General features: G+C 60.3%; 46 protein-coding genes, 4 tRNA genes and 3 pseudogenes (1 of these 53 only partly in view). 26 read left to right on the forward strand and 27 right to left on the reverse strand.

The genetic code is table 11. The features are described from left to right. From D3M70_RS33325 to D3M70_RS17630, 5 genes are all read left to right on the forward strand, one after another. Positions 1–724: aspartate kinase (locus tag D3M70_RS33325; protein WP_256659899.1), on the forward strand; the 724-nt coding region annotated here is incomplete at its 5' end. A 182-nt stretch (positions 725–906) separates the two neighbouring features. Then, positions 907–1,095 (forward strand): carbon storage regulator CsrA, encoded by a 189-nt coding sequence (csrA, locus tag D3M70_RS17615; RefSeq protein ID WP_020290522.1) that lies wholly within the window; start codon positions 907–909, stop codon positions 1,093–1,095. Positions 1,096–1,157: 62 nt separating this feature from the next. Further along, a tRNA-Ser gene (locus D3M70_RS17620) sits at positions 1,158–1,248 on the forward strand. A 107-nt stretch (positions 1,249–1,355) separates the two neighbouring features. Next, a tRNA-Arg gene (locus tag D3M70_RS17625) sits at positions 1,356–1,432 on the forward strand. A gap of 135 nt (positions 1,433–1,567) precedes the next feature. Then, positions 1,568–1,644 (forward strand) — tRNA-Arg (locus tag D3M70_RS17630). 42 nt (positions 1,645–1,686) lie between these two features. Here D3M70_RS17630 and D3M70_RS17635 read toward each other — a convergent pair. After that, a complete protein-coding gene (locus D3M70_RS17635; protein ID WP_120126999.1) occupies positions 1,687–2,184 on the reverse strand; it encodes a cell envelope protein SmpA in 498 nt (165 codons plus the stop codon). Between the two features lie 321 nt (positions 2,185–2,505). On the opposite strand from D3M70_RS17635, the gene mgtE reads away from it, so the two are divergent. Further along, positions 2,506–3,948, forward strand: a complete 1,443-nt coding sequence (mgtE, locus tag D3M70_RS17640; RefSeq protein ID WP_120127000.1) for a magnesium transporter — start codon at positions 2,506–2,508, stop codon at positions 3,946–3,948. A gap of 133 nt (positions 3,949–4,081) precedes the next feature. Here mgtE and D3M70_RS17645 read toward each other — a convergent pair whose 3' ends face one another. The 3 genes from D3M70_RS17645 to D3M70_RS17655 all read right to left on the reverse strand — a co-directional run bounded on the left by D3M70_RS17645 (position 4,082) and on the right by D3M70_RS17655 (position 5,342). Continuing rightward, entirely contained in the window at positions 4,082–4,408 is a 327-nt protein-coding gene (locus D3M70_RS17645) for an Arc family DNA-binding protein (protein WP_081569154.1), read from the reverse strand. A gap of 443 nt (positions 4,409–4,851) precedes the next feature. Continuing rightward, a complete protein-coding gene (locus tag D3M70_RS17650; RefSeq protein ID WP_120127001.1) occupies positions 4,852–5,049 on the reverse strand; it encodes a PA3371 family protein in 198 nt (65 codons plus the stop codon). Positions 5,050–5,108: 59 nt separating this feature from the next. Continuing rightward, positions 5,109–5,342 carry a hypothetical protein gene (locus D3M70_RS17655; protein WP_120127002.1) on the reverse strand — a complete coding sequence of 78 codons (234 nt, stop codon included), beginning with the start codon at positions 5,340–5,342 and terminating at the stop codon, positions 5,109–5,111. 304 nt (positions 5,343–5,646) lie between these two features. On the opposite strand from D3M70_RS17655, the gene D3M70_RS17665 reads away from it, so the two are divergent. Next, positions 5,647–5,723 (forward strand) — tRNA-Arg (locus D3M70_RS17665). A 40-nt stretch (positions 5,724–5,763) separates the two neighbouring features. On the opposite strand, the gene D3M70_RS17670 is transcribed toward D3M70_RS17665, so the two are convergent. From D3M70_RS17670 to D3M70_RS17680, 3 genes are all read right to left on the reverse strand, one after another. Continuing rightward, entirely contained in the window at positions 5,764–6,519 is a 756-nt protein-coding gene (locus D3M70_RS17670) for a phytanoyl-CoA dioxygenase family protein (protein ID WP_375232992.1), read from the reverse strand. A 91-nt stretch (positions 6,520–6,610) separates the two neighbouring features. Continuing rightward, on the reverse strand, positions 6,611–7,387 hold the full coding sequence (locus tag D3M70_RS17675) for an ABC transporter substrate-binding protein (RefSeq protein WP_120127005.1): 777 nt from the start codon (positions 7,385–7,387) through the stop codon (positions 6,611–6,613). A 39-nt stretch (positions 7,388–7,426) separates the two neighbouring features. Further along, on the reverse strand, positions 7,427–8,602 hold the full coding sequence (locus D3M70_RS17680; RefSeq protein WP_120127006.1) for a M20 aminoacylase family protein: 1,176 nt from the start codon (positions 8,600–8,602) through the stop codon (positions 7,427–7,429). A 221-nt stretch (positions 8,603–8,823) separates the two neighbouring features. On the opposite strand from D3M70_RS17680, the gene D3M70_RS17685 reads away from it, so the two are divergent. Beyond that, entirely contained in the window at positions 8,824–9,738 is a 915-nt protein-coding gene (locus tag D3M70_RS17685; RefSeq protein ID WP_120127007.1) for a LysR family transcriptional regulator, read from the forward strand. Between the two features lie 192 nt (positions 9,739–9,930). On the opposite strand, the gene D3M70_RS17690 is transcribed toward D3M70_RS17685, so the two are convergent. The 4 genes and pseudogenes from D3M70_RS17690 to D3M70_RS33335 all read right to left on the reverse strand — a co-directional run. After that, positions 9,931–10,990: malate:quinone oxidoreductase (locus tag D3M70_RS17690; RefSeq protein WP_256659900.1), on the reverse strand; the 1,060-nt coding region annotated here is incomplete at its 5' end. A gap of 1 nt (position 10,991) precedes the next feature. After that, positions 10,992–11,521 (reverse strand): annotated as a pseudogene (locus D3M70_RS33330) (malate:quinone oxidoreductase); the annotation flags it as partial. A 350-nt stretch (positions 11,522–11,871) separates the two neighbouring features. Beyond that, a partial coding sequence (locus D3M70_RS17695; RefSeq protein WP_256659901.1) for a methyl-accepting chemotaxis protein occupies positions 11,872–12,907 on the reverse strand: 1,036 nt, incomplete at its 5' end. 1 nt (position 12,908) lies between these two features. Next, positions 12,909–13,457: pseudogene (locus D3M70_RS33335) on the reverse strand (MCP four helix bundle domain-containing protein); the annotation flags it as partial. A 466-nt stretch (positions 13,458–13,923) separates the two neighbouring features. Here D3M70_RS33335 and D3M70_RS17705 point away from each other — a divergent pair. Together D3M70_RS17705 and D3M70_RS17710 are read left to right on the forward strand one after the other, a co-directional pair. Next, entirely contained in the window at positions 13,924–15,528 is a 1,605-nt protein-coding gene (locus tag D3M70_RS17705; RefSeq protein ID WP_120127009.1) for a response regulator, read from the forward strand. Further along, on the forward strand, positions 15,525–16,217 hold the full coding sequence (locus tag D3M70_RS17710; RefSeq protein ID WP_120127010.1) for a sensor histidine kinase KdpD: 693 nt from the start codon (positions 15,525–15,527) through the stop codon (positions 16,215–16,217). The genes D3M70_RS17705 and D3M70_RS17710 overlap by 4 nt, the downstream gene beginning before the upstream one ends. Before the next feature lie 53 nt (positions 16,218–16,270). Here the strand turns inward: D3M70_RS17710 and D3M70_RS17715 are convergent, their stop codons facing one another. From D3M70_RS17715 to D3M70_RS17725, 3 genes are all read right to left on the reverse strand, one after another. Next, a complete protein-coding gene (locus tag D3M70_RS17715; RefSeq protein WP_165869834.1) occupies positions 16,271–17,497 on the reverse strand; it encodes an alkaline phosphatase family protein in 1,227 nt (408 codons plus the stop codon). 202 nt (positions 17,498–17,699) lie between these two features. Continuing rightward, on the reverse strand, positions 17,700–18,422 hold the full coding sequence (locus tag D3M70_RS17720; protein ID WP_120127012.1) for a FadR/GntR family transcriptional regulator: 723 nt from the start codon (positions 18,420–18,422) through the stop codon (positions 17,700–17,702). A gap of 218 nt (positions 18,423–18,640) precedes the next feature. Beyond that, positions 18,641–20,383, reverse strand: coding sequence for an IlvD/Edd family dehydratase (locus tag D3M70_RS17725; RefSeq protein WP_120127013.1), 1,743 nt, complete (start codon positions 20,381–20,383; stop codon positions 18,641–18,643). A gap of 221 nt (positions 20,384–20,604) precedes the next feature. On the opposite strand from D3M70_RS17725, the gene D3M70_RS17730 reads away from it, so the two are divergent. The 9 genes from D3M70_RS17730 to D3M70_RS17770 all read left to right on the forward strand — a co-directional run bounded on the left by D3M70_RS17730 (position 20,605) and on the right by D3M70_RS17770 (position 29,332). Next, positions 20,605–21,921, forward strand: a complete 1,317-nt coding sequence (locus D3M70_RS17730) for an MFS transporter (RefSeq protein ID WP_120127014.1) — start codon at positions 20,605–20,607, stop codon at positions 21,919–21,921. A 136-nt stretch (positions 21,922–22,057) separates the two neighbouring features. Next, a complete protein-coding gene (gene araD1 / locus D3M70_RS17735; protein WP_120127015.1) occupies positions 22,058–23,050 on the forward strand; it encodes an AraD1 family protein in 993 nt (330 codons plus the stop codon). Positions 23,051–23,248: 198 nt separating this feature from the next. Continuing rightward, positions 23,249–24,835 (forward strand): aldehyde dehydrogenase (NADP(+)), encoded by a 1,587-nt coding sequence (locus tag D3M70_RS17740; protein ID WP_120127016.1) that lies wholly within the window; start codon positions 23,249–23,251, stop codon positions 24,833–24,835. A gap of 191 nt (positions 24,836–25,026) precedes the next feature. Further along, a complete protein-coding gene (locus D3M70_RS17745) occupies positions 25,027–26,352 on the forward strand; it encodes an MFS transporter (protein ID WP_120127017.1) in 1,326 nt (441 codons plus the stop codon). Between the two features lie 89 nt (positions 26,353–26,441). Then, on the forward strand, positions 26,442–26,747 hold the full coding sequence (locus D3M70_RS17750; RefSeq protein WP_120127018.1) for a DUF5629 family protein: 306 nt from the start codon (positions 26,442–26,444) through the stop codon (positions 26,745–26,747). Between the two features lie 133 nt (positions 26,748–26,880). After that, complete coding sequence (locus tag D3M70_RS17755) at positions 26,881–28,050, forward strand: lactonase family protein (RefSeq protein WP_120127019.1); 1,170 nt, start codon at positions 26,881–26,883, stop codon at positions 28,048–28,050. A gap of 172 nt (positions 28,051–28,222) precedes the next feature. Beyond that, complete coding sequence (locus D3M70_RS17760; protein ID WP_120127095.1) at positions 28,223–28,405, forward strand: hypothetical protein; 183 nt, start codon at positions 28,223–28,225, stop codon at positions 28,403–28,405. Between the two features lie 508 nt (positions 28,406–28,913). Then, positions 28,914–29,105: a hypothetical protein gene (locus tag D3M70_RS17765; RefSeq protein ID WP_120127020.1), complete on the forward strand. Its 192-nt coding sequence runs from the start codon at positions 28,914–28,916 to the stop codon at positions 29,103–29,105. Further along, positions 29,102–29,332: a hypothetical protein gene (locus tag D3M70_RS17770; RefSeq protein ID WP_120127021.1), complete on the forward strand. Its 231-nt coding sequence runs from the start codon at positions 29,102–29,104 to the stop codon at positions 29,330–29,332. The genes D3M70_RS17765 and D3M70_RS17770 overlap by 4 nt, the downstream gene beginning before the upstream one ends. Positions 29,333–29,457: 125 nt before the next feature. Here D3M70_RS17770 and D3M70_RS17775 read toward each other — a convergent pair whose 3' ends face one another. The 10 genes from D3M70_RS17775 to D3M70_RS17820 form a co-directional block, all read right to left on the reverse strand. Beyond that, positions 29,458–30,060 carry a glutathione S-transferase gene (locus D3M70_RS17775; protein ID WP_120127022.1) on the reverse strand — a complete coding sequence of 201 codons (603 nt, stop codon included), beginning with the start codon at positions 30,058–30,060 and terminating at the stop codon, positions 29,458–29,460. After that, positions 30,060–33,701 carry an AAA family ATPase gene (locus D3M70_RS17780; protein ID WP_120127023.1) on the reverse strand — a complete coding sequence of 1,214 codons (3,642 nt, stop codon included), beginning with the start codon at positions 33,699–33,701 and terminating at the stop codon, positions 30,060–30,062. The genes D3M70_RS17775 and D3M70_RS17780 overlap by 1 nt, the downstream gene beginning before the upstream one ends. Continuing rightward, on the reverse strand, positions 33,698–34,939 hold the full coding sequence (locus tag D3M70_RS17785; protein WP_120127024.1) for an exonuclease SbcCD subunit D C-terminal domain-containing protein: 1,242 nt from the start codon (positions 34,937–34,939) through the stop codon (positions 33,698–33,700). The genes D3M70_RS17780 and D3M70_RS17785 overlap by 4 nt, the downstream gene beginning before the upstream one ends. Before the next feature lie 186 nt (positions 34,940–35,125). Then, positions 35,126–36,808 carry a BatD family protein gene (locus D3M70_RS17790; protein WP_120127025.1) on the reverse strand — a complete coding sequence of 561 codons (1,683 nt, stop codon included), beginning with the start codon at positions 36,806–36,808 and terminating at the stop codon, positions 35,126–35,128. Further along, on the reverse strand, positions 36,805–38,526 hold the full coding sequence (locus D3M70_RS17795) for a VWA domain-containing protein (RefSeq protein WP_120127096.1): 1,722 nt from the start codon (positions 38,524–38,526) through the stop codon (positions 36,805–36,807). The genes D3M70_RS17790 and D3M70_RS17795 overlap by 4 nt, the downstream gene beginning before the upstream one ends. A gap of 8 nt (positions 38,527–38,534) precedes the next feature. Beyond that, on the reverse strand, positions 38,535–39,602 hold the full coding sequence (locus D3M70_RS17800; RefSeq protein ID WP_120127026.1) for a VWA domain-containing protein: 1,068 nt from the start codon (positions 39,600–39,602) through the stop codon (positions 38,535–38,537). Continuing rightward, positions 39,595–40,089 (reverse strand): DUF4381 domain-containing protein, encoded by a 495-nt coding sequence (locus D3M70_RS17805; RefSeq protein ID WP_120127027.1) that lies wholly within the window; start codon positions 40,087–40,089, stop codon positions 39,595–39,597. Before D3M70_RS17805 ends, D3M70_RS17800 begins: the two co-directional genes overlap by 8 nt. Continuing rightward, positions 40,086–41,030, reverse strand: coding sequence for a DUF58 domain-containing protein (locus D3M70_RS17810; protein WP_120127028.1), 945 nt, complete (start codon positions 41,028–41,030; stop codon positions 40,086–40,088). The genes D3M70_RS17805 and D3M70_RS17810 overlap by 4 nt, the downstream gene beginning before the upstream one ends. A gap of 4 nt (positions 41,031–41,034) precedes the next feature. Further along, complete coding sequence (locus tag D3M70_RS17815) at positions 41,035–41,994, reverse strand: MoxR family ATPase (RefSeq protein WP_120127029.1); 960 nt, start codon at positions 41,992–41,994, stop codon at positions 41,035–41,037. A 456-nt stretch (positions 41,995–42,450) separates the two neighbouring features. Next, on the reverse strand, positions 42,451–42,810 hold the full coding sequence (locus tag D3M70_RS17820; protein WP_120127030.1) for a hypothetical protein: 360 nt from the start codon (positions 42,808–42,810) through the stop codon (positions 42,451–42,453). 541 nt (positions 42,811–43,351) lie between these two features. Here D3M70_RS17820 and D3M70_RS17825 point away from each other — a divergent pair. Then, complete coding sequence (locus D3M70_RS17825) at positions 43,352–48,208, forward strand: NAD-glutamate dehydrogenase (RefSeq protein WP_120127031.1); 4,857 nt, start codon at positions 43,352–43,354, stop codon at positions 48,206–48,208. 155 nt (positions 48,209–48,363) lie between these two features. Here D3M70_RS17825 and D3M70_RS33340 read toward each other — a convergent pair. Continuing rightward, positions 48,364–49,039 (reverse strand): aconitase family protein (locus D3M70_RS33340; RefSeq protein ID WP_256659902.1); only part of this gene is annotated, 676 nt, incomplete at its 5' end. 1 nt (position 49,040) lies between these two features. Then, positions 49,041–50,926: pseudogene (locus tag D3M70_RS17830) on the reverse strand (bifunctional aconitate hydratase 2/2-methylisocitrate dehydratase); the annotation flags it as partial. A gap of 402 nt (positions 50,927–51,328) precedes the next feature. On the opposite strand from D3M70_RS17830, the gene D3M70_RS17835 reads away from it, so the two are divergent. Then, positions 51,329–51,802: a DUF1289 domain-containing protein gene (locus D3M70_RS17835; RefSeq protein ID WP_120127032.1), complete on the forward strand. Its 474-nt coding sequence runs from the start codon at positions 51,329–51,331 to the stop codon at positions 51,800–51,802. A gap of 140 nt (positions 51,803–51,942) precedes the next feature. On the opposite strand, the gene D3M70_RS17840 is transcribed toward D3M70_RS17835, so the two are convergent. Then, on the reverse strand, positions 51,943–52,818 hold the full coding sequence (locus D3M70_RS17840) for a universal stress protein (RefSeq protein WP_120127033.1): 876 nt from the start codon (positions 52,816–52,818) through the stop codon (positions 51,943–51,945). A 194-nt stretch (positions 52,819–53,012) separates the two neighbouring features. Between D3M70_RS17840 and D3M70_RS17845 the strand changes: the two genes are divergently transcribed. The 5 genes from D3M70_RS17845 to D3M70_RS17865 all read left to right on the forward strand — a co-directional run. Beyond that, positions 53,013–53,618: a tRNA-(ms[2]io[6]A)-hydroxylase gene (locus D3M70_RS17845; protein ID WP_120127097.1), complete on the forward strand. Its 606-nt coding sequence runs from the start codon at positions 53,013–53,015 to the stop codon at positions 53,616–53,618. 324 nt (positions 53,619–53,942) lie between these two features. Continuing rightward, complete coding sequence (locus D3M70_RS17850; protein WP_120127034.1) at positions 53,943–54,416, forward strand: MarR family winged helix-turn-helix transcriptional regulator; 474 nt, start codon at positions 53,943–53,945, stop codon at positions 54,414–54,416. Further along, positions 54,413–55,909: an efflux transporter outer membrane subunit gene (locus tag D3M70_RS17855; protein ID WP_120127035.1), complete on the forward strand. Its 1,497-nt coding sequence runs from the start codon at positions 54,413–54,415 to the stop codon at positions 55,907–55,909. The genes D3M70_RS17850 and D3M70_RS17855 overlap by 4 nt, the downstream gene beginning before the upstream one ends. Before the next feature lie 10 nt (positions 55,910–55,919). Continuing rightward, complete coding sequence (locus tag D3M70_RS17860; RefSeq protein ID WP_120127036.1) at positions 55,920–57,179, forward strand: HlyD family efflux transporter periplasmic adaptor subunit; 1,260 nt, start codon at positions 55,920–55,922, stop codon at positions 57,177–57,179. Positions 57,180–57,242: 63 nt separating this feature from the next. Then, positions 57,243–57,671, forward strand: the 5' end (the start) of a protein-coding gene (locus tag D3M70_RS17865; RefSeq protein WP_120127037.1) for a DHA2 family efflux MFS transporter permease subunit. It continues 1,104 nt past the right edge of the window; only the first 429 of its 1,533 coding nucleotides appear in the window; it begins with the start codon at positions 57,243–57,245; its stop codon lies off the right edge, out of view.

Raw genomic sequence — 57,671 nt, forward strand, 5'->3', positions numbered from 1 at the left:
GATCTACACCGACGTCGACGGCGTTTACACCACTGACCCGCGCGTGGTGCCTCAGGCCCGGCGTCTGGAGAAAATCACCTTCGAAGAGATGCTGGAAATGGCCAGCCTCGGCTCCAAGGTGCTGCAGATCCGCTCGGTGGAGTTCGCCGGCAAGTACAACGTCCCGCTGCGCGTACTGCACAGCTTCAAGGAGGGTCCAGGCACCCTCATTACCATTGATGAAGAGGAATCCATGGAACAGCCGATCATTTCTGGCATCGCCTTCAACCGCGACGAAGCCAAGCTGACGATCCGTGGCGTGCCAGACACCCCGGGCGTTGCGTTCAAGATTCTAGGGCCGATCAGCGGTGCGAACATTGAAGTCGACATGATCGTGCAGAATGTTGCGCACGATAACACCACCGACTTCACCTTCACCGTACACCGCAACGAGTACGAGCAGGCGCTGAGCGTGCTGCAGAATACCGCCAAGGAAATCGGTGCCCGTGAAGTGATCGGCGACACCAAGATCGCCAAGGTTTCCATCGTCGGCGTCGGCATGCGTTCTCACGCAGGCGTTGCCAGCCGCATGTTCGAAGCGCTGGCCAAGGAAACCATCAATATCCAGATGATCTCCACGTCCGAAATCAAGGTTTCGGTCGTGATCGAAGAGAAATACCTGGAACTGGCCGTGCGCGCCCTGCATACGGCTTTCGAACTCGACGCTCCCCGCCAGGGCGAGTAAGAGGTTGAGCAAGGGGCGCGGTGAATACCGCGCCCTTTGTGTTTCTGATGTGCGCGAGAAAACTGTTTTTTTTCCGGCGCTAGGCAATACTCAGGCGTAGACCTGGTACCGATGCTGGGATCGGGCCGATGCCTTTTGGTTGTGCAGACTGTTGTCCCTGAATGCAGGTTGAGGAGATAGGTATGCTGATTTTGACCCGTCGGTGCGCGGAGAGTCTGATTATTGGTGACGGTGAAATCACCGTGACCGTGCTCGGCGTCAAAGGTAATCAAGTACGAATCGGGGTCAACGCGCCCAAGGAAGTCGCTGTTCACCGTGAAGAGATTTACCTGCGCATCAAGAAAGAGAAGGACCAGGAACCAAGCCATTAATTTTTATTGAATTTTTGGTTTGCAAACGGGGAAAAGGGTGGTTATTATACGCCCCGTGTTGCGGAGAGCTGGCCGAGTGGCCGAAGGCGCTCCCCTGCTAAGGGAGTACACCTCAAAAGGGTGTCGGGGGTTCGAATCCCCCGTTCTCCGCCATTATTTGCGTAGTACGTTGTAATCTGGCTTTATCGGTAAGTTGTTGAATTTACTAGAAAAAGTTCTTGACCAAAAGATTTAACGGCCTATAATGCGCGGCAACAAATGCACTCGTAGCTCAGCTGGATAGAGTACTCGGCTACGAACCGAGCGGTCACAGGTTCGAATCCTGTCGAGTGCACCATTTAAGCGTTGTTGGTAGTAATACGGACAACTGCTTTAAGAAAGAGCCTGGCTTTAACAGGTCTTTGGAAGCACCACTCACTTCCAGAAGTAAAATGCAGTGACCAGAGGTGATCTGGTTTATCAAGCGCCACATGCACTCGTAGCTCAGCTGGATAGAGTACTCGGCTACGAACCGAGCGGTCACAGGTTCGAATCCTGTCGAGTGCACCATAAAACGAAAAGCCCACATGAAAATGTGGGCTTTTTGCTTTTCTACGGTTTACGTTTCTCGCGCTTGCCTTTTACGCAGCCATGCTCATCGAAACTGACCTGCCGGCTTTTCCCTTTCTTCTCCGCGTACACGTACCGCACCTCGCCGTTGCGTCCGATGATTCTGTCGGGTTTGCCAAGCAGGCTTTCCACGTCTCGTTTGGTCATCCCTGTCGGTGTTTGTTCGTTGATGATCGCTCGGCGACGCTGTTCCGCACTCAGAACATTGGCACAACCATCGTCGCGTTGGCCGACCACCACCAATTCGTTGTTTTTTGTGACGCTGGCGGGTTTGTTTACTAAGGTGTCGCTCGGCGCAAGCATGCCAGGGGCGGGGTTGTGAGCATCCTGTAACCTCAGATCGTGCCCTGGTGGGCAGCTCAACGTGGTGAAGGTGATTTTCCCTTCAGGGCCTTCGCAGCGGTGCACTGTGGTTGCCCCGACAGAGAGGGGCAGGAAGAGCAGGGCAGCAATAACGCATTTGCAGGTGTCCAACCGCATGACGATGTCCTCCTTGACTGACGTCAGGGCAGACTATCCACCTGATTTTTTGCTGGCGAGCGTGTTTTCTTCTCTGGATATGACGTCGTAGCCATAACGACTCGGGCGATCATTAACATTGTGTTGCAAGCGATTGTTCCGCGTTGAATTTTTAACATGAAGCCTCGGCAAGCGGTGTATGATTGCGCCCGTCAGCCCCGCCGGGGCTTGTGGAATACCTCCATGGACTTACCCAGTAGCAACTCAGAATTAAGCTTTACCAATCAAGAATCGACTGATTGATCTTCCGGCGCGGTCCACTGCTGGGAGTGGAGTTCGCCTATGACCGAAATCGAAGTAAAAAAAACGCAGGAAAGCCTTCAGGATCGTCTTGCCCAAGTCGTTGATCTGCTGCAGCGTCAGCGTGTCGTCGAAGATCTGACTCACCGTCAGGAAGGCCAGCACCAGGATCGTGTCGAAAACCTCGTACACCGGCAGAACCTCGTCGAGTTGCAGCGCAAGCTCGATGATCTGCACTCCGCCGACGTCGCCTACATTCTCGAAGCCCTCCCTGTTGAGGACCGCCTGACGGTCTGGCAACTGGTGAAGGCCGAGCGCGACGGCGACATCCTCCTCGAAGTATCCGATTCCGTTCGTGAAACCCTGATCGCCGACATGGACGATCACGAGTTGCTGGCCGCCGCCAAGGAAATGGACGCCGACGAACTCGCCGACCTTGCGCCCGAGTTGCCACGCGACGTCGTTCACGAGCTCATGGAGGCATTGGACAGTCAGCAGCGCGAGCGCGTACGTTCGGCACTGTCCTATGACGAGGACCAGGTCGGCGCGCTGATGGACTTCGAGATGGTCACCATCCGCGAAGACGTCAGCCTGGAAGTGGTATTGCGCTATCTGCGTCGTCTCAAGGAATTGCCCGGCCATACGGACAAGCTGTTCGTGGTTGATTACGACGGTGTGCTCAAGGGCGTTCTGCCGATCAAGCGTTTGCTGGTCAACGATCCGGAAAAACAGGTCTCGGAAGTCATGGCCAGCGATCCGGTGAGTTTTCACCCGGACGGCGATGCCTATGAAGCCGCTCAGGCATTCGAACGTTACGACCTTATTTCTTCGCCCGTAGTGGACAAGAACGGCAAGCTGATCGGCCGTTTGACCATCGATGAAATGGTCGACCTCATCCGTGAAGAAAGCGAGACTGAAGTACTCAACATGGCCGGTCTGCGCGAGGAAGAAGACATCTTCGCCTCGGTATGGCGTTCGTTGCGTAACCGTTGGTCATGGCTGGCGGTCAATCTGGTGACGGCGTTCCTCGCTTCGCGGGTCATTGGGCTGTTCGAGGGCTCCATCGAGAAGCTGGTGGCACTGGCGGCATTGATGCCCATCGTGGCAGGCATTGGAGGTAACTCGGGTAACCAGACGATCACAATGATCGTTCGTGCCATGGCGCTGGACCAGGTCAGTACCGGCAACACCTCCCGGTTGATGCGCAAGGAACTGGGCGTTGCGCTGGTCAATGGACTCGTCTGGGGTGGGGTGATCGGGGTGGTGGCTTACATGCTCTACCATAGCTGGTCGCTGGGCGTGGTCATGACGGCTGCGATGACACTGAATCTGCTGCTGGCCGCGTTCATGGGCGTGGCGATCCCCATGACGCTGGCCCGCTTTGGTCGGGATCCGGCGATGGGTGCCAGTGTAATGATCACCGCCATGACCGACAGTGGCGGGTTCTTCATCTTTCTGGGCCTGGCGACGCTGTTCCTGCTCTGACCCTTTTTGCAAGACCAAAAAAAACCGCCCTCGAGGCGGTTTTTTGTTTTTGTCTCCATTGATTGGCGCTCATAAGAACGCCCACAAAAAAGCCAGCACAGGGCTGGCTTTTAAGTCTCTGGCAACGGACGAATTATTCGTCGTCGTTCGCCAGGCTGGTGTCGTGAGCAATCAATGAAACCAGAGCATTCTGTTGACGATGAGCAAGCTGACGGAAGCGCTGCAGCAGTTCACGCTCATGCAGTGACAACTCAGGGCTGTCGAGACGCAGCTTTGGCTCGTCCCCCAGTGCGCCTTCCTGAATCAGGCTTTGTTCAAGACGCGCAATAATTTCGGAGTTCATGCTGCGATGGTTGTCCTTGGAGACTTCCGCAATGCGCTCGCGCATGCCTTCTGGAAGACGGACAACGAACTTGTCAGCTGTGCGACTGGAATAATTGGCCTGTTTCATAGGGCTCATATATTTAACCGATTTAGTTCAAAGGGGGAGGCGGTTCTTGCATTAGGCCGCGAGATGTCATCGTCTGACTGTCTTTTTGCCGAAATGTTCAACCTGCCAACATAAAGGTCCGTCATCATGCATGAATCCGCCGGAACCTTGGCGTCAAATCTGTGACAATATTGAACTAGATAAAGGCGTTTAGCCAGCACCAATTATCAGAAATGCGTTCCAGTTTGCAAAGTTCCCGGCCACTCCTCATCCGGACAATAGCCGCCGTCGGCGCGGGTTTGCGCCATGATGGCTATCTGTCTTCAGCGTAGAGGTGTCTGATGGAAATTACGAGTAAGCAGCCAAGAAAGAGACGAAGGGTCTGTCGAAGGATAGGAGGCGAGTGTGTCAGGGGTGTGAGGAAACCGCATCAGGATGCGCTACAAACGGCTGAAAACCCCGTTGGGCTGTGGCTACGGTTTTGCCTGGCGCAGGACCGGGTCGAACTTGATTCGCCGTCCCACGAACATTGCGGCGATGAACAGACAGGCAAATGTGCCTGCTGCAGCTTTGGCGGTGGTACCCAGTGTGTCCATTGATGCAGGGAGCAGTTGATCGACTGCAAGGGCCATGATGGCCAGAATCAGAAAAGACAGTGCTGCTTTTGACATGGCTGTTCTCTAAGTGGAACGAAGAAGGCAGATTGGCAAACCCTTATTTCGGCGTTGTTTCAGAAAACCCAGCGCTCGGAGCGGTCGACCGGGATGGCTTCATCAGTATCGTTCGCCAGCATTGCATCCGAGCGATGGCCAGGCATTGCGGCGAATCGAGGCGTCTGTTTCATGAGGTAATGCGGCTGAGCCTGAACAGCGACTGTCTCGGTTTTGCTGCCGTCATCCTGAAAATGGAAAGCAACGAGTGCCACGAAGGCTGCGGCATTCAACAGGGAGAGAGTCACGTTCATCTCGATTACCTTCGCTTGAATTTGGGTTTAGAAGGGGTCTGCACGGAAACTGATAATGCAGTCTGCATGCCAAGCGAATTTGTAAATAAAACCGTTATAAATCAATAGCTTATTTATGGATTGGACCGCGGCTGGATTGCAGTTTGCAATGATGTCATATTGCGGCATTGCAATTTGCATGATCGCCTTGGCGTGTTGGTTACGGTTCCAGTGGACTACGGCCCAAAAAGACAATGACGACATGACAAAACAAGGGCTTGCCGTTAACATGCTCGCCGTCCCGCCAGCACCGTTCTGGCATTGTGTCTCAGTAGCTCAATTGGATAGAGCATCCCCCTCCTAAGGGGAAGGTTGCAGGTTCGAACCCCGCCTGGGACACCATTTCACTCCGCCTCTTTCACCGCCCGTGTTTTGCCGACCATTAACGCTGCAAAAGCACCGGAAACAGCGGGTGATTCATCACAGCACCTTCGGCAAGGCTTTCGCGTAGCCCCGGGAATTCCGGTGAGGTCACCCAAGGCCGTGGTGCGTGCCGTATGTCATCGCCCAGCAATCTCACTGAAAAAGCCCTGCGCCGATGTTCGCCGCTCACACCAGCGGAGGCGTGCAGCGTCAACATGTTGAAGCACACCAGGTCCCCCGGTTGCAGCGGCCAGCCGAGGATCGGGAAGTCTTCACGATGCTCCTCGATCTTCGGCAGGTCGGCCAGTGTGCCCTCGGCAAACCATTTGGCCTGATTGTCCATGAACGAGCGAGGCATAAGCCACGGTCCCTTGTGCGATCCCGCGACGAACTCCAGGGTCGACGCTCTGCTCACTGGGTCCACCGGAATCCAGAAGCTGATGTTGTCGGAACCCGTGATGTTGTAGTAGGGCTGGTCCTGATGCCACGGCGTGCGTTGTCGAGTGTTGGGTTCTTTGACCAGGACGTGATCGTGGTACAGACGGATCTGCCTGCTGCCGAGCAAACGCTGGGCGATTGTCGCCAGGGCGGAGTCGTGGATCACGCTGCGGTAATGCTGATTTTCCTGCCAGTTGCAGAAGTCTTCGAAGAACCAGCCAGGGTCATCGGGGCTGCTCGCCACCTTGGCGCGGGGGCTGGGTTGCGCAAGATTCTGCTCGATGCCTTCCCTGAGTTGTTCAACCTGCGCCGGGGTCAAGGCATTGCGAATGCACATGGCCCCATGTTGAAGAAAGTAGCGCTGGGCGACGTCGTCCAGTTCGCTGGCCTGAACGTCACCTTCGGTGGGTGTGAATTCGCTCATGTAGTCACTCACCATAAACGTCGTAGTTGAAGTATTTGTGGGCTATGCGGTCGTACTCACCCGATTGGCGCAACGCGACGATTGCCTCGTTGATCTGCTCGCGCAGCGCGGTGTCGCCCTTGCGAATGCCGATGGCCACGCCGTTGCCAATGATGCTTTTGTCTGTAATCGGGTCGCCGGCGAAGGCAAAATCCTGACCCTGAGGTTTCTGCAGTAAGCCGATGTCACCTTGCACCGAGGCCTGGAACGAGGCGTCCAGTCGTCCGGACAGCAAATCCATGAATACCTGATCCTGCGTCTGATAAGAATGAATAGCCGCGCCTGGAGCCCACTGGGATTTTGCATAGCTTTCATGCAGCGAGCCCTGGACGACACCCACGGATTTTCCTTTGAGTGAATCGGCGGTCGGCAGCAGTCCGGCGCCTTTTTTAGCGATCAGCGACGATGGCGCGACGTACAGACGCTGGCTGAAATCGACCTGCTTGCGGCGCGCTTCCGTGTCGCTGAATGCCGAAAGGATGCCATCGAATTTCCCGGCCTTGAGTGCAGGCACCATGCCGTCAAAATTCTGTTCGACCCAAACGCAGCGCGCCTTGAGTTGTGCACACAAGGCATTGCCTAGATCAATGTCGAAACCGGTCAGCGAGCCGTCTGGTTGCTTTTGTTCAAAGGGGGGATAACTGGGGTCGACGCCGAAGCGGATGACATTCGCTGCATGACTCATTGAGGCCATCAACAGGCCGGAGATCAGCGCAGCGCATTGCAGGTTCGGTCGGAGCATGGAAGCCTCATCACAGGTTCGGTGTTAATGGGAATTTTGTCAGTCACGCGCCGACAGGAATGCCTCCGTCAGCTTGATCCAGTAGCCAGCCCCGCGCATCAGGTTGTCATCGTTGAAGTCGTAACGAGGGTCATGAATCATGCAGCTTTGATCGCCCTCGCCATTGCCGATGATCAGGTAGCAACCGGGCCGTTCTCGCAAAAACCAGGCGAAGTCTTCGCTGCCGTTGAATGGGGGAATATCGGTAAGCACTTGCTCCTCGCCCAACCAGTCTATGGCGACCTGGGTGGCAAATTCGGTCATCTCGGGATCGTTGATCAGCAGCGGATAATCGGCGCTGTAGTGAACCTCGGCGGTGGCGCCGAAGGCGTCGGCCTGCGCATGGATCAGGCGCTTGATCTGCGCCTCCACGCGATCACGCACATCGTTGTTCAAGGCGCGTACCGAAATCAGCATTTCCGCGCTCTCGGGGATGACGTTGGAGGCCTTGCCGGCGTTGATGGCGCCGACCGTGATCACGCTCATTTCCTGAGGTGAGACATTGCGCGAGACGATGGTTTGCAATGCCAGAATGATGCTGGCGCAGACGACGACAGGGTCGACGCACTGGTGTGGCATGGCGCCGTGGCCGCCGTGGCCTTGGACCGTCACTTTTACCTGATCGGCCGAGGCCATGAACGGACCGGCTCGAAATCCCAGTTTCCCCTGCGGGTAGCCTGGCATGTTGTGCATGGCGAACAGCGCATCGCACGGAAACTGCTCCAGTACGCCTTCCTGAATCATCCTCCGTGCGCCGGCCAGTCCTTCCTCGGCGGGCTGGAAGATCAACCGTACTGTGCCGTCAAATTCGCTGTCATGCGCGAGCACCCAGGCGGCGGCCAGAAGCATGGTGGTGTGACCGTCGTGCCCACAGGCGTGCATCTTTCCAGGGACCTGGCTTGCATACGACAGGCCGGTTTTCTCCAGAATCGGCAAGGCGTCCATGTCCGCACGCAGTCCCAGAACCCGCGAGCTGCTGCCTTTTTTCAATGTGCCGATGACGGCGGTTTCGGCAATGCCGCGGTGTACTTCATAGCCCCATTTCAAAAGGCGTTCGGCGACCAGTTCGCCGGTGGCGTACTCCTGATACCCCAGTTCCGGATTGGCATGAATGCGCTGGCGCAACTCACGCATTTCGGCTTCTATCGGAATCAATTGGCGGTGTACATGGGGCATTGGCAGGATTCTTCCATGGTCAGTCTGAATACATGACTCGCCAGCGAGCGGGCGAGTGTTTGGCACGCGTTGCGTCCGGCGTGCTGGCTTCGATGTGACGCGCGGTGCATGCTTGTGGTGCGCTCCGGTCACGCCGCACATGGTTCAGCATAAGCCGTGCAGAATGGGCCTCACAGGCAAACGCCGCTGAACGCGACAACCCAGGGTTAACAGGCGCAATCATGAAGTTTTATCAGCTCAACGCGTTGGTGGCGGTGGCGGACGCGGGCAGTATCCGGGGCGCGGCCAAGCGCCTCGACACCTCTCCGGCTGCGGTCACCAAGGCGATCCAGAAGCTGGAGACCGAAACCTCTTTGCAGCTATTGGTGCGCAACACCAGCGGCATAGATCTCACGGAAGCAGGCAAACGCTTGTTGGTCCAGGCCCGGTTGCTGGTGGCGCAAATGGTCAGCGCCAGTCATGTGGTGGCCGATTGCAAAGGCGAGCTGACAGGCAGCCTGGCGGTCGCCGTCACCCCTTGGCTTGCGATGACGTTGTTGCCGCAGGTTACAGTCAGTTTTCGTGAACGCTTTCCCCATGTGCAGTTGGAGCTGCACGAAGGATTATCGTCGATTGCCTATCCACGCTTGCGCGATGCCAGCCTGGATCTGTTCATCGGTCGGCTCGACAGTCAGTGCTCCAACGTCGACTTGAACTACCTGCCTTTGTTCACGGCTGATTGCGCCGTGGTCGCGAGGCGCGGGCATCCATTGGCCGATTGTCATTCGCTGGACGAACTGGCGTTCGCTGACTGGGTACTTTCAGCTCGACACGACGCCGAATTTGTCGCACCGGGTCATGTGCATTTCGCACACTCACTGTCGATCATGCTCAGCCTGCTGCGTGAAACCGACATGCTAAGCGTCTTCCCGTGGCCACTGGTGGAAGTTTGCGCTCAGCGAGAGGGGCTTGTGTCTCTGCCGGTGCGCGAATCAGTGGGCAGTGCCTTGGTCGGCGCGATCAGCCGCAGCGGTCAGCCGTTGCGGCCCGCGGCAGAGCGATTTCTGGAGTGCCTGATTGCCACGATCCAGAAGGAGATGAGCGAAGCGAATTCACCGTATCGACGAATGTTGCAGACAGTGGAGTGGGTGATATGACACTTGCGAGTAACTGAAAAGGTCCGCTAACCCTGTGACAAGGCAGGGGCCCTTCGGTTAGCGCTTCCACTGACCGACGCTGCGCACAGACGTGGCCGATCGGGTGATGTATTCAATACCTGACTTGCGCAAACGAAAAAGCCACGGGATTTGAGCCCCGTGGCTTTTTCTTTGCTGCGTTGGACAGGCCTGTTACAGCGCCATGTCGTTCGCAGGCTTGCTTTCAGCCGGGGCGCTTGGCGTGGTGCTGGTGCCAACGCTCTGGTCGATGACCGGAGGCTTGCCCAGTTGCAGGACCTCGGCGGTGTAGTTCCACTCCTGCTGTACGGCCGCAGGCGAATCGTTCAGCTTGGTGCCGTAGCTTGGAACGATCTGACGGATCTTCGTTTGCCATTCCGGAGTTGCGACCTGGGTTTTGAAGATCTTTTCCAGCACGTTCAGCATGATCGGCGCAGCGGTAGACGCGCCCGGCGATGCGCCCAGCAGCGCGGCGATAGTACCGTCCTGGGAAGAAACGACTTCGGTGCCCAGCTTGAGCACGCCGCCTTTCTCGGCATCACGCTTGATGATCTGCACGCGCTGACCGGCTTGCCACAGACGCCAGTCTTCTTTCTTGGCGTGGGGGAAGTATTCCTGCAGGGCCTTGAAGCGGTCGTCGTCGGACAGCATCAACTGACCGGCAAGGTACTCGACCAGCGGGTACTGTTCCACGCCAACTTTGGTCATCGGCCAGAAGTTGTGGGTGGTCATGCTGCTGAACAGGTCCAGGTACGAACCCTGTTTCAGGAACTTGGTGGAGAAGGTCGCGAACGGGCCAAACAGGATCACGCGCTTGCCGTCGAGCACTCGTGTATCCAGGTGCGGAACCGACATGGGCGGCGCGCCAGTGGAGGCAATGCCGTACGCTTTGGCCATGTGTTGCATGGCGACGGTCGGGTTTTCGGTGACCAGGAACGAACCACCCACCGGGAAGCCGGCGTAGTCGCGAGCCTCGGGGATACCGGATTTCTGCAGCAGCTTCAGAGCGCCGCCGCCCGCACCGATGAACAGGAACTTGGCGTCGGTAGCGCTGGTAGTGCCGTCCTTCAGGTTCTTGTATTCAACGTGCCAGGAGCCGTCTTCGTTACGCGTGATGTCGTTGACTTCACTGGACAGCTTCAGGTCGAAATTCGGGCGGGTCTGCAGATAGCCCACGTACTGGCGGGTGACTTCGCCCCAGTTGACGTCGGTGCCGATTGGCGTCCAGGTGGTCNTTGGCGATCTGCGCCGGGTCTTCGGAGTACTGCATCGGACGGAACAACGGGCTTGCCTGCAGGGCGTCGTAACGCTTCTTCAGGAACTTGATGTTGTCATCGCCCCAGACGAAGCTCATGTGCGGCGTGGTGTTGATGAACGACGGCGGGTTCTTCAGGACGCTCTGCCTGACCTGCCAGGAAAGGAACTGGCGGGTAACCTGAAAGGCTTCGTTGATCTCGATGGCCTTGGAGATGTTGACCTTGCCGTCTTTGTCTTCAGGCGTGTAGTTCAACTCGGCCAGGCCTGAGTGACCGGTACCGGCGTTGTTCCAGCCGTTGGAGCTTTCTTCGGCAACGCCGTCCAGACGCTCGACCATTTCCATCGACCAGCCCGGCTCCAGCTCATTAAGCCAGACACCCAGCGTCGAACTCATGATGCCGCCGCCAACCAGCAGCACGTCCACTTTCTTGTTTTCAGCGGCGTGTGCCTGAAGCATGCCCACCGAAATCGCCAGGCCCAGCAGAGCCTTGCTCGTCGTTTTGATCATTGCGCAATCCAATTGGTAAAACGTTATCCGCCTGCCGCTTGAATCGAGTGGGCACCGTGTCTGCGCATGCCATGGCTGACATGAGCGTTGTTGCGGTTTCGCACTCGAGTGGCGAGGGTTAGGGTTTCAAGGTCGATGAGACGGACCTTGAGTTCAGTGTCCCTCCGCGCTGGCTTCTTGTTAGATCATTGGATTCAGCTGCTTGAGTTACATCAATCCATCGCAGGGCTCGGTCATCAGGTCCGGGCTCTGCAAAGGGGGCCGGGATTGTACCCGAAATGTGATTTACGACAAAACACATGACGATTTAGTCAATACGCCAATGTGTCACAGGTGGCGAAGGGGTGGCTTCAGACTGTGAACTTGCCCACCATCGTATTGAACGACACCGCCAGACGCGACAGCTCCTGGCTGGACGCGTTGGTCTGGTGGGCGCCAGCGGCCGTCTGGGCCGACAAGTCCTGAATGTTGACAAGGTTGCGGTCCACTTCCCGCGCCACTTGAGCCTGCTCTTCGGCGGCGCTAGCGATCACCAGGTTACGTTCATTGATCTGGCTGACGCCTTCGCTGATGCGTTCCAGTGCCAGGCCCGCCTCGGTGGCGAGTGTCTGGGTATTGACCGCAATCGCCTGGCTCTTGCCCATGGCCTGCACGGCTTCGTCGGCGCCGTTACGCACCAGGGTGATCATCGCTTCGATCTCGCCGGTGGAGGTTTGCGTGCGGTGGGCGAGGGCGCGGACTTCATCGGCCACCACTGCGAAACCACGCCCCTGCTCACCGGCGCGCGCCGCCTCGATGGCTGCGTTGAGTGCAAGCAGGTTGGTTTGTTCGGCGATCCCGCGGATCACGTCCAGGACCTTGGTGATGTCACGAATCTGACCGGCAAGGGCTTCGACGCGCTGAGTCGAATCGTTGATTTCCACGGTCATGGTGTTCATCGCAGTGACAGCCTGTTGCACCTGGTGCTGCCCCTTGAGCGCATCGTCGGCGGTCTGGGTCGAAACCTGGGAGGCACTGGCTGCGTTGCGTGCGACTTCCTCGACGGCGGCCGTCATCTGGTTCACTGCCGTGGCCGCTTGCTGAATCTCATCGTTCTGGCGCTGTAGCCCGCGAGTGCTGTCATCGGTGACCGCCGTCAGTTCTTCTGCCGCTGAAGCCAGCTGATCCGAGGCGTTGGCGATCTGCTGCACGGTGCCTTTGAGACTGCCTTGCATGTTGGACAGCGCCTTGAGCAACTGTCCGGTTTCGTCCTGACCGCCGACTGCGATGGGTTGTGTGAGGTCGCCCGCAGCGACGCGCGACGCGCTTTCCACCGACTGATAGATGGGGCGTGTGATCATTCGTGTCACGATCAGGCCAAGGCTAATGGCGCAGATCACGGCGACCNCGTGGCTTCGTTGGCCTGGCGGGCATTGGACTCGATGATGATCTTCAGCTCGCCCATGGTCTTGCGGTAAGTCGGTGTGACACTCGTGGTGGCCAGTTTGCTGGCCTGTTCGATGTCGCCGCTCTGAATGACCGCCAGGGTCTGGGTGACCGCTGCGACATAGGTCTGCCAATCACGCTCGAAGTCGTCGCCGGCCGCCTTTTCATCCGCCTGCAACGGCGTGCTGCGATAGACCCTGAAATCGCTCTCTGCCTGGGCCTGGTTTTCCTTGAGCGACTGCAGGGCCGCACTGATTTCTTCCGGGCTGGCCTTGAGCACGCTCAATCCGATTATTTTGAAAAAGTCGCGATTGGTGGCGATGACATTGGCCTTCACCGAGTCGACCTTGGTGATCGACAGCAGATTGTTGGTGACTGTGCTCTGGAACAGATCGTACAGACGCGAGATACCGGTCTGTCCCAGAACCCCGACCGCAATGGTGATCAACGCGCACAGGCTAAACGCGAACAGGAGCTTGGACTTCAGTTTCAGATTGATCAGCCAGGACATGGGTGTTACTCGGGCGGGAGAGGAGGTTGCGGCTGAAGAGGCCGCTTCCCCTCCCTATCGGCGGGGTGATGACGGACTTTATAGCTTTCGAAATGTCTGCGATGAACGTCATCATCCCGCCGTTTGCCTGCCCGGTATCAAGTCATGCAGTGATGCCTGAAATCCGGGCTCATGATCCGTGATTCGAGACCGACAACCTGCGGCACGGATCGACCAGGGAAGCGGGACAGGGGCGCTCGCCAGTCGCTTTTTCCTTTATGCATCACCTAAGCTTTACCTTGGCGCCGCCGATAACCCGGACAAGCGGCGTCATGCCGCACCCAAAGACGCCAAAGCTTTCGTGAAATAGCTTGATGGCACATTGACGTTGGCTATCATCTGCTCCGCTGAAAAACGGGAGCGGCCAGGTCGACCCTTTTTTGTAAATGCCTCTGGGCTGATTTTTTCTCCCGTAACAGGAATCTCGATGCTGGCGTGGAACCAAAAAACCTTTCTGATCGTCGATGATTTCTCCGATTTTCGTAGCTCGGTCAGGTCGATGCTGCGCGAATTGGGCGTCAAGGAAGTGGACACCGCGGACACGGGTGAGCAGGCGATCAAAGCCTGCTCACAGAAGCGCTACGACTTCATTCTTCATGACTTCAACCTCGGTGACGGCAAGAAGAACGGCCAACAGGTCCTTGAAGACCTGATGACCGACCGGCTGATCAGCCATGAAAGCGTGTTTGTGATGGTGACCGCCGAGAACAGTCAGGCGATGGTCATGAGCGCCCTGGAATGGGAGCCCGATGCTTACCTGACCAAGCCGTTCAACCGTGCCAGCCTGGCCCAGCGTCTGGAAAAGATCGTTCAACGCAAGAACCTGCTCAAGCCGATTCTTCAGGCGCTGGATCGCGGCAAGCCCGCCGAGGTGCTGGCGGCCTGCGTCAACCTGACCAAACAGGACCCGCGCTTCGCGCCTTTGTGTCTGCGCTACAAGGCAGATGCCCTGCGCGATCTGAATCAGAACGAACCGCTGGAAGCCTTTCTCAAATCGATTCTGGCTGATCGCCCGCAGCCTTGGGCGTATGCGGCGTTGGGCAAGTTGCTGCACAAGCGCGGGCGCAATCCTGAAGCGCAAACCGTCTACGAAGAGGCCATTCGTGCCTTTAACGCGATGCCGGTGCTGTTCGATGGCCTGGCGGATGTGCTGATGGCGAGCGGCGATAACCGGCGTGCGCAGAAAATGCTCGAAGAGGCTGTGCGCCTTTCTCCTTATGCGGTCCGCCGCCAGCGGTTGCTCGGCAAGCTGGCGCTGGAAAATCAGGATTTCGACGGCGCTTCCAAGGCCTATCGTCAGGCCGTTTCTCAGGGCCAGTTTTCGCGGTTCAAGGATCCGGAAACCAATCTGGGTCTGGCTCAGGCGCTGATCAGTCGCGGCGGCGAGCGCGGGCTCGATGCGCGCACCCGGGTCGAGATCAACCAGACACTGGGTGAAGTGGCCAAGGAGCACACCAACGACGCCGGCCTGCAAGTGCGTGCGCGCTTGATGAAGGCCACCAGCGTGGCGAGTTCCGATCCGGAAATGGCGGCAAAACTCACCGAACAGGCGATGGCGCGACTCGATGGCATGGAGCAGTTCCTGAGTGCCGACGCCGCGCTGGCCGTGGCGTCGCAGCTCAAGCAACTGGGGCATGAAGCCGCTGGCGCAGGGATTCTGAAAAGCTGTGCGGAAATCTACGGCGATGATCCGGCGGTGATGCAGAACATTGCCAGGCAGACCGACGACCCGGACATTCTCAGCGCCGGCAAGGCAGCCGTCGATCTGAACATGCAAGGCATTCGAAGTTATCGCGCCGGCAAGCTGGGCGAGGCTCAGGATTTCTTCCGTCAGGCGCTGGCGTTGCAGCCCAAGAACATCAGTATTGCGTTGAACATGGCGCAGTCGCTGCTGCACGTTGGGGTGCAGAACCTCGATGCTGCCAGCCTGACGGAGTGCCAGAACAGTCTGAAGATGGTGGGCAAGATGCCCGACACCGACCCGCGTCACGACCGTTATCAGAAACTGCGACTCAGGGCGTTCGGCGAATGAAAGATGAGGATCCGGGGCTCGATTTCTCCATGGTGATTGCCTCCACCGTGCATGACATGAAGAACTCGCTGGCGTCGCTGATTCAGGCTCATGGTCAGTGGGTCAAACAGTTGCCCGAAGCTCAACGCGGCACCCCGGAGCAGGGCGTGATCGATTACGAGTTCGCGCACCTGAACGGCATGCTGGTGCAGCTGCTGGGGCTGTACAAACTGGGGGTCAACCAGTTGCCGTTGCGTCCGGATTATCACGAACTGGACGATTTCATCGAAGCGCAACTGGCGTTCCATCAGGAGGTGCTCGCAAGCCGTGGCATCGTTGCCCGCTACAGCGTGGACGACTTCGGGCTTCCGGGGTTTTTCGACCGTGAGCTGATCGGCTCAGTGGTGTCGAATGTGATGATCAACGCCATTCGCTTCGCCCGCACGCAAGTCCTGATCACGGCGGGGCAGGTGGGTGAACAGCTGGTGATCAGCGTCAACGACGATGGGCCTGGTTTTCCTGAGCACATGATCGAGCGTCAGACCGATTACGTGCTGGGCATCAACCAGAGCAGCGGCAGCACCGGGCTCGGGTTGTATTTTGCGGCGAACATCGCCAGGCAACATCAGCGCCAGGGTGTTCCAGGACACATCGAGATCGCCAATGGCGGGGCACTGGGTGGCGGGTTGTTCAGTATTTTTCTGCCCTAGATGCCGGAAGGTGCAGGAGAAATTCAAGGGTCCGATGTTTTATGCCCTGAATTTCAACGCTTGATCTGCGCTTCGTACACGAGTCTCGAAACCGGTACGTCGTTGAGTACGACGGTGTAATTCAGCTCGGCGATGGAGGGCGGCAGGTCGCTGTCGACGTATTGGCTGGAGGAGTCGGTCAGTTTGGCGATCAGTTGGCCCGAGCGGTAGATCCGCAGCGGCTGCTTGCTGCCTTCGGTGACTCGCCAGCGCAGGCTGACGGTCCGATCGGCTCGGTTCAGCGTGGCGGTCAGTTGCCGCACGCCGATATGACCGATCACAGGCACGCCGTCGATGGCGTGGCGCTCAAAGTCGGTATTGATCCCCAGGTGCACGAGGATGGTCGGCACGATGTCGGCCTCGCTGGCAAACCCGTAAAGGCCCTCGAGGCCAGGATCGACCGGGTCGGCGATGGGCTGCGTCAGCTCTGCGTTAGGCGGTTTGTCGAGACCGATGAACGCGGTTTTTTCGCTGCGGCTCTGTTCGCCGTGGTCATAGCCATCGGGAAGCCTGCGCCCATGATCGGTCGTCAGCACCACCAGCCAGTCTTCCCCTTTATTGTTCTGCTTTCGCTTGCTTAGCGCGGCGAGTATCTGGCCGATCTGGTGGTCCGTTCGCGTTATGGCGTCCTGATAGCGGCTGCCAAAACCGTTTTCGTGGCCCGCGCCATCGGGCTGATCCAGGTGCACGAAGATGAAGTCGAAATTGCCGGTGCGTAACTCTTGCACCGTGCGATCCGTGGCGCATTGATCGTCGCCTCCGCACTTGACCCCCAGTTCGATGAAGCCGGCACTGATGTCGTCGACGAAATTGTCGTTGATGGGGTTCCAGCTGACGATGCTCGCCGTATGGCGGGTGGGGGCCGAGAGGCTGATCAATTTGAAGATGCTGTCGCTCTTGTTGTGCAGTCCGCTGTTATTGCTCACGACCTTGTGACGGTTGGCCCATGTGCCGGTCAGAATCGTTGCCCAGCCGGGACCGCTGAGCGTGGGTTGCCGGGTCGATGTGTCAACGATGCCGCCGGTATAGCTCATGCCCAGGTGAAACTGCGCGATGTTCGGCGCCTTCCCGGCATCGATGACCTGTTTGAGTTGCTCGTACTGCACGCCGTCGATCCCGATCAGCAGCGCCTTGTGGCGGTGGAAATCGACCGAGTCGCCCATCAGCATGTTTTTCAGCAGCACGGCGGCCAACAACCCCAACAGCACGCCTATGCCACAGAGCCTGGCAATCGGATACATGATGAGCCTCATTTTTTGCACCGAGGTCGCGAGCAATAAGGCATGTAAAAGCGACTGATCCGTGTCGATGATCAAAGGGATGTATTGGTTATAGCGGAGTTTTGGCGGGGTGCAGGCGTACCGGAACATTTGCGCTCATGCACCATCCTCAGGGCGCCAGCAAGCTGGCTTCCGCGTGTCTGGCAGAAGCAGGCGGGGGGACTTACAACTTCATGCTTTGCCCCAACACTACGTTCAAGGCGCTGCGCGCATCGTCCAGTTGCACCAGGGTTGCATGATGAGCGCCGAGGGCGTCGCGAGCTTCGATTGCAGTGAGGATGGCCTTGTGACGGGGCAGTGCCAGCTCGTGCAGGTTCGGGCGCTTGTTGGAATGCTTCAACGCTTCACGCAGGGCCAGCGACAGCATGTTGCACAAGTGTGCCAGCAGATCGTTGTGGGTGGCGTCGGCGATGCGACTGTGGAAATCCAGGTCCGGTTGCAGCACGGCTTCCACGGTCGGCGCGGCCTCCATGCGTTGATAGGCTTCACCGATTGCGGCGATTTCGTCCGGGGTGGCGTGTTGGGCGGCGAGGGCTGCGGCAGCCGGTTCGATGATGCTGCGTACGCTGGTGAGCAGGGCGAAGAACTCGTTCTGCGGCGAACTCTGCATCAGCCAGTGCAGCACGTCCGGATCGAGGATGTGCCACTCGCGGCGTGGTTTGACCACTGTGCCGACACGCGGACGCGAATAGACCAGCCCCTTGGCTACCAACACCCGCGTAGCTTCGCGCAGCACGGGCCGACTGACGGCATATTCTTCACAGAGCAGGGCTTCGGCGGGGAGCTTGTCGTCAGGTTTGAAGCGGCCTGAAACGATCTGCATGCCGATGTCCTGAACGATGCGTGAGTGCATGCTTTTACGGTCGGAGGGCTTACGGTAATCCATGGGGGCGCGAGGCAATCCTGAGCGGTGAGTGCCGGGCATCATAGCATTGGCGAAGAGTCGACGGAGCGACGCGAAATTCCATGTCGAATACCCGTCGTTGTAGGAGTGAGCTTGCTCGCGATCGCGTCAGATCAGTCGCTGCGGTGGTGACTGAAATAACGCAATCGCGAGCAAGCTCACTCCTACAGGTCATGCGGTGAAACGCATGCCACAGGCTGTCAGTGAGAATGCCGTGGTACTTCCGAGCCGCGCATTCCCACCAGGAAATCAAAGTCGCAACCCTGATCTGCCTGCATCACGTGGTTGATGTACAACTGACGATAACCGCCTGCCAGCAATTGCTGCGGCGCTTGCCAGTCGGCCAGTCGTGCGGCCAGTTCTTGCTCGGAAATGTCCAGGTGCAGACGTCCGGTGGAGCAATCGAGCTCAATGTAGTCGCCTTCCTGCACCACCGCCAACGGACCGCCTGCCGCGGCTTCCGGCGCAACGTGCAGTACCACCGTACCGTACGCCGTGCCGCTCATGCGTGCGTCGGAAATCCGCACCATGTCGGTCACGCCTTGAGCGAGCAATTTGGCCGGCAGGCCCATGTTGCCCACCTCTGCCATGCCCGGATAACCCTTGGGCCCGCAGTTCTTCATCACCAGAATGCTGTTGGCGTCGACGTCCAGCTCCGGATCGTTGATCCGCGCCTTGTACATGTCGAAGTTCTCGAAGACCACCGCACGACCGCGGTGTTTCATCAGCGCAGGGGTAGCGGCGGAAGGCTTGAGCACGGCGCCCAGCGGCGCGAGGTTGCCACGCAAAACGCAGATGCCGCCGTCGGCCACCAACGGATTGTCGATGGCGCGGATCACTTCGTCGTCGCCATAGATCGGCGAGTTCTGCACGTTTTCCCACAGCGTCTTGCCGTTCACGGTCAAGGCTTCAGGGTTCGGAATCAGGTTGTTCTCGCCCAGGCGACGCAGCACCGCAGGCAGGCCGCCCGCATAGTAGAACTCTTCCATCAGGAAGCGCCCGGATGGCTGCAGGTCGACCAGCGTCGGCGTGCCGCGACCGATGCGGGTCCAGTCGTCCAGCTCCAGGTCCACGCCAATGCGACCGGCGATGGCCTTGAGGTGAATCACGGCGTTGGTCGAACCGCCAATGGCGGCGTTGACGCGAATGGCGTTTTCGAAGGCTTCTTTGGTCAGGATTTTCGACAGACGCAGGTCTTCGTTGACCATCTGCACCGCGCGCATGCCGGACATGTGTGCCAAGACATAACGACGGGAATCCACAGCCGGGATCGCGGCGTTGTGCGGCAGCGACGTGCCCAGCGCTTCAGCCATACAGGCCATGGTCGAGGCCGTGCCCATGGTGTTGCAGGTGCCTGCGGAGCGTGACATGCCAGCTTCGGCGGAGAGGAATTCGTCGAGGCTGATCTGCCCGGCTTTGTAGGATTCGTGCATCTGCCAGACGATGGTGCCGGCGCCGATGTCCTTGCCTTTGTGCTTGCCGTTGAGCATCGGACCGCCGGTCACGACGATCGCCGGTACGTCGCAGCTGGCCGCGCCCATCAGCAGGGCAGGTGTGGTCTTGTCGCAACCGGTCAGCAGCACCACGCCGTCGATCGGGTTGCCGCGAATCGCCTCTTCCACGTCCATGCTCGCCAGGTTGCGGGTCAGCATGGCGGTAGGGCGCAGGTTCGATTCGCCGTTGGAGAACACAGGAAATTCAACCGGGAAACCACCGGCTTCGATCACGCCACGTTTGACATGTTCGGCGATGGTCCGGAAGTGGGCGTTGCACGGGGTCAGTTCAGACCAGGTATTGCAGATGCCGATGATCGGTTTGCCCTGGAACTGGTGGTCGGCGATGCCCTGGTTCTTCATCCAGCTGCGGTACATGAAGCCGTTCTTGTCGGCGGTACCGAACCACTGGGCCGAACGCAGGGTAGGTTTCTTATTGGAATCAGACATAAATCAGCACTCTTATTGTAAGACTAAAGGCTTCGCGTGCTGACTAAAATAGGCCGAAAATCGTCTGAGTGGAAGAGTTGTCACGTTAAATAGTAATACTATATAGTCGGTTCCCATCGAGGGACGACCCTGTCAGCCGACTCACCGCAGTAAGGCACACACGACGGCAGAGGCGATCCCCGTAAAGCTTCCATAACAAAAACAACGTGGAGACCGCATACATGAGCCAGGAACTCAGGCTTATTCGTCGCATCACCTTGAAACTCATCCCTTTTCTGATCCTGTTGTACCTGATCGCGTATGTGGACCGTTCCGCCGTGGGCTTCGCCAAGCTGCACATGGGCGCGGACGTCGGCATCGGCGATGCGGCGTATGGTTTGGGCGCGGGTCTGTTCTTCATCGGTTACTTTCTGCTGGAAATCCCCAGCAACCTGATGCTCGAGCGCTTCGGTGCACGGCGCTGGTTCGCGCGGATCATGATCACCTGGGGCGCGATCACCATGGGCATGGCCTTCGTTCAGGGCCCGACCAGCTTCTACGTGATGCGCTTTCTGCTCGGTGCGGCCGAAGCGGGCTTTTTCCCCGGCGTGCTGTACTACATCACCCAGTGGTTCCCGGTGCGCCATCGCGGCAAGATTCTGGGACTGTTCATTCTCTCGCAACCCATCGCCATGATGATCACGGGCCCGATTTCCGGTGGCCTGCTGGGCATGGAAGGCATTGGTGGTTTGCACGGCTGGCAGTGGCTGTTCCTGTGCATCGGTGCGCCGGCGATTCTGCTGACATGGCCCGTGCTGCGCTGGTTGCCGGACGGTCCCAAAGACGTGAAGTGGATGGACCCGGTGGAGAAGGAGTGGCTGTCCGGTGAACTGAAAAAGGATCTGGAAGAATACGGACAGACCCGTCACGGCAATCCGTTGCACGCCCTCAAGGACAAACGCGTCCTGTTGCTGGCGCTGTTCTATCTTCCTGTCACGCTGAGTATCTATGGCCTGGGCCTGTGGCTGCCGACCCTGATCAAACAGTTCGGCGGCAGCGACCTGGTGACCGGTTTCGTGTCTTCAGTGCCTTATATCTTCGGCATCGTCGGTCTGTTGATCGTGCCGCGCAGCTCCGACCGTCTGAATGATCGCTATGGTCATCTGGCGGTCCTTTATGTGATTGGCGCGGTGGGCCTGTTCCTTTCTGCTTACCTCAGTGTGCCGGTGCTGCAACTGGCGGCGCTGTGTCTGGTGGCGTTCTCGCTGTTCTCCTGCACGGCCGTGTTCTGGACATTGCCGGGGCGTTTCTTCGCCGGTGCCAGTGCGGCGGCGGGCATTGCATTGATCAACTCGGTGGGCAACCTGGGCGGTTACATCGGCCCGTTCGTCATCGGCTGGCTGAAGGAAATCACCGGCAGCCTGGCCACCGGGCTGTACTTCCTCTCGGGCGTGATGGTCTGCGGCTTGATCCTGACCGGCGTCGTGTATCGCGTTCTGGAACGCAAGCATGTGTTGCCGGAAACCAAATTCGCCGCCAGCGCCCGTAGTTCTCGTTAACGGCGCGGCCTGCGTAGGAGCGCGCTTGCCCGCGATAGCAGTTTGTCTGTGAGGCCTTTGGTGGCTGACACGACGAATTCGCGGGCAAGCGCGCTCCTACAGGGATCGTGCACATCATCTGGAAAGGAGACATTTCATGCATTTGGTTCAATTCGAATTGGGCAACGGCGAACGCCGTGTCGGTCTGGTGGATGGCGCGCTGGTGCGTGAAGTGCAAGGCGCGACCAGCACCCGTGAGCTGGCGCTGGCCGCCATCGACAAGAAAATCTCTCTGGCCGAACAGGTCGACAGCCTGGGGCTGGGCGACAGCCATGACTACTCGCAACTGCGCGCCGATCTGATGATCCTGCCGCCGCTGGACCATCCGGATCCTGCGCACCTGTTGGTCAGCGGGACCGGCCTGACTCACCTGGGCAGCGCCTCGGCCCGTGACAAGATGCACCAGCACGGCAACGATGAGTCGGCGATGACCGACACCATGCGCATCTTCAAGTGGGGCATCGAGGGCGGCAAACCTGCTGCCGGAGAAGCAGGCGTGCAACCGGAATGGTTCTACAAGGGCGACGGCAGCATCGTCATTCGTCCGGGCCAGGCCTTTCCACAGCCACCGTTTTCCGAGGACGCCGGTGAAGAGCCCGAGTTGAGCGGCCTGTACGTGATCGGTAACGACGGTCAGCCTTACCGTCTGGGTTTCGCCATCGGCAACGAGTTCTCTGACCACGTCATGGAACGCAAGAATTACCTGTACCTGGCCCACTCCAAACTGCGTGCCTGCTCGTTCGGTCCGGAACTGCGCGTGGGCGATCTGCCGCAGAACCTGGCGGGCACCAGCCGTATCCTGCGCGACGGCGAAGTGCTGTGGGAGAAGGAGTTTTTGAGCGGCGAGGCCAACATGTGCCATAGCCTGGAAAACCTCGAATACCACCACTTCAAGTACAGCCAGTTCCTGCGCCCGGGCGACGTCCACGTGCATTTCTTCGGCACCGCGACCCTGTCGTTCGCTGACGGCATCAAGACCCAGCCGGGTGACAAGTTCGAGATCAGCCAGAGCGAGTTCGGCGCGCCATTGGTCAACGGCATCGCGCCGACCGAAGCGGTGTTCGTGCCGGGTGGCATCAAGCAGCTCTAACCGACAACCGATCCGCTTCTGACCGAAGGGCGTGGGAGCGTGGCTTGTCCCGCGATCTGCCGGGACCGGCAGCAAATCCGGCAAACGCGGTCTTTCTGGCTGAGTTGACTGGTTTTGCTGCCGCTGCGCGCCAGATCGCGGGACAAGCCACGCTCCCACGGCCTCTGGCCAGAATCAAAAGCTACCGGAGTACCTTTCATGCCCCAGATCCTTGGTCACAACTACATCGGCGGCGCACGCAGTGCCGCTGGCAGCATCATCGTCTACAGCGCTGACGCCAGTACCGGTGAAAACCTGCCCCACGATTTCTTTCAAGCAACAGTGGAGGAGGTCGACGCCGCAGCCAAAGCCGCTGCGTCCGCCTACCCGGCCTACCGTTCGCTGAGCGCCGAAAAACGCGCGCAGTTCCTTGATGCCATTGCCGATGAACTCGACGCATTGGGCGACGATTTCATCGCCACGGTCTGCCGTGAAACCGCGCTGCCCACCGCGCGCATTCAAGGCGAGCGCGGTCGGGTCACCGGCCAGATGCGCCTGTTCGCCAAAGTCCTGCGTCGAGGTGATTTCTACGGGGCGCGCATCGATCTGCCGCTGCCGGATCGCAAGCCCGCGCCGCGTCCTGACCTGCGCCAATACCGTATCGGTCTCGGCCCGGTCGCTGTGTTCGGTGCCAGCAACTTCCCGTTGGCGTTCTCCACGGCTGGCGGCGATACCGCGTCGGCACTGGCCGCCGGCTGTCCGGTCGTGTTCAAGGCCCACAGCGGTCACATGGCAACCGCCGAGCAAGTGGCTGACGCCTTGCTGCGCGCTGCCGACAAAACCGGCATGCCCAAGGGCGTGTTCAACATGATCTATGGCAGCGGTGTCGGCGAGTGGCTGGTCAAGCACCCGGCGATTCAGGCCGTCGGCTTTACCGGTTCGCTCAAGGGCGGCCGTGCACTGTGCGACATGGCCGCTGCGCGTCCACAGCCGATCCCGGTGTTCGCCGAAATGTCGAGCATCAACCCGGTGATCATCCTGCCTCAAGCGCTGGACCTGCGCAGCGAGCGTATCGCTGCGGACCTGGCGGCTTCCATCGTTCAAGGCTGCGGACAGTTCTGCACCAACCCCGGTCTGATCATCGGTCTGCGCTCGCCTGCGTTCAGCGAGTTCCAGCAGCGTCTGGCGGCGCAGATCAACGACCAGCCGCCACAGACCATGCTCAACGCCGGCACGCTGAGCAGCTATGTCCGTGGCCTCAAAGCGCTGCACGCCCACGCCGGGATCGAACATCTGGCCGGTGGCGAACAGAAGGGCGATCAGGCCCATCCGCAACTGTTCAAGGCCGATGTCAGCCTGTTGCTCCGCGGCGATGAGTTATTGCAGGAAGAAGTGTTCGGACCGACGTCCATCGTGGTCGAAGTTGCCGATCAGGCGCAGCTCACCGAGGCCCTGCTCGGGCTGCACGGTCAGCTCACCGCGACGCTGCTGGTCGATGGCGATGACATGCAGCGCTTCAGCGAATTGACCGGGCTGCTGGAGCAGAAGGTCGGTCGCATCCTGATCAACGGTTATCCAACGGGCGTGGAAGTGGTGGACTCGATGGTGCACGGCGGCCCGTATCCGGCGACCTCCGATGCGCGCGGCACCTCGGTCGGCACGCTTGCGATCGATCGTTACCTGCGCCCGGTGTGCTTCCAGAACTACCCAGACGACGCCTTGCCCGAGGCTTTGAAAAACGCCAATCCGCTAGGGATTCAGCGGCTGGTGGATGGGGTGAATACCGTGGAGGCTATCAACGCTTGATGTGATCGCTCCCACGCTGCGCGTGGTAACGCCGCTCACGGGCTGCATTCCCACGCAGAGCGTGGGAACGATCATCAACAGGAGATTGATCGCACCCATGCAGAGCGTGGGAACGATCAACGTGTGACGCCCGAACACCGCTTCACCGCAACCCACCCGACACCCACATAAAAACAAACGAGGTGCGACCCATGACCGCCAATGCCATACCACTGGAACAGCTCGACGCCGATGCACTGGAGGACAGCATTTACCGCAAGGTGAGCTGGCGGATCGTGCCGCTGTTCATTTGCTGCTTCCTGTTCGCCTACCTTGACCGGGTCAACATCAGTTTCGCCAAACTGCAGATGGCCAGCGATCTGGGGTTCAGCGAGACCGTCTACGGTCTGGGCGCGAGTCTGTTCTTCGTCGGCTACTTTCTCTTTGAAGTCCCCAGCAACGTGCTGCTGCACAAGATCGGCGCGCGGATCTGGATCGCCCGGATCATGGTGTCCTGGGGCATCGCTTCGGCCTGCATGATGTTCGTGCAGACAGAATTCTGGTTCTACACCCTGCGTTTTCTGATCGGCGTGATGGAAGCCGGCTTCGTCCCCGGCGTGTTGTATTTCTTCACCCAGTGGTACCCGAGCACACGACGGGCGCGGGTCAACTCCTACTTCAAAAGCTCCATTTGCCTGTGCGGTATCGTCGGCGGTCCGATTGCCGGATTGATCCTCGGCCACTTCGACGGCGTGATGGGCGTGGCCGGCTGGCGCTGGCTGTTTCTGCTCGAAGGCATCCCCTCGGTCGTGCTCGGCGGCGTGGTGTTCTGGCTGGTAAAAGACCGGATCGAGGACGCACCTTGGCTCAGCGCGCAGGAAAAACAGGTGGTGCTGTCGCGCATGGCCAAAGAGCCCAAACCCGCGGTGTCGCAGAAGGTCAAGGACATCTGGAAACACCCGACCACCTACGTCATGTCGGCGATCTACCTGTGTTTGGTGATGGCACTGACCGGTCTGCTGTTCTGGATGCCGCAATTGATCAAGAGCGCGGGTGTCGCGGACACCATGACCATTGGCTGGCTGACCGTGATTCCCTATGTGGGCGCGGTGATCGGCAACCTGCTGATCGGCGCCAGTTCCGACCGTCATCGTGAACGCCGCTGGCACATGGCAGGCTGCGCGACCCTGACCGCAGCAGGCTATCTGGTGTGTGCGCTGTTCCCCGGACAGTTGGTGCCGCTGATGATCGGCATGACGCTGATCATGACCGGCATCATTGCCTGGATGCCGATTTTCTGGACCATCCCCCCACGTTTCCTCAGCGGCATAGCCGCAGCGGCAGGGATCGCCCTGATCAACTCCCTGGGTCAGCTGGGCGGCATCATCGCGCCGTTCATGGTCGGTCGCATCAAGGACCTGACCGGCACCGCAACGCCTGCGTTGTTCGCGTTGTTTGCCGTGAGCGTACTGGCCATCGCGCTGATCATCTGGGGCATTCCGCAGCGCTATTACGTGAAGGAAGCGTCTCAGGATTGACCGTTCCGACAGCGCTCAAGGCGTTCGCACCCCACACGCGTGCGCCTTTTGACCTATCATTCGCGCTTTCACCTACGCGAATGACTGCCATGACGACTACCCCGCAAACCCTTCGTGCCGAACTGCAAACGGCGCTGACCTCCCACAGCATGCTGGAGATCGATGGCCTGCATGCCTTCGAGTTCTCGCTGGATGAAATGCTGCAGATCGAAAGCATGGACGGTCGCGAGCGAAAGGTCTGGCGTTTTTCTCTGGCGCAGATCGATTCCGCCCAGTTCGACGATGCGCTGCAGAGCTGGGTCATCAACGACGGCAACGCCGATCACCGCATCGTGGTGCTCAACGCGTTTGCGGCCAGTGATGAGGATGAGGACGAAGAAGAAGAGCAGGGCTGACACTTTTACCCTGTAGCAAATAAACGCTCATGTCCGCTCTCTGCTCCTGGCAACTACTGCGCGCAAACCGCTGTCATAGACCTGATTCGCGCGTCTGCCGCGCGCCAACAACACCAACAATGAGATCGCCCCGATGACTCCCAGATTCGTACCCTGGCTGGTGCTCGCCAGCAGCCTTACCGCCCTCTCCGTTCAGGCCAAGTCCATGACCGATTACGACGTACTGGTGGGTGCCTATACCGCCGGTGCCAGCGAAGGCATCTATCGCTATGGCTTCAATACCCAGACCGGTCAGCTCGACGCCAAACCGCGTCAGGTGATCAAAAGTGAAAACCCGTCCTGGCTGACCCTCTCCAAGGATCAGCGCCACCTGTTCGCCGTTAACGAGAATGGCCCGGGCCAGACTGATGTGGTCGGCAAGGTCAGCAGCTTCGCCATCGACCCCAAGACCCATGCGGTATCGTTCATCAACCAGATCGAAAGCAAAGGCGAGGAGCCGACGCATTCCAACCTGAGTCTGGACGGGCGTTTCCTGTTCGTCGCCAACTACGCCGTCCATCCCGATCCGGGTGGTTCGCTGGCCGTGGTTCCGGTGGGCAAGGATGGCAAGTTGTCTGCTGTCGCACAGACCGCCACCCACGAAGCGAGCAAGGTCAATCCTGAGCGTCAGGCCTCATCTCACGTTCACTCAGCCGTTCCAACGCCTGACGGCAAGTACCTGATCGCCATGGATCTGGGCGCCGACAAGATGTTCGTTTTCAATTACGACGGCAAGAAAACGCAACCGCTGACGCCCGCCAAAGCACCTTCCGTTGACCTGCCACCGGGCAGCGGCCCGCGTCATCTGCTGTTCAGCAAAGACGGCAAGCACGCCTGGCTGACCATGGAAATGAGCGCCCAAGTGGCGGTGTTCGACTACCACGACGGCGTCTTCAAGCGCACCGCCCTGGTGGACCTGGCGAACAAGGACGGTCAGCAGTACCGCGCAGCGGGCGGCCTGCACACCTCGCCGGACGGCAAGTTCCTGTACGTCGCCAACCGCGGCGACGTCAACGAACTGCTGGTATTCAGCATCAACGCCGGCAATGGCCAGTTGAAGGAAATCCAGCGTCGTTCGGTGGAAGGCAAGGAGCCGCGTGAGTTCGCCTTCGACCCTAGCGGCCATTTCCTGCTGATCGCCAACCAGAAAAGCAACCAGATCGTGACCGTTCGAGTTGACCCAAAAACCGGGCTTCTGGGCGAAACGGTGCAGAAAGTAGACTTCGGTTCACCTTCCGACTTCCGTTTTCTGACTGGCAAGTGACACGTTGACGCAGGCTCGAGCCCTTGATCTACAAGGGCTCGGCGCATGTATTAATTCAAGTGATAAGGGCTAGTGCCAGAAAAGATTTTTTCTGAAAGCTCCTCGGGCGTAACTTTCATTCCACGGCCACGACGGTCAAGACTTGAAACGAAACAACACCGAGGTACGCATCATGAACTTCAATATCTTCTCCATCATCGCCGCGTCCGCCATCTCCGCCACCGTTGCATTGCCTGCCAGTGCCAGCGTTGATGTCGCCGACAAAAAAGTCAGCTCGACCCAGAGCTATACCCCGAAGTACCTGCAACAAAGCGCCAACTTCTACGCGGCTCTGGATCATAAGACTCAGCAATGAATAAAACGCCCCAAGTGAATCCATTCCCCGTTAACGACCTTCACAATAACGGGGGATGGATGTGTAAGGAATGACGTTGTATCGCTGTACTTGCTCGGTCATTGAAAGAACGCTTTCGCGAGCAAATTCGCCGTTAACAGGTTGATGCGACCCACTGACCACTGCGTGTCAGGCCATGCATCAAATGTAGGCGAGCTTGCTCGCGAAAGCGTTGAATTCCCTCCCTTTGGTCCCCGTCTGCTGAATAAGCGGCGGGGATTTTTTTATGCCCGAGATTCATATTAATCGTGCAGGAGCGCGCTTGCCCGCGAATCGCGTTGATGCAGTGCGGCAATCTTTTATCCCGGGCAAGCGCACTCCCAATAAGCGAGGCAAGAAACTATCAGCCTTATTGAAGCGTTAAATAATCAACCCGCCTGATGTTTTCCATCGCTGCACATCGTTTTTAAAGGACCGTAAGTTCCCGCATTCTGGGCGCCTGAAACAGGAACAACCCGGAGCTACTGACATGGCCACTGCCATTCTTCATTCACTTAAACAAGGCGCTTATACCGCCATTGCGTTGTATGTCGTTTTCATTGCAGTGGTCACCGTTGCCAGCATGCATCCACAACTGACCGCACCGGATTCGGTGGCCGCTCAGTCCTCACTCGTTCAGCTTGACCGTGCCGCTGTCGACACGAAGGTGCGTGCGTCGTGAGAGGGGTGAATTTCTGGGTGATCGTATTTTTTGCCCTGATCAACAACGGTTGCTCGTTGCTCGGCCATGGTGAAGGTTCGGTGGGTGGCGTCGCGCGAAGCATGGAGTTCAAGACCGAAGTCGCCGAGGCCATCGAATTGCAGAGGGCGCAGAAGCTCAATGCCGGTAACCCGCCACCCAGGCATGGCGAGCTGTTTTCTGACATCTTCCAGTGGACGGTGGTGTGACTCGCCGCGCATTTACCCTTGTAGGAGCGCGCTTGCCCGCGATGACGTGATGCCAGACGACGCAGGTGTTTGCAGACACACCGCCATCGCGGGCAAGCGCGCTCCTACGCCTTCGGCAGACGCCGTCAGCGCTTGGCCGTGGCGTCGGTGAAAAGCTTCGACTCCAGAAACCTTTTCAGCCACCCTTGCAAACGCGGATAAGGGCTCTGCCAGAACCAGTCCGGGTCGACGAAGCAGAACTGGCGCACGAATGGCGCCAGGGCGATGTCGGCCAGGGTCAGGTGGTCGTTGATCAGACACTCACGATCACTCAATAACCTTTCCAGCTTGCTCAGAAACACCTCTCCACGCGCGCGATATTCCTCCTGCGTGAACTCGGGATAGCGCACGGCATATTTGTAGCGATCCAGATCGGTCTTGAAGGTGCTGTCGTTTTCAGCGATCAGCGCGGCGATCTGCTGCTGCGCGGCGTTATCGGAGGCCATGGACCAGTCGTCCGGGTCGTTCCGGGCCAGGGCCCATCGCATGATGTCGAGGCTCTGCTCCAGCACTTCACCATCGAGCACCAGAACCGGCACCGTCCCTTTCGGGGAGTGTTTGAGCATTTCTGCCGGCTTGGCCTTGAGACTCACTTCGACCAACTCGACCTCTGCGCCGGCGTAGGCCACGGCCATGCGCGCTCGCATGGCGTAGGGGCAGCGGCGAAACGAATAGAGCAGGGCGACCATCACGTCACCTCCAGGGTGCTCAGGCCATTGCCCTGACGCCGCACCTGGATCTGCACAGGAATGCGCTCGTGCATTTCCTGTACGTGGGAAATGACCCCGACCTTGCGTCCTTGCGCCTGCAAACCGTCCAGCGCATCCATCGCCAATTGCAGCGATTCCGGATCCAGGCTGCCGAACCCTTCGTCGATGAACAGCGACTCGATCTTCAGTGTGCTCGACGCCATGGACGCCAGCCCCAGCGCCAGGGCCAGCGACACCAGGAAGGTTTCGCCGCCGGACAGCGAGTGCACCGAACGCAGTTCGTCGCCCATTTCAGTGTCCATCACCAGCAGTCCAAGCATGCTGCCGCCGCGCTTGAGGCGATAACGGCGCACCAGTTGCTTGAGCTGCGCGTTGGCGTGATGCACCAGCAGATCGAGGTTATAGGCCTGGGCGATCTTGCGGAACTTGTCGCCCTCGGCTGAACCGATCAGTCCGGCCAGTCGCGCCCAACGCAGGTATTGGCCATTGGCGACCTCGATGCGCTGCTGCAACTCGCTGTTGGCCGTGCGACGGCGTTCGTCCTCGCTGATCTGCGCACGCAGATCAGCGCACAGTTGATCGTGGCCGGCACAGGCGTCCTGCGCTTCGGACAGCGCCGACGCCAGTTGTTCGGCATCGCTGAAATCGTTGTGCTGCGCCTGATGCTGTTGCAGCTGAGTCTCGCGTTCCTGCACCAGCACTTTGGCCTGCTCCAGCGCTTTTTCGCTGAGCTGCAAGCGCTGACGCAACTGACTGACGCTGTCGTCGCTCAGGTCCAGCAATGCGTCGAGCGCGGCATCGTCGAGCTCGCTGTGGCTGCTGCGCCATTCGTGAATCTGCCGATCAAGGTCAGCCAGTTCCTGCTCCAGCCCTTGCAGGCGCTGGCGTTCACCGTCCAGCTCAGTGCTGAGTCTGATCAGTTCACTGCGCGCCTGCTGCAACGCCTCGCCGGTCGATGACTGCACCTGACGCGCTTGCTCCACGGCCTGTTCCAAGTGTCGCTGCCAGACCTCGGCGCTGGTGTGTTCGCCGAGAATTTCCTGCAGCCGTTGGCGGACGACCGCCTGCTGTCGCTGACAGGTTTCCAGGCGTTGCTGCAACTGCTGATGCTGCTGCTGACGACCTTGTTGAGCGATGTGCTCGCGCTCGATTTTCTGCGCCCGCTCGCTGTGTTCCTGCTGCTCGTCTTTGAGTTGATCGAGCTGTTCGACACGTCGAGCGATGTCGTTGTCCAGCTGCATGAAGCTTTCAGTGGCCGACTCGCGCCACAGCGCCAGGCTCTCGGCCGGGAGAAGGGGTTCGAATTCCTGTAGAGCGCTTTCGAAGGCCTGATTGTCCAGCGAGATATTGCGCTGTTGATCGTCCAGCAACTTCATCGCCTGCTGGCTGGCCTCTCGCGCAGCCTGCACCTGTTGTTGCAGGGACTCGGCGTCACGCTGCACCTTGAGCAGACGCGTCTGGCGTTGCTCGGCGCCGAGAATGTCCTGGGCCAATTGATGCAGGCGCTCACTGAGCCAGTCGCTGCGCAGGTGCTCGGCCTGCTCAAGCAGGCGCGGGTGCAGCGGATGGGCTTCCAGTTCCGGTGCCAGCTTTTGCAGTTGCTCGCCCAGTTGATCGAGTTGTGGTTTCGACTGTTTGAGCTGGTTGTTCAGTTCGGCCACTTCGGCCCGCAGTTCGGCGAGTTTTTCGCTGAGCTGACCGACCTTCAGGCGCGCCGCCGTTTCTTCGCTGTCGTCGTGCCCGGAAAGGGCTTCCAGCAACGCCGCGGACTGGTGATAGGGATGGTCTTCGCTACCGCACACCGGGCACGGTTGGTGATCCACCAATTGCTCACGCAGTTGCTCCACGCTGGCGCTGCGGGCCAGACGCTGGCGTTGCAGCAGCTCGACCGTGACCTTCAGCGCCTGGTCGGCGGCTTCATGCTCGCCCTTGAGCATCAGGCCCTGGGCGATGCTCTGTGCGCGACGTTCAGTGGCTTGTTGCTGTTGGGTTTGCACCTCATGCAGGCGCCCGGCGAGGTCCTGATGACGTTGCCACAGGCGCTCAAGCGAATCGCTCGCACTGTGTTGCTGGCGATTTTCCTGGAGTAACTGACCCAGTCGTTCGATTTCCTGACTGACCGCATCGGCCTTGACCTCGGCGTCGTCATACAGCGCCTGCAAGGCGATGCGCCGTTCGCTGAGTGCCTGTTCGGCATCGGTGGAGCGCTGTTCCAGTGCCGGCAGCTCTTCCCGGCCTTTGTTGAGTCGCGAACTGAGCAAGACGATCTGCTGCAGGCGAGGGCGATAGGCGTTCCACGACTGACTGAGCGAATCCAGCGCAGCGCTGTTCTGTAATTGCTCGGCAATCGACTGCAAGCGCGATTCGACCTGACGCTGCTGCTCGCCCAATTGATTGAGCGCGGTCTGGCCTTCACTGCTCGAGTGTTCGGCAACCCGGGCCTGCTCGCTGATCTGCTGCAGTTCCTGATTCAGGTGATTGAGCTGGATCTGTTGCTCGAACGCTTCGCGCAGGGTCGGCGCCGCTTGCTGTTGTTGCGCCTGCGCCTGCTCCAGAGCGCCTTGCGCCGAGCTGAGCTGGGCTTGCAGTTCCGTCAGGCGGGTTTGAAGCCCGTTTTGCTGTTGCGCGTGGGCGCCAATGGTCGCCGCCAACGGACTCAACTGACTGTCCAGTTTCTTGCGCTGGCCGAACAGGTGCCGCTGTGGTGCCAGGCGTTCGAGTTGGCCCGATTGTTGGCGCTCACTGCTTTGACTGTCCCAGGTCTGTTGCGCACTGGCGAGTTGTTCGCTAGCCGCCAGATGGCTGTCGCGCAGGCGGTTCAATTCGCTCAACCACTGTTGCTTGAGTTCCAGTTGACGTAATTGGGCCTGGGCCAGTTTCAGGTGTTGCTGCGCATCGCCGAAGCGGTGTTCCAGCTCGGTGCGCTGTTGCGGTTCCAGCGGCGTCAGGTTGCCGGCCTGGGCACTGAGGGTTTTGAGCGCCTCTTCGGCTTCCTTGCTCTTGCTGTAGGCGCGACGACCGAGCTGGCTGTAAATCGCCGTGTCGGTGAGCTTTTCAAGCAGCTCGCTGCGCTCTTTGTCGTCGGCCTTGAGGAAGGCGCTGAACTCGCTCTGCGCCAGCATCACGGCACGGGTGAACTGCTCGAAATTGAGACCCAGCCGCGCTTCGAGCAGGGTCTTGTATTCGCTCTTGCTCTGGTTGCTGAGGATCTGGTCGCTGTCCAGATCGGTCAGGGTCTGGCGGCTGGCCTGGAGTTTTTTCGTCGCATTGTCGCGGGCGCGGTTGGTCTCCCAGCGGGCGCGGTAGCGACGTTTGTCGATGCCGACGAAGTCCACTTCCGCATAGCCGCTGCCAGTGCCGCGACGCAGCAGGTTGCGCGGATCGGCGGTGCTGATGTCGCCGTCGATTTCCGGGACCTTCGACTGGCCGACGTTGTTCAGCCTGGGGATGGCCCCGAACAGCGCCAGGCACAGGGCATCGAGCAGTGTGCTTTTACCGGCGCCGGTCGGTCCCGTGATTGCGAACAGACCTGCACTGGCCAGCGGCTCGGCGGTGAAATCCAGTTCGAAGGGACCTGCCAGAGAGGCGAGGTTCTTCAGGCGAATGGCGAGAATTTTCATGGCTGTTCGCTTTCCAGTTGCACGTCTTGAAGCAGAGTGGCGAAGTCTTGCAGCGTCTGTTCGTCCACCTCGCTGCCGTAGGTGTCGAGCCATGCGCGGCTGAACAAATCCTGCGGGCTGAGTTGATCCAGCTCGATCAGGTCCTGCTCGTCACCGTCATCGCGGCTGCCTTGGCCGGCGTATTCCGCCGCGATGCGCACCAGGCGCACGGCTTTGTTTTCCAACGCCGATTCGATCTGGTTGCGCAGGTCCGGTTGCGGTTCGTCCAGACGGACCCGCACTTCCAGCCAAGGCTGGCGGTCGATGTCGGCCAGCAGGTCGATGTCCGGCAGGTCCTTGAGTTGCAGCAGCAACTCGGCCAGCGGTGCCGGGCCGATGCGCTGTAAGTTGACCGCGCGGGGGATCAACAGGGGTTTGACGCTGGCGAGTTTTCCGCCCTCGCAGTCGATTTCAAGGATCTGATGCTGGTAGCCGATTTCCGAGAACGACAGGGGAATCGGCGAGCCGCTGTAGCGAATGCGGTCTTCGCCGTTGACCTTCTGCGGTTTGTGCAGATGGCCGAGCGCGACGTAGGTGATGGTCTCACCGAACAGGCTGGCGGGCAGGGCTTCGGCGTTGCCGATGATCAGGCTGCGCTCGGAGTCTTCCGACACAGAGCCACCGGCCATGTGCGCGTGGCTGATGGCGATCAGCGCCTGGCCCTTCTTGCGCTTCTGGTTGGCGGCGGCAATCAGCATCTCGTGGACCTGACCGATGCCGCGCAAATAGTTGTCGCCCAGCGTCGGGCCGGTGACTTCGGCGGGGCGCAGGAACGGCAGCGCCAGGCACCAGCCCAGCACCTTGCCCTTGGCGTTGGTCAAAGGCAGCAACAATCGGTCGACGTCGAGCACGCCGTCGTCGAGCCACAACACCCGGCCCAGCGCATGGGTGCGCAGACGGCGCATCAGCGGCGCGGGCAGTTCGATGCGCGAACCGGAGTCGTGGTTGCCGGCGATCATCACGATGGTCAGTTGCGGATTCTGTTCATGGGCGCTGACGATGAAGTCGTACAGACGCTCCTGGGCTTTGACCGGTGGATTGACCGTGTCGAAGATGTCGCCGGCGATCAGCAGCACATCAGGCGTGCGCTCGGCCAGACGGGCCAGCAGCCAGGTCAGAAAGCTGGCGTGTTCGAAATCTCGTTCCTGGCCATGGAGATTTTGGCCCAGGTGCCAGTCGGAGGTGTGGAACAGACGCATTGGAGTACCTTGTGTTGAATGGTTTCATGGCCGCAAGCCAACCCCGATGGTCGCTCCTCACGCTGAGCGTGGGAAGGCCGGGTCGGCCCCTCTGCGGCCAATGCGACGCGCAGCGTCACGGGTTGTGTTCCCACTTACAGCGCGAGGAACGATCAATGCGCGACGTGGCGCATCGATACAGAGAAATCATTTCGGATACAGCGGCGGCAAACTTTCCGCGCCATTCGGGTCGATCGGTTTTTCCACGGCCGGCAATGCCTTGACCGCCTTCCATAAGTCCTCGCCCAGCCACAGTTTGCCGGTCTCGCTGTACAGCGCGCCGTTCAGGCCGTCGAGCGCATCGGACAGCGGCACGAAGCGTGCAGCCATGTCGGCCAGGGTTTCGGGCTGCTGACGGGCCCAGGCGTCCAGTGCCTGACGGGTCGCCAGCGGATCGTTGGCAAGGCTTGCGCGTTTCAGGTCGTCGAGCACCGTTCGAGGGCTCGGTCCGGCCTGGGCAACGCGTGTCAACGCCGGTTGCCAGCGCCCCCGCCACCACAGGCCGAAGCCCGCCAGTGTGGTGAAACTCAACAGCACCGTGCTCAGTTGCCACGGCCATACCGGTGGGCCGATGACGGTGACGCCACTGTTGTCGCTGACCGGCATGTCCACCGCCAGCGCCGGGTTGGTGCTCACTTGCAGGGTGTGCGCGGGCAGCGAGCTGTGTTCCAGATGATCTTCCAGAGTGTTCCACCAGACCACGTCCACTGCCGGAATATCGATGGCGCCGGGCCGGTTGGGCACCAGCGCTTCGCGTTCTTCGCGGCTGCCGAGCAACCCTCGCTCACTGGCCTGATTGCTCAGTTGCGGTTGATCCGGATAGCGACGCAGGGCGCTGACGTCGGTCGCCGGCAGCGGGGGCAATTGCGCGCTGGACAGGCCTTCGGCCTTGATCACCAGCGTGCGGGTCAGCGAGTCGCCGATCTGGGTGTGCGCCGGGTCCGGGCTCCAGTTTTCGCTCAAAGTGATGCTGCGCGCCGGCAACCACGGGGTATTGGCCGGGTAGTGTTCCGGTTGCGGCTTGACCTTCAGCGGCAGCGGATCGGACATCACCCGCATCAACTTGCCAGGCTGGGGACTGGTGGCCACCGCAGGCTGGCTGGTCGCTGCGGCCTGGGTCTGCGGGATGTCCTGAACCATCGTCGCGCTGAACTCCTGCGCCGGGATGGTCATGTCGCCGCTGTGCTGGGGATACAGCGCGTAGCGCATTTCGATCACGCCGTGGCGGATGCCGTTGATCTGCTTTTCATAGGTGCGGGTGTCGCCGAGCTTTTCAATGCGCGTATCGGGCACCTGCAACGGCGTCAGGTTGCTGTCGTCGAACAGCGACACCGAGTGATAGATGCGCACGGTCAGCACCGCCTGGGCCTGCACGTAAACCGAGTCCTGATCCAGGCTGGCTTCCATGAACACCGGGGCCAGTTTCTGCTCCTGCGACGGTGACGACGACTCGACCTCCACCACCTGCAAGGCGATGGGTTGACTGACCAGTTCGCCGAGCTTCAGCGCCGGAATGTCGATCGAACCGCTGTGCTTGGGCATCAGGGTGATCAGCCAGCGGGTGGTCGCGTGCACGTTGCCCTCAAGCGTGGTCAGGCTATTGAGCTGGCGCGTGTCGCGCACTTCGAAATCCGCTTCCAGCGCGGTCATGTCAGGCTTGCCGAACAGGGTGGCGTCATCGGATTCCAGTGTCAGTTCGACGGTCTCGCCGGTGTTCACCCGCGTGCGGTCGACGCTGGCCTGCAAGGATGCAGCAGGCGCGTCGGCCTGCGCCACCAGGGCGAACAGGCACAGCATCCAGGCGATTACCACAGTGTGCACACGACTCATCGGGCTTTTTCCTGATGCTGCTGTTGTTCGTACCAGAATTTTCGCCGCAACAGTTCACCGGGCTCATCGGGAATCTGTCGCAGCCATTGTTCGAGTGCCTGACGCTGTTCGCCGCTGATCTGGCTGTCGGCAGGGCGGCTCGGCGCACGGGTGGGTTCATCGTCATCGGGCATCGAGTCAGAGGTTCCGGCACCACCGGACATTTCCTGAGTGCCGGGGCCGCTGTCGTTTTCCTCCGCGTGCTGATCCGATGCCTGCTGGTTAGATTGCGGCTGATCGGAACTGCCTGCGCTCGGGTTTCCCGCGTTTTCATCACCCTCGGTCTTGCCTTCGCTGGCATCTTGGGCCGCTGCCTGTTTGTTCTGCTCCAGCAACTGTTCGACCAGCGCCTTGTTCGCGGCGGCGGCCGAAAACTCGGGTTGACGGTCCAGCGCTTGTTCGTAAGCGTCGATGGCCGCTTCCAGCTCGCCGCTGCGGGCCAGGGCATTGCCGCGATTGTAATGGTCGGTGGCCGTATTGCCTTGAGCGAAGCGCTGAGCGGCGCCAGCAAAGTCACCGGCCTCGTACAGTGCGATGCCTTGCCACTGCACATCCTCGAAATGCCGGGCGGCCTCGGCGGGGTGTTGCTGCTCCAGCAAATGCTGCCCCTGCTGGTCAGGGCGAAGAAACAGATCGGTGAATTCGAACGCGTAGCTGTGTTGCGGCATCAGCATCAACAATGGCATGCACAGCACCCACCCTCGTCGGCCCGCACAGGCCGCCAGCAACAGCAGCGGCAGCAAGAGCCAGTAACCCTGATCGGCCCAGCTGTCCAGCTGCACGGTCTGGCCGTGGCTGCGCAGCTCTTTGGGGCCGTCGAGCAATCCGAGTTCGCGAAGATCGTCATCGTCCAGCCGCAGCTGGCTGTAATGCCCACCCAGCTCGTCGGCGAACTCCGTGAGGCTCACGCCGTCCAGACGCGGCACCAGAATGCCCCCCTGGGCGTCCTTGAGGAAACCGCCTTTTTCCTGCGTCACCGGCGCGCCCTCGGCGGTACCGACGCCGAGCATCAACAGCTGCGGGGCGTGGCCGGGCATGGCCGAACGAATGCCCCGACGCTCTGCATCGGTGAGCGACGAGCCGATCCACAGCAGCCGCCCCTGGCCCAGATCGCCCTGTTTGAGCAGGTCCAGCGCCTTGAGCACGGCCAGATCGGCGCGCTGACCACTTTCCGGCATGATCGAGGGCCTTACCGCGTCCAGCAGGTTTTTGCTGGTGGTCAGGTCATCGGACAGCGGCACCAGCGTGTGGGCGCTGCCGGCGTAGACGATGATCGCGGTCTGCGAATCGCGACGAACCTGCAACAGATCGAGCAGCTTGCGTCGCGCCTGCTCCAGGCGTGAGGGCGGGCTGTCGGCGGCGAGCATTTCCGGGGTCAGTTCCAGCAACACCACCAGCGGGTCCACCGGTTTCTGGCTGCTCTGTTCGACCCGCTGCCAGCTGGGCCCGAGCAACGCCAGCAACGCCAGCAGCCAGCCGAACCCCAGCGCGATCCACGGCAGCTTGCTTTCGTGACCGCTGCCGCCACTGAGCAGGACAGAATGAAACGCGCGGGGCAGAATCATCTGCCAGCGGCCGACGCGTTTCTTGCGGTTCCACAGTCGCCACAGCAACCAGCCCAGCAGCGGCAGAAGCAGCAGCCACCAGAGGCGCAACCAGTGCGGCCAAAGGGTCAGGATCGACACGCTCATCCGCGCCTCCGCAAACGCTTGAAGCGTTGACGCCACTGCGTGCCGGGATGCAGCGCCGGTTGCCGGGAGATGAAGCGATACACCGGGTTGTGCGGCCAGCGTTCGTGAATCACCAACACAATGCTCAGCACCAGCGCGAGCGCCAGTGGCCAGTGATACAGCGCTCGCGCCGGACGGGCCTGGGTCGGTTGCTGGGTGACAGGCTCCAGGGTGTCGAGGGTTTGGCCGATCTTTATCAGCTCTGCGCCGTCGCGGGCACGGAAGTACCGGCCCCCGGTGATCTCGGCGATTTCTCGCAGCGACGGCTCGTCAAGGTCCAGGCTTGGGTTGAGGCCCAGAATGGTGGTCGCACCCTTGTCCGGGTCTGCGCCAATGCCGATCGGGTAGATTTTCACGCCTTCGCCCGCCGCCAGCCGGGCCGCGGTGGCCGGATCGATCTGACCGGCATTGTTGGCGCCGTCGGTCACCAGAATCAGCACTCGGCTCTGCGCAGGACGCGCGCGCAGACGTTTCAACGCCAGGCCGATAGCATCGCCGATGGCGGTGTTCTTGCCGGCGATGCCGATTCGCGCCTCATCCAGCCAGACGCGTACTGTCTTGCGGTCGAAGGTCAGCGGGGCCTGCAAATAGGCCTGACTGCCAAACAGGATGAGACCGACGCGGTCACCCTGGCGCTGTTCGAGAAAGTCGCCGAGCAACTGTTTGACCAGGGTCAGGCGGCTGACCTCGTCGCTCTGCCAGATCATGTCCGGGTAATCCATCGAGCCCGACACGTCCACGGCCACCAGCAGATCCCGACCACTGGACGCCACCGGCAGAGGTTCGCCGAGCCATTGCGGCCGGGCAGCGGCGACCAGCAGCAACAGCCAGACCGTCACGAAGGGCAACTGTCGACGCCAGCCCGGTAAATGCGCGCGAGCACGCCGGCCGGCCAGACCTTCGAGCTCATTGAGGAAACTGACCTTGAGCGCCGCTTCGCCACTGTCGGCGACCGGCAGCACGAAACGCAGCAACCAGGGCAGCGGCAACAGGACGATGACCCATGGCCAGGCGAACTCAAACATGTTTGCGAATCCAGGTCTCGACCGACTGGGTCAGGCCATTGATGGCCTTGTCGTCGAGTTTGCACTCGGGCTTGTAGGCGCCTTCTACCAGAATCATCCAGCGGGTCAGGCCCGCAGCGGGGCAGCGGTTGTCGAGAAACGCCAGCCATTTGCGGCCATTGAGCGTATGGCTCTGGCTGTAGGGGTAATGGTTGCGGCACAGACGCTTGAGCAGGCCGTTGATCTGTTGCAGCCAGGCACCGGCGGGTGCGCCATCGTAGGGTTTTGGCAGTTGGGCGAGTTCGATCAACGCGGCTTGCCGCAGCGGGTCCAGTGCTTGTTCGGCGTTCTCGCGGGCGGCCTTTTTCGGCAGCAGCACCCGCGCGCGCCACAGGCCATAACCGAGCAGCGGAATCAGCGCCAGCAACAGCCACCAGCCGGGGGCGGGGGGCCAGAACGCAACGGGCTCTGGCTGGATCAAGGGTTGCAACTGGTCCAGCAGGCTCATTTCTGCTTTACCGGTTGTCTGGCGTTGAGGTAATCGCGCAGTTGTTCGACCATTTCCTGCTGGGTGCTCAACGGAATCATCAGCACCCGCAGCTTCTTGGCCAGCAACTCCCAGCGTGCCTGCCGCGCTTCGCCCTGAGCGCGGTAAGTCTGGCGCAGGTCGGGGTTGAGGGTGTCGAGCTCCAGTTGCGCGCCCTTGTCGGCGAAGCGCAGCAGCCCGGCAGCCGGCAACGCGTGATCCAGCGGGTCGGACAACGGCAACAGCAGCAGGTCGCAATGGCGGGAGAGCAGCGTCAGTTGCTGTTCGGCGGAATCGGACAGTGCGCGCTCGTCGCACAGGACGAACACCAGACTGCCCGGCCGCAGCACTTCTCGCGCCCGGCGCAGGGCCACGCCAAAGGTGTCGCGATCCGCTGCGGCCTCGGTATGCAGCGACTGGTTGACCCGCACCAGACGGTTGAGCAACTGGAGCAGGCTTTGCTTGCTGCGTCGCGGCTTGATTTCGTAGTGCTCGTTGTCGCCGAATACCAGCCCGCCGACCCGGTCGTTGTGGCCCAGCGCGGCCCAGCCGATCAACGCCGCTGCCTGCGCCGCCAGTACCGATTTGAACATCAGCCCCGAGCCGAAGAACAGCCGATGGCTTTGTTCGACCATGATGAAAATCGGCCGCTCGCGCTCTTCGTGAAACAGTTTGGTGTGCGGCTCCTGCGTGCGGGCCGTGACGCGCCAGTCGATGGTGCGCACGTCGTCCCCGGCCTGATAGACCCGCACCTGGTCGAAGTCCACGCCCCGACCGCGCAGCTTGGAGTGGTGCAGGCCGATCAGCGGGCTGCGCTGGCTGGGCGATGAAAACAGCTGAACTTCCCGCACGCGATGACGCATCTCGATCAGCTCGGCGAGGCTGATGCGGATGCCCGGTTGGGAGATCAGATAGGGTTGCATGGGATCAGGCGACGGCAACGACGTCGAGAATGCGCTGGATCACGCGGTCCTGATCGATGCCCGCGGCTTCGGCTTCGAACGACAGAATGATGCGGTGGCGCAGCACGTCGAAGACCGTCGCCTGGATGTCTTCGGGGCTGACGAAATCGCGACCGGCGAGCCAGGCGTGGGCCCGGGCGCAGCGGTCCAGGGAAATCGAGCCGCGGGGGCTGGCGCCGTAGCCGATCCACTCGGCCAGCTCGGCGTCGAACTTGGCGGGAGTGCGGGTCGCCATGACCAGTTGCACCAGGTATTCCTCCACCGCGTCGGCCATGTACAGCCCGAGGATTTCCTTGCGCGCGGCGAAGATTGCCTGCTGGGTGACACGGCGTTCGGGCTTGGTTTCGCCATTCAATGCCTCGCCACGGGCCTGCTGCAGAATCTTGCGTTCGACGTTGGCGTCGGGGAAGCCGATCTTGACGTGCATCAGAAAGCGGTCGAGCTGGGCTTCGGGCAGCGGATAGGTGCCTTCCTGTTCGATGGGGTTCTGGGTCGCCATCACCAGAAACAGCGGCGACAGGTCGTAAGTGCTGCGTCCCACGCTGACCTGGCGCTCGGCCATGGCCTCCAGCAGCGCCGATTGCACCTTGGCCGGGGCACGGTTGATTTCGTCGGCCAGTACCAGGTTGTGGAAGATCGGGCCTTGCTGGAACACGAAACTGCCGGTTTCCGGACGGTAGATCTCGGTGCCGGTGATGTCGGCGGGCAGCAGGTCGGGGGTGAACTGAATGCGATGGAATTGCGCTTCGATGCCTTCGGCCAGTTCCTTGATCGCCTTGGTCTTGGCCAGACCCGGAGCGCCCTCGACCAACATATGGCCGTCGGCAAGCAGCGCGATCAGCAGGCGCTCGACCAGTTTCTCCTGCCCCAGGATCTGAGTGGAGAGAAAGGTTCGCAGCGCGATCAACGCTTCACGATGTTCCATCGATGACGGTTCCTGGCAGGGTAGGCGGCAGCGCCAAAACGGCACCGAAGCTGGGGGCGTTACTTTAATCCATCCGAGGGGTTGGCGACTAACCGGGCAAGGGGGTTTTTTCAGTCATTGCACAGGTTTGCGGGGGAAATATCAGAATTGTCAGACAGGTTGGGGGATTTCACGCGACCGACGCATAGCGTCAGGCGGCGGAGCTGGCGCTGAGCTGCGCATGACATCATCGTCCATGTCCGTTACAGCGCGATCGACGCAGGGAAGGGGGTTGCCGAACAGGTCAAAGGCTTGAACGAGACAGGCAAGCGCAAGGGCGAATCACGGCCACACCGTCAGGCACGCAGCGGCATCTCGCCGCTGCTACGTTCGGTACATGGCCGCGGACGGCGGCAGGACGTTCCCAGCCGAGGTCGAGGAACTGGTCGCAGCGGTGGAGGAAGGGGGGCGCAGTGGTCAGCCGACTTCGCTGACGTAAGTCCCGACCCCCTTGAGGATGATGCGCAACGTTTCGTCCAGATCGCCAAGTTCGCTGGGCGGCGTGCTGTGGGTGATTTCGAACGCGTACTCACCGCCGAACGGTTTCGCGTCTTCAGTATCGATCTCGACCAGCAGGCGCGTGGCACTGAACGTGACCATCAGGCGCGTATCGACATGAATGGTGTCGTCGCGGAAGGTGATATCGACTTCGTCCTCGTCCGGAAACCGCGCCAGCATGAAAAGGTCGCCGTTGCTGGCATGGCAGCAGGCCAGCGCCATGTCATCTTCTTCCTCGTCGCACGGGTTATAGATGAAGCTGTCGGTGGTCATCTTCATGGGCGTGATTCCTGTTTCGGTTCGGGGCCAGGAGGAGATTTTGCCAGTCCTGAGCAAATATTGCCTGCGTACAGAAAATACGGCGATCCCCTCTGTAGCAGTCCGGCTTGCCGGCGGCAGCGATACCACAGACGCCACCGCCGGCAAGCCGGACTGCTACAGGTGTCTGTTTTCAGCAGCTCCAGCGTTTTCCAGGCACCAGCCTGCGTATATGGGAAACAATCCGTTGCAACCCGATGTCCGAATATGTCGCAGCACCGCAAGCAGGCGCGTGGTCGCTGTCGTTAAGCTGCGCAGCAGATGAACGGACGTGTGGCCGAGCCTGCCTGGGCAGACGCCGCGCCGATCTTCATTGGGTCGAATCAATGTGACGACGCACACACGACGAGCGTTAGTACTTGAGGCACGTGTTCATACACTGCTCGTTGTCACGTTTTGCTGACTATCATCGAACAGGCGCAAACGCGGCAACCACACACAGGCACGACCCCGAAACACGCATCTCTCCTATATAAAAGCCAAGCCAAGCGGAGTACCACAGATGGCGTTCTTCACCGCAGCCAGCAAGTCCGACTTCCAGCACCAACTGAAAGCGGCACTGGCCCAGCACATCAGTGAACAGGCACTGCCACAAGTGGCGCTGTTCGCCGATCAATTCTTCGGCATCATTTCCCTGGACGAACTGACCCAGCGCAGGCTTTCCGACCTCGCCGGCTGCACGCTTTCTGCCTGGCGTCTGCTCGAGCGTTTTCAGCACAGCAAACCCGAGGTCCGCGTCTACAACCCCGATTACGAGCGTCATGGCTGGCAATCCACCCATACCGCCGTTGAGGTGTTGCACCACGACCTGCCATTTCTGGTCGATTCGGTTCGCACCGAGCTGAACCGTCGCGGCTACAGCATCCACACGTTGCAGACCACCGTTCTGAGCGTGCGTCGTGACGAGAAAGGTCAGTTGGTCGAGCTGCTGCCCAAGGGCACCACCGGCGACGGCGTGCTGCAAGAATCGCTGATGTACCTGGAAATCGACCGCTGTGCCAACGCCGCCGAGCTGAACGTGCTGGCGCGCGAACTGGAGCAGGTGCTGGGTGAAGTACGCGTCGCGGTCGAAGATTTCGAACCGATGAAAGCCAAGCTCAACGAACTGCTGGCCGGGATCGATGCCATCGACTACAACGTCGATGCGGAGGAGAAGGCCGAGGTCAAGGTGTTCCTCGAGTGGCTGGTGAACAACCACTTCACCTTCCTCGGTTATGAAGAGTTCACCGTGAGCGGCGACGGCGAAGGCGGGCAACTGACCTACGATCAGTCCTCGTTCCTGGGCCTGACCAAATTGCTGCGCGCAGGGCTTACTGCCGACGACCTGCACATCGAAGGCTATGCGGTGAATTACCTGCACGAGCCGACCCTGCTGTCCTTCGCCAAAGCCGCGCATCCAAGCCGCGTGCACCGCCCGGCGTATCCGGACTACGTGTCGATCCGCCAGATCGACGCCGACGGCAACGTCATCAAGGAATGCCGCTTCATGGGCCTCTACACCTCCTCGGTGTATGGCGAAAGCGTGCGCAACATCCCTTACATCCGCCGCAAGGTCGCCGAAGTCGAGCGCCGTTCCGGGTTCGACGCCAAGGCGCACCTGGGCAAAGAACTGGCGCAAGTCGTTGAAGTGCTGCCCCGCGACGACCTGTTCCAGACCCCGGTGGACGAGCTGTTCACCACCGTCATGTCCATCGTGCAGATCCAGGAGCGCAACAAGATTCGCGTGTTCCTGCGCAAGGACCCTTACGGCCGCTTCTGCTACTGCCTGGCCTACGTGCCGCGCGACATCTATTCGACCGAAGTGCGCCAGAAGATCCAGCAGGTGCTGATGGAACGTCTGAAGGCCAGCGATTGCGAGTTCTGGACCTTCTTCTCCGAGTCGGTGCTGGCTCGGGTGCAGTTGATCCTGCGAGTGGACCCCAAGGTCTCCCTGAACATCGACCCGCAGCAACTGGAAAACGAAGTCATCCAGGCCTGTCGTTCGTGGAAGGACGATTACGCCAGTCTGGTCGTTGAAAGCTTCGGTGAGGCCCAGGGCACCAACGTTCTGGCCGACTTCCCGAAAGGCTTCCCGGCCGGCTACCGCGAGCGTTTCGCTGCGCACTCGGCCGTGGTCGACATGCAGCATTTGCTGAACCTGACTGAAGCCAATCCGCTGGTCATGAGCTTCTATCAGCCGCTGTCCGGCGACAAGGCGCAGCTGCACTGCAAGCTGTATCACGCCGACACCCCGCTGGCGTTGTCCGACGTATTGCCGATTCTGGAAAACCTTGGCCTGCGCGTGCTGGGCGAATTCCCGTATCGCCTGCGTCACACCAACGGTCGCGAGTTCTGGATTCATGATTTCGCCTTCACCTATGGCGAAGGCCTGAACCTGGACCTGCAACAGCTCAACGACACCCTGCAGGACGCCTTCGTCCACATCGTCCGTGGCGAAGCCGAGAACGACGCGTTCAACCGTCTGGTGCTCACGGCCGGCCTGCCGTGGCGCGATGTGGCGTTGCTGCGCGCCTATGCCCGCTACCTGAAGCAAATTCGTCTGGGCTTCGATCTGGGTTATATCGCCAGCACCCTGAACAACCACGCCGACATCGCCCGTGAACTGACCCGGTTGTTCAAGACCCGCTTCTATCTGGCGCGCAAGCTGTCCGGCGGCGATCTGGACGACATGCAGCAGCGTCTGGAAACGGCGATTCTCTCGGCGCTGGACGACGTTCAGGTGCTCAACGAAGACCGCATCCTGCGTCGCTACCTTGATCTGATCAAGGCGACCATGCGCACCAACTTCTATCAGACCGACGCCAATGGCCAGAACAAGAGCTACTTCAGCTTCAAGTTCAACCCGCGCCTGATTCCCGAACTGCCTAAGCCTGTGCCCAAGTTCGAGATTTTCGTCTATTCGCCACGGGTCGAGGGTGTGCATCTACGCTTCGGCAACGTCGCACGGGGCGGCCTGCGCTGGTCCGACCGCGAAGAGGATTTCCGCACCGAAGTGCTGGGCCTGGTCAAGGCGCAACACGTCAAGAACTCGGTCATCGTGCCGGTGGGCGCCAAGGGCGGTTTCCTGCCGCGTCGTCTGCCGACCACCGGCACCCGCGACGAGATCCAGGCCGAAGCGATCGCCTGCTACCGCGTCTTCATTTCGGGCCTGCTGGACATCACCGACAACCTCAAGGATGGCGCGCTGGTGCCGCCGGCCAATGTCGTGCGTCATGACGACGATGATCCGTATCTGGTGGTGGCAGCGGACAAAGGCACGGCGACCTTCTCCGACATCGCCAACGGTATCGCCATCGACTATGGCTTCTGGCTCGGCGATGCGTTTGCCTCCGGTGGTTCGGCTGGTTACGACCACAAGAAAATGGGCATCACCGCCAAGGGCGCGTGGGTCGGCGTACAGCGTCACTTCCGCGAGCGCGGCATCAATGTTCAACAGGACAGCGTCAGCGTGATCGGCATCGGCGACATGGCCGGCGACGTGTTCGGCAACGGCCTGCTGATGTCCGACAAATTGCAGATGGTCGCAGCATTCAACCACTTGCACATCTTCATCGACCCTAATCCGGACCCGGCCAGCAGCTTTGCCGAGCGTCGTCGTCTGTACGACTTGCCGCGCTCGGCCTGGACCGATTACGACACCAGCATCATGTCCGAAGGCGGCGGTATCTTTCCGCGCAGCCTGAAGAGCATCACCATCACCCCGCAGATGAAAGAGCGCTTCGACATCAGCGCCGACAAGCTGACCCCGACCGAACTGATACACGCGCTGCTCAAGGCACCGGTGGATCTGTTGTGGAACGGCGGCATCGGCACGTACGTCAAGGCCACCAGCGAAACCCATGCCGACGTGGGCGACAAGGCCAACGATGCTCTGCGCGTCAACGGCAGCCAGTTGCGCTGCAAGGTGGTAGGCGAGGGCGGCAACCTGGGCATGACCCAATTGGGCCGGGTCGAATTCGGCCTGCTCGGCGGCGCGACCAACACCGACTTCATCGATAACGCGGCCGGTGTGGACTGCTCCGACCACGAAGTGAACATCAAGATCCTGCTCAACGAAGTGGTGCAGGCCGGTGACATGACCGAGAAGCAGCGCAACCTGCTGCTCGAGAGCATGACCGAGGAAGTCGGCAATCTGGTGCTCGGCAACAACTACAAGCAGACTCAGGCCCTGTCGCTGGCGGCGCGCCGTGCTTACGAGCGCATCGCTGAATACAAGCGCCTGATGAGCGATCTGGAGTCCCGTGGCAAGCTGGACCGCGCCATCGAGTTCCTGCCGACCGAAGAGCAACTCGCTGAGCGGATTGCCGAGCAGAAAGGCCTGACCCGCGCCGAATTGTCGGTGCTGATCTCCTACAGCAAGATCGACCTCAACGAGGCGCTGCTGGAATCCCGCGTGCCGGACGACGATTACCTGGCCCGCGACATGGAAACCGCGTTCCCGCCCTCGCTGGGTGCGAAGTTCTCCGAGTCAATGCGTCGCCACCGCCTGAAGCGCGAAATCGTCAGCACTCAGATCGCCAACGACATGGTCAACCACATGGGCATCACCTTCGTGCAGCGGCTCAAAGAGTCGACCGGCATGAGTGCGGCCAACGTGGCCGGTGCTTACGTGATCGTGCGTGACATCTTCCATCTGCCCCACTGGTTCCGTCAGATCGAGGCGCTGGACTACAAGGTTCCGGCTGAAATCCAGCTGGCGCTGATGGATGAACTGATGCGTCTGGGTCGCCGTGCTACCCGCTGGTTCTTGCGCAGCCGTCGCAACGAACTGGACGCGGCACGCGATGTTGCGCACTTCGGCCCGCACATCGCTGCGCTGGGGCTCAAACTGGACGAACTTTTGGAAGGCCCGACCCGGGAAGTCTGGCAGGCGCGGTATCAGGAGTACGTCGAGGCCGGCGTGCCGGAGTTGCTGGCGCGTATGGTCGCGGGCACCACGCACCTGTACACGCTGTTGCCGATCATCGAAGCCTCCGACGTCACCGGCCAGAATGCGGCCGATGTGGCGAAGGTGTACTTCGCGGTGGGCAGTTCGCTGGACGTGACCTGGTACCTGCAGCAGATCAGTTCGCTGCCGGTGGAGAACAACTGGCAGGCCCTGGCCCGCGAGGCGTTCCGCGACGACATCGACTGGCAGCAACGGGCGATCACGGTTTCCGTGCTGCAGATGCCTAACGGCCCTGCGGATGTGGAAGAACGCCTGAACCTGTGGCTGGAACAGCACATGCCGATGGTCGAGCGCTGGCGCGCGATGCTGGTCGAGCTGCGTGCCGCGAGCGGCAACGACTACGCGATGTACGCCGTCGCCAACCGCGAGCTGCTGGATCTGGCCATGAGCGGGCAGACGGCTGTGGTTTGATGGTTTGTCGCTGAGCTGTAAATCAAGCCCTGCATCGAGAGATGTGGGGCTTTTTTTGGCCTGGCTTGATGACGCTACATGGATGCCCTTGAATGAACCCAACCCCATAAAAAAACCCCACCGAAGTGGGGTTCTTTCAACGCTGTGTTTCGCTCTTACGCTTGAACAACCGGGATATTGGCGTTCGCTGCGACTTCACGGAACTCGGCGATCTGGTCGAAGCTCAGGTAGCGGTAGACATCGGCCGCCATGCTGTCGATCTTGCCCGCGTACTCCATGTACTCCTCGACGGTCGGCAGGCGACCCAGGATCGAGGCTACGGACGCCAGCTCGGCCGAAGCCAGGTAAACGTTCGCGCCATCACCCAGACGGTTCGGGAAGTTACGGGTCGACGTCGACACAACGGTCGAATTCGGCTCGACACGTGCCTGGTTGCCCATGCACAGCGAGCAGCCCGGCATTTCCATGCGCGCGCCAGCCTTGCCGTAGATGCCGTAGTAGCCTTCCTCGGTCAGCTGGTGAGCGTCCATCTTGGTCGGCGGCGACAGCCACAGACGTGTGGGCAGCTGGCCCTTGACCTGATCCAGCAACTTGCCCGCAGCGCGGAAGTGGCCGATGTTGGTCATGCACGAACCGATGAACACTTCGTCGATCTTCTCGCCAGCAACGCTGGACAGCAGACGGGCGTCGTCCGGGTCGTTCGGCGCGCAGAGCACAGGCTCTTTGACGTCGGCCAGGTCGATCTCGATGATTTCAGCGTATTCGGCGTCTTTGTCAGCTTCCAGCAGCTCTGGGTTAGCAACCCAGGCTTCCATCGCCTGAGCACGACGCNCAGCGCAGCAGGGTGATGTTGGACTTCAGGTACTCGGCGATCGACTCTTTCGACAGCTTGATAGTGCAACCGGCGGCAGAGCGCTCGGCCGAAGCGTCGGACAGTTCGAAGGCTTGCTCGACGGTCAGGGTTTCCAGACCTTCGATCTCCAGGATGCGGCCGGAGAAGGCGTTCTTCTTGCCTTTCTTCTCGACAGTCAGCAGGCCTTTCTGGATCGCGTAGTAAGGGATCGCATGAACCAGGTCACGCAGGGTGACGCCAGGTTGCAGCTTGCCTTTGAAGCGAACCAGAATCGACTCCGGCATGTCCAGCGGCATGACGCCGGTGGCAGCGGCGAACGCGACCAGACCGGAACCCGCCGGGAACGAGATGCCGATCGGGAAACGGGTGTGCGAGTCACCACCGGTACCGACGGTGTCCGGCAGCAGCATGCGGTTCAGCCAGCTGTGGATGATGCCGTCGCCTGGACGCAGCGAAACGCCGCCACGGGTCATGATGAAGTCAGGCAGGGTGTGGTGAGTCTTGACGTCGATCGGCTTTGGATAAGCAGCGGTGTGGCAGAAGGACTGCATCACCAGATCGGTCGAGAAGCCCAGGCACGCCAGGTCTTTGAGTTCGTCACGGGTCATGGGACCTGTGGTGTCCTGAGAACCGACGGTGGTCATCTTCGGTTCGCAGTAAGTGCCCGGACGGATACCGTCGGTGCCGCACGCCTTGCCGACCATTTTCTGCGCCAGGGTGAAACCCTTGGTGCTGGCGGCAGGAACTTCAGGCAGCTTGAACAGCGTCGAAGGCGGCAGGCCCAGCTCGGTGCGAGCCTTGCCGGTCAGGCCACGACCGATGATCAGCGGGATACGGCCCCCAGCGCGGACTTCGTCCAGCAGGACCGGAGTCTTCAGTTCGAAAGTGGTGATCACTTCGTCGCTGTCGTGCTTGCAGACTTTGCCTTCGTATGGGTAAACGTCGATCACGTCGCCCATGTTGATGTTGGTCACATCGAATTCGATTGGCAGTGCGCCCGCATCTTCCATGGTGTTGTAGAAGATCGGAGCGATCTTGCTGCCGAAGCAGAAGCCGCCAGCGCGCTTGTTCGGGACGTAAGGAACGTCGTCGCCGAAGAACCACAGCACCGAGTTGGTCGCCGATTTACGCGAGGAACCGGTACCGACCACGTCACCGACGTAAGCGATAGGGAAACCCTGGCCGCGCATTTCTTCGATCTGCTTCATCGGGCCGATGGAGCCTTGCACGTCAGGCACGATACCGTCGCGAGCCATTTTCAGCATGGCCAGGGCGTGCAGCGGGATGTCTGGACGGGACCAGGCGTCAGGCGCAGGGGACAGGTCGTCGGTGTTGGTTTCGCCGGTGACCTTGAAGACGCGCAGGCTGATCTTGTCGGCCAGGGTCGGACGCTTCTGGAACCACTCGCCGTCAGCCCAGGACTGCAGCACGCCTTGAGCGTGTGCGTTGCCGTTCCTGGCTTTTTCAGCGACGTCGTGGAAGGCGTCGAACATCAGCAGGGTGTGTTTCAGTTGTTCTGCAGCAACCGGTGCCAGGTCGGCATCGTCCAGCAGGTCAACCATGGTCACGATGTTGTAGCCGCCCTGCATGGTGCCGAGCAGTTCTACAGCACGTTTCTTGTCCAGCAGAGGGGAAGTGACTTCGCCCTTGGCCAGAGCGGAGAGGAAACCGGCTTTGACGTAGGCAGCTTCGTCAACGCCTGGTGGGACGCGGTTGGTGATCAGGTCAAGCAGAACAGCTTCTTCGCCAGCCGGTGGGTTTTTCAGCAGCTCGACCAGGCCTGCGGTTTGTTCGGCGTTAAGCGGCTGGGGCACGATACCCTGGGCGGCACGCTCTTCGATGTGTTTACGGTAGGCTTCAAGCACAGTATTACCCTCATCAGTGGTCCCAAATGGGTGTCCGGGACGCTCATCCGGAAAAAGTCCGCGACCGCGCATGTCAAAACTTTTTGAGTTTCTTGGCGGGAAGCTGACGATTTCCAACAGAAGCTGTTTTCAAAGTTTTACGCCTGCATGAACGGTTCTGGGGAGGGAACGCAGGCGAACCTGCGTCAAACCGACTGCGGGGTGGGCTCGGGTAAGAGCCCTTACTGTGCTCGTGACGCTTTGAAAACAGCTTCCAACGGACATTGGCGCCTTAAAAGGCCCGGTGATTCTACGGCAAAAAAAAACTAAAGGTAAGTTAGACCCTACATCTTCGAGGGTGTACCGCGTTAGACAAAGGGCTAACATGCGGGCTTGTTTCGTCCGCCGTCGTGTTTTTCCGCCATGTCCAATCAAGTGATCAAGACGCCCTGCGTGGGCCTGTGCTCCACCGTTTACGGCGATCTCGTGTGCCGTGGGTGCAAGCGTTTTCACCATGAGGTGATTCACTGGAACGGCTACAACGAGGACGAAAAACGGGCTGTCTGGCTGCGCCTGGAGCAGTTGCTGGTGCAGGTGATGACGGCCAAGGTCGAGGTGTTCGACGCTGACAAACTGCGCCAGCAGCTGGAACAGCGCAAGATCCGCTTCGTGCCGCAGCAATCCGAATATTGCTGGGCCTACCAGCTCATTGCACGGGGCGCACGGGTGATCAACCAGCTTGATGCTTACGGCATGGTGCTTTTGCCCGAATTCCGTGACTGGCCGCTGCCGGATCTGCGTGATGCCATTGATCGGGAATTCTTCCTACTGTCCGAAGCGCACTACGAGCGCTACATCGCACCGGGTTTCCTGAAGGATGCGATGGGCGGCACCTAAGCGTTGCAGAAATCTGTAGCAGTCCGGCTTGCCGGCGGTAGCGACCATGAACACGCCACCGCCGGCAAGCCGGACTGCTACACATAAAACTCAGGGGCAAGCGCGCTCCTACAGAAAACCCCATCAAAAGATAACCGCCATCAAACCCTGGTCAGATGCTCTTCCAGGTGTTTCAGGCTTTCCTCGCTTTTGAGCACCAGCACATCGCTTTCCAGCGAATCGAGCACCACCTCGGCGGTATTGCCGATCAATGCGCCGGGAATCCCCGTGCGGCCCACCGTGCCGATCACTGTCACCGCAGCCTTCAGATGATCAGCCGTATGAGGAATGAGCACGTCCGCGGCTCCTTCGGCGATGTGCAGGTGGGCGTCGTCGATGTTGAATTCGGTCTGGAACGCCCGGCACTGCTCGCGATATCTGGCCTCATCGCTTGAAGACATTTGATACACCGGGTCGGCGGCCGAAATCATGGGGGAGGGATGAGCGGTAATGACGTGCAGCTTTATGCCGGTCAGTCTGGCAAGGGTATCGCCGTACTGAACGATGCTGGCATGCAGCGCAGTGTGTTCGCCATCGGGATTACCCACATCGATGGCCGCCAGCACGACCGCGCCTTTCCACGGCCGGTCGGTTTTCACCATCAGCACCGGGCAGGGGCAGTAACGCAATAATTTCCAGTCTGCGGGCGTCAGGAGGGCGCGTTTCAAGGTGCTATCGGGAAAGTGCTGCTTGATCACCAGATCCGAGCCTTCCGCCTGCTGCACTTTGATGATGGTTTGATGAACGCTTTCATGCCAGTCCTGCTGTGCGGTGACGTTGAATTCTTCGGCCTGCAGGTCCTGTTTCAGCGTCCGCAGCAGCTCGGAGTGATCGAACTTACTGTCACAGATCAGCAAATGCAGGCTGGCATCCGTGGCGTTGGCGATCAGGCAGGCCCGGCGCATCGCGAGACTGTCAACCGTGTCGGTCTCGGCGCTGGGTTCGATGACCACCAGAATCCTGCGAATCAATTGCATGAGCTGATCTCCCTGGAGTTTTCCATGAAGTGTTCAACTGTCCGAGTCCGTCGACCGTTCGCTGCATTAACTATAGTCGCCCGCCGCCAATCAGTACGTTGATCGAAGTCATGGCTTTCCTGACGAAGAAGCTGTTTCCGGGCGCCTAGGCCCGTATAATGCTGCGCCTTTCCCACCCAGCCATTCGTGAACCCATGCAGAACTATCCAGACGTCGACGCTTTCCTGCTTTGCCCCACCCCTGAAAGTTGGGTCCAGGCGGCGTTGCAAAACCTGGACATCCTGCTGATCGATCACGCGAACAATGAAAAGAAAGCCGCAGGCGCGGCGTTTCAGTTCATGTTCCAGTACAACGACAAGTTCGACCTGCTGGCCAAGATGTCGCGTCTGGCTCGAGAAGAGCTGCGTCACTTCGAGCAAGTCATCGGCATCATCAAGAAGCGTGGCATCCCGATGGCCAACATCAGTTCGGCCCGTTATGCCGGTTCATTGCGCAAGCGGGTGCGCAACCACAACCCCTATCGCCTGACCGATGCATTGGTGGTGGGGGCTATCGTCGAAGCCCGTTCATGCGAGCGCTTCGCTGCGCTGGTTCCGCACCTGGACGCAGACCTGTCGAAGTTTTACGCCAGTCTGCTGAAATCCGAAGCGCGGCACTTTCAGGATTATCTGAAGCTGGCCTACCTCTATGGCGACGAAGCGGACGTCGCCGCCAAGGTCGAAGAAATTCGCCTGGCCGAGCGCGAGCTGATCGAAAGCCCGGATGAGGATTTCCGCTTTCACAGCGGTGTGCCTGCATAGTCACTCCTTCTGATTCGTGGCGAGCCGCTTCTGCCGAAGGCGTGGGAGTCAGGCTTGCCGACGATTGAGTCGCAGCACTCACCATTTCTGTCCACCTTCCGACCCGGGCACACCGAGCTTGCCACCGCTGCGCGCTCGATCGTCGGCAAGCCCGACTCCCACGCCCTCCGGGCAGAAGCGCGCTGGCTCCCATCACTCGCCACCCATCCGGCAAGCACGCCCGGTCGGAACTCCGCATCTTAAAAATTGTTTCATTGTGTGATTGCTGCCTAGGCAGTAATATTTCATCCATTCACTGCCTAGGCAGATAATTGGTGACTATCAATGGCGCACTTCACTCCCGAAAGTTTCAATGACAGCCTTCTCGGCATGCTGGTGGGTCGTACCGAGCAGTTGAAGAACCGCATCCTCGACAAGCATCTCGAACCTCAGGGCGTCACTGCTCAGCAGTTCAAGGTGTTGATCATGATCGCCAGATTTTGCGCCGAGACCCCGGCCGATCTGTGCCGCATGCTGTCGCTGGACAGCGGTTCGATGACCCGCATGCTCGACCGTCTTGAACAAAAAGACCTGTTGGTGCGCACGCGATCCGAGTCGGACCGTCGCCAGGTGCGGCTGGTCCTGACCGATTCCGGCCAGGCGCTTTCCGATCTGTTGCCGCAGATTGGCGCGATGGCGATGAACGAAATGGTCGGGATGCTGGAAGACAGCGAACTGGCCACGCTGGAAAAGATCCTCACCAAGATTCTCGTCGCCTCGGCCGATCCCATCACACTCGCCCGGTTGGCTGAACAATGAACATTCGACCCAAGCAGGGCAACGCCTTGCGCACCTCGTTAAGCCTGGTATTCGTCGCGCTGGTCATGGCCGGTTGCGCCAACTCCAAAGGCCTGAACACCGAAGGCGTCGGCATCGACGCCAACCACCTGCAGGCCAGTCAAAGCCTGAACGGCGTCCAGTTGTCGCCCGCCGCATGGCCCAAACGCGACTGGTGGACCCGTCTCGGCGATCCACAGCTCAACGGCCTGATCACCGAAGCGCTGCGTGACAGCCCGGACATGCAGATCGCCTCGGCGCGCACCCATCAAGCGACAGCGGCTGCATATGCCGCCAACGCCGAGCGCATGCCGACCGTCGACGCCGATGCCAGCATCAGTCGCTCGCGTCTGGCTCGCGATCAGGACCCATTGGGCCAGGGCAGCCGTTACAGCACCCTGCGTAGCCTGGGCGCCAGCTTCAATTACAACTTCGATCTCTGGGGTGGTCAGCGTGCGGCCTGGGAAGCGGCATTGGGTCAGGCCCGCGCCAGCGAAATCGACCAACGTGCGGCGCAGTTGACCCTCGCGGCCGATGTCGCCCGCGCCTACAGCGATCTCGGTCAGGCCTATGTCGTGCGCGATCTGGCGGCCGATGACCTGAAACGCACGCGCCAGCTGCTGGAGTTGGGCGCCCGCCGCTTCAAGTCGGGGATCGACAGCGAGTACCAGTACCAGCAGACCGAGAGCCTGGAAGCCGGTTCGCGAGAAGCCCTGGTCGATGCCGAGAAACGCCTGCGCACGGCGAAGATTTCCCTCGCGGTGCTGATGGGCAAAGGCCCGGACCGTGGCGAAGAGCTGGCCCGCCCCAACGTGTTGAAACCTGCCGTGGTGCAGTTGCCGTCGGTGGTGCCTGCCGAGTTGCTCGGCCGTCGTCCGGACCTGGTCGCGGCGCGCTGGCGCGTCGAAGCGGCGAGCAAGGACATCGAAGTCAGCAAGACTAACTTCTATCCAAACCTGAACCTCAGCGCTTCGGCGGGTGTGGAATCGTTGCTGGGGGACGCGATGTTCGGTTCGGCCAGTCGTTTCTTCAATGTCGCGCCGACCGTGTCGCTGCCGATTTTCGATGGCGGCCGTCGCCGTGCCGATCTGGATGCGCGGGATGCCGATTACGACCTCGCCGTGGCGCAGTACAACAAGAGTCTGGTTCGTGCGCTGGGCGATGTCAGCGACAACATCGGTCAACTGCGCTCGATCAGCGGCCAGATCGACGCCCGTCAACAGGCGACCGACGTTATTCAGAAATCCTACGACACCGTGGTTCAGCGCTACTCATCGGGGATTGGCAACTACCTCGATGTGCTGTCCGTCGAACAGCAACTGCTGCAATCGCAACGCCAACTGGCTGATCTCAACGCGGAACGAATCGATCTATCGATCCAGTTGATGCAGGCCCTGGGGGGAGGCTTCGAAGAGAACAAGCCCGGCGAAAACGCCGCCCCGGCCGTCCCGTCAACTGCTTCGCTGACACATTAAGGTACTCGTCATGGCCACTGCCACTCGCGAAAACAACGCAGCAACCGAACAGAAAGACCCCAACGAACAGAAAAATACCGGCGACCAGGGCGCCCAGCCCGGTCAGCCAAAGAAGAACCCGCGCAAGCGCAAACTGCTGCTGTTCGGCCTGTTGATCATCGTGATCCTGGCCGGTATTGGCGTCTGGGGCTGGTATGAAGTCTATGGTCGCTGGAGCGAAAGCACCGACGATGCCTACGTGAACGGCAACGTGGTGGAAATCACTCCGCAAGTGACTGGGACTGTCGTCAGCATCGGCGCCGACGATGGCGATCTGGTCCGCGAAGGCCAGGTGCTGGTGCAGTTCGACCCGAACGATGCCGAAGTCGCGCTGCAGAGCGCCGAGGCCAATCTGGGCAAGGTCGTGCGTCAGGTACGTGGCTTGTACAGCAACGTCGACGGCATCAAGGCCCAATTGGCTGCCCAGCGCGCTGAGGTGAAGAGGGCTCAAGACAACTACAACCGTCGTCGCAACCTGGCGGCGGGCGGGGCGATCTCCCAGGAAGAGCTGTCCCACGCCAAGGATGACCTGACCAGCGCGCAGAACGCATTGGCCAACATCCAGCAGCAACTGGTGACCAGCACTGCGCTGGTGGATGACACCGAAGTGGCTTCGCACCCCGACGTCAAAGCCGCTGCGGCGCAGGTGCGCCAGGCTTACCTGAGCAATTCGCGCAGCACGCTGATTGCGCCTGTCACCGGTTATGTCGCCAAGCGCACTGTGCAACTGGGCCAGCGCGTTCAGCCAGGGACTGCGTTGATGGCGGTGATCCCGCTGGATCAGCTGTGGATCGACGCCAACTTCAAGGAAACCCAGCTGGGCAAGATGCGCATCGGTCAGCCGGTGGACATCGAAGCGGACCTGTACGGCAGCGATGTGAAATTCAGCGGCACCGTTGACAGTGTTGGTGCCGGGACCGGTAGCGCTTTCGCGCTGCTGCCGGCGCAGAACGCCACCGGTAACTGGATCAAGATCGTGCAGCGCGTTCCGGTGCGGATTCACATCAATCCCGACGAGTTGGCGAAGAACCCGCTGCGTATCGGTCTGTCCACGGTGGTCGATGTCGACCTGCACGATCAAAGCGGTCCGGTGCTGGCGCAACAGCCTCCGAAGCAGGCGTCGTTCACCACTGACGTCTACGCCAAGCAGTTGGCCGACGCCGACACGCTGATCGCCCGCCTGATTCACGAAAATAGCGCGTCTGCCCCGGGCAAGACAGCCCAGCGCTGATTCGCCGGTCCATTCGCCCCGGCCTTTGGGTCGGGGCGCATTTCGAGTGTCAAAGGATTCGCGATGAGTAACAACGCTCCCGCTTCTTTCACGCCGCCAAGCCTGCTGTTGAGCACCATCGGCCTGTCGCTGGCGACGTTCATGCAGGTGCTGGACACCACCATTGCCAACGTGGCGCTGCCAACCATCTCCGGCAACCTTGGGGTGAGTTCGGATCAGGGCACGTGGGTGATCACCTCGTTTGCCGTCAGCAACGCCATCGCATTGCCCCTGACCGGCTGGTTGAGTCGTCGTTTCGGCGAGGTGAAGCTGTTCATCTGGGCGACCCTGCTGTTCGTGGTCGCCTCCTTTCTCTGTGGTATTTCGACGTCAATGCCTGAGCTGGTGGGCTTTCGTGTGGTGCAGGGGCTGGTTGCCGGTCCTCTGTATCCGATGGCGCAAACACTGCTGATCGCGGTTTATCCCCCGGCCAAAAGGGGGATGGCATTGGCA

The organism is Pseudomonas sp. LS-2, assembly GCF_003605735.1.
In the GTDB taxonomy this organism is placed as follows: Bacteria; Pseudomonadota; Gammaproteobacteria; order Pseudomonadales; family Pseudomonadaceae; genus Aquipseudomonas.

Coding starts and splice junctions, on each gene's coding strand:
- csrA (WP_020290522.1), top strand. CDS start 907: ATGCTGATTTTGACCCGTCGGTGCGCGGAGAGTCTGATTATTGGTGAC.
- D3M70_RS17635 (WP_120126999.1), bottom strand. CDS start 2,184: ATGCGGTTGGACACCTGCAAATGCGTTATTGCTGCCCTGCTCTTCCTG.
- mgtE (WP_120127000.1), top strand. CDS start 2,506: ATGACCGAAATCGAAGTAAAAAAAACGCAGGAAAGCCTTCAGGATCGT.
- D3M70_RS17645 (WP_081569154.1), bottom strand. CDS start 4,408: ATGAGCCCTATGAAACAGGCCAATTATTCCAGTCGCACAGCTGACAAG.
- D3M70_RS17650 (WP_120127001.1), bottom strand. CDS start 5,049: ATGTCAAAAGCAGCACTGTCTTTTCTGATTCTGGCCATCATGGCCCTT.
- D3M70_RS17655 (WP_120127002.1), bottom strand. CDS start 5,342: ATGAACGTGACTCTCTCCCTGTTGAATGCCGCAGCCTTCGTGGCACTC.
- D3M70_RS17670 (WP_375232992.1), bottom strand. CDS start 6,519: ATGTGCATTCGCAATGCCTTGACCCCGGCGCAGGTTGAACAACTCAGG.
- D3M70_RS17675 (WP_120127005.1), bottom strand. CDS start 7,387: ATGCTCCGACCGAACCTGCAATGCGCTGCGCTGATCTCCGGCCTGTTG.
- D3M70_RS17680 (WP_120127006.1), bottom strand. CDS start 8,602: ATGCCCCATGTACACCGCCAATTGATTCCGATAGAAGCCGAAATGCGT.
- D3M70_RS17685 (WP_120127007.1), top strand. CDS start 8,824: ATGAAGTTTTATCAGCTCAACGCGTTGGTGGCGGTGGCGGACGCGGGC.
- D3M70_RS17705 (WP_120127009.1), top strand. CDS start 13,924: ATGCTGGCGTGGAACCAAAAAACCTTTCTGATCGTCGATGATTTCTCC.
- D3M70_RS17710 (WP_120127010.1), top strand. CDS start 15,525: ATGAAAGATGAGGATCCGGGGCTCGATTTCTCCATGGTGATTGCCTCC.
- D3M70_RS17715 (WP_165869834.1), bottom strand. CDS start 17,497: ATGTATCCGATTGCCAGGCTCTGTGGCATAGGCGTGCTGTTGGGGTTG.
- D3M70_RS17720 (WP_120127012.1), bottom strand. CDS start 18,422: ATGGATTACCGTAAGCCCTCCGACCGTAAAAGCATGCACTCACGCATC.
- D3M70_RS17725 (WP_120127013.1), bottom strand. CDS start 20,383: ATGTCTGATTCCAATAAGAAACCTACCCTGCGTTCGGCCCAGTGGTTC.
- D3M70_RS17730 (WP_120127014.1), top strand. CDS start 20,605: ATGAGCCAGGAACTCAGGCTTATTCGTCGCATCACCTTGAAACTCATC.
- araD1 (WP_120127015.1), top strand. CDS start 22,058: ATGCATTTGGTTCAATTCGAATTGGGCAACGGCGAACGCCGTGTCGGT.
- D3M70_RS17740 (WP_120127016.1), top strand. CDS start 23,249: ATGCCCCAGATCCTTGGTCACAACTACATCGGCGGCGCACGCAGTGCC.
- D3M70_RS17745 (WP_120127017.1), top strand. CDS start 25,027: ATGACCGCCAATGCCATACCACTGGAACAGCTCGACGCCGATGCACTG.
- D3M70_RS17750 (WP_120127018.1), top strand. CDS start 26,442: ATGACGACTACCCCGCAAACCCTTCGTGCCGAACTGCAAACGGCGCTG.
- D3M70_RS17755 (WP_120127019.1), top strand. CDS start 26,881: ATGACTCCCAGATTCGTACCCTGGCTGGTGCTCGCCAGCAGCCTTACC.
- D3M70_RS17760 (WP_120127095.1), top strand. CDS start 28,223: ATGAACTTCAATATCTTCTCCATCATCGCCGCGTCCGCCATCTCCGCC.
- D3M70_RS17765 (WP_120127020.1), top strand. CDS start 28,914: ATGGCCACTGCCATTCTTCATTCACTTAAACAAGGCGCTTATACCGCC.
- D3M70_RS17775 (WP_120127022.1), bottom strand. CDS start 30,060: ATGGTCGCCCTGCTCTATTCGTTTCGCCGCTGCCCCTACGCCATGCGA.
- D3M70_RS17780 (WP_120127023.1), bottom strand. CDS start 33,701: ATGAAAATTCTCGCCATTCGCCTGAAGAACCTCGCCTCTCTGGCAGGT.
- D3M70_RS17785 (WP_120127024.1), bottom strand. CDS start 34,939: ATGCGTCTGTTCCACACCTCCGACTGGCACCTGGGCCAAAATCTCCAT.
- D3M70_RS17790 (WP_120127025.1), bottom strand. CDS start 36,808: ATGAGTCGTGTGCACACTGTGGTAATCGCCTGGATGCTGTGCCTGTTC.
- D3M70_RS17800 (WP_120127026.1), bottom strand. CDS start 39,602: ATGTTTGAGTTCGCCTGGCCATGGGTCATCGTCCTGTTGCCGCTGCCC.
- D3M70_RS17805 (WP_120127027.1), bottom strand. CDS start 40,089: ATGAGCCTGCTGGACCAGTTGCAACCCTTGATCCAGCCAGAGCCCGTT.
- D3M70_RS17810 (WP_120127028.1), bottom strand. CDS start 41,030: ATGCAACCCTATCTGATCTCCCAACCGGGCATCCGCATCAGCCTCGCC.
- D3M70_RS17815 (WP_120127029.1), bottom strand. CDS start 41,994: ATGGAACATCGTGAAGCGTTGATCGCGCTGCGAACCTTTCTCTCCACT.
- D3M70_RS17820 (WP_120127030.1), bottom strand. CDS start 42,810: ATGAAGATGACCACCGACAGCTTCATCTATAACCCGTGCGACGAGGAA.
- D3M70_RS17825 (WP_120127031.1), top strand. CDS start 43,352: ATGGCGTTCTTCACCGCAGCCAGCAAGTCCGACTTCCAGCACCAACTG.
- D3M70_RS17835 (WP_120127032.1), top strand. CDS start 51,329: ATGTCCAATCAAGTGATCAAGACGCCCTGCGTGGGCCTGTGCTCCACC.
- D3M70_RS17840 (WP_120127033.1), bottom strand. CDS start 52,818: ATGCAATTGATTCGCAGGATTCTGGTGGTCATCGAACCCAGCGCCGAG.
- D3M70_RS17845 (WP_120127097.1), top strand. CDS start 53,013: ATGCAGAACTATCCAGACGTCGACGCTTTCCTGCTTTGCCCCACCCCT.
- D3M70_RS17850 (WP_120127034.1), top strand. CDS start 53,943: ATGGCGCACTTCACTCCCGAAAGTTTCAATGACAGCCTTCTCGGCATG.
- D3M70_RS17855 (WP_120127035.1), top strand. CDS start 54,413: ATGAACATTCGACCCAAGCAGGGCAACGCCTTGCGCACCTCGTTAAGC.
- D3M70_RS17860 (WP_120127036.1), top strand. CDS start 55,920: ATGGCCACTGCCACTCGCGAAAACAACGCAGCAACCGAACAGAAAGAC.